The 57,671-nt window shown below is 62.1% G+C and carries 52 protein-coding genes (1 of these 52 cut by a window edge); 34 read left to right on the forward strand and 18 right to left on the reverse strand.

Going from position 1 to position 57,671, the window contains the following annotated elements; genetic code table 11:
• The 5 genes from F3J17_RS11325 to F3J17_RS11345 form a co-directional block, all read right to left on the reverse strand.
• Positions 1–516: the 5' end (the start) of an aldehyde dehydrogenase family protein gene (locus tag F3J17_RS11325; RefSeq protein WP_167057565.1), read on the reverse strand. It extends 954 nt beyond the left edge of the window; the window shows 516 of its 1,470 coding nt (coding positions 1–516); it begins with the start codon at positions 514–516; its stop codon lies beyond the left edge, outside the window.
• A gap of 47 nt (positions 517–563) precedes the next feature.
• On the reverse strand, positions 564–2,054 hold the full coding sequence (locus F3J17_RS11330) for an aldehyde dehydrogenase family protein (protein WP_167057568.1): 1,491 nt from the start codon (positions 2,052–2,054) through the stop codon (positions 564–566).
• Between the two features lie 28 nt (positions 2,055–2,082).
• Positions 2,083–2,973 carry an SMP-30/gluconolactonase/LRE family protein gene (locus F3J17_RS11335; protein WP_167057571.1) on the reverse strand — a complete coding sequence of 297 codons (891 nt, stop codon included), beginning with the start codon at positions 2,971–2,973 and terminating at the stop codon, positions 2,083–2,085.
• 73 nt (positions 2,974–3,046) lie between these two features.
• A complete protein-coding gene (locus tag F3J17_RS11340) occupies positions 3,047–3,856 on the reverse strand; it encodes an enoyl-CoA hydratase/isomerase family protein (RefSeq protein WP_167057574.1) in 810 nt (269 codons plus the stop codon).
• A gap of 146 nt (positions 3,857–4,002) precedes the next feature.
• Entirely contained in the window at positions 4,003–4,938 is a 936-nt protein-coding gene (locus F3J17_RS11345) for a LysR family transcriptional regulator (RefSeq protein ID WP_167057577.1), read from the reverse strand.
• A 133-nt stretch (positions 4,939–5,071) separates the two neighbouring features.
• Here F3J17_RS11345 and F3J17_RS11350 point away from each other — a divergent pair, with 133 nt between their 5' ends.
• On the forward strand, positions 5,072–5,992 hold the full coding sequence (locus tag F3J17_RS11350; protein ID WP_167057580.1) for an alpha/beta hydrolase: 921 nt from the start codon (positions 5,072–5,074) through the stop codon (positions 5,990–5,992).
• 242 nt (positions 5,993–6,234) lie between these two features.
• Here F3J17_RS11350 and F3J17_RS11355 read toward each other — a convergent pair whose 3' ends face one another.
• The 3 genes from F3J17_RS11355 to F3J17_RS11365 form a co-directional block, all read right to left on the reverse strand.
• A complete protein-coding gene (locus tag F3J17_RS11355; protein ID WP_167057583.1) occupies positions 6,235–6,732 on the reverse strand; it encodes a hypothetical protein in 498 nt (165 codons plus the stop codon).
• Positions 6,733–6,978: 246 nt separating this feature from the next.
• Complete coding sequence (locus tag F3J17_RS11360) at positions 6,979–7,242, reverse strand: hypothetical protein (RefSeq protein WP_167057586.1); 264 nt, start codon at positions 7,240–7,242, stop codon at positions 6,979–6,981.
• Between the two features lie 322 nt (positions 7,243–7,564).
• The gene (locus F3J17_RS11365; RefSeq protein ID WP_345891169.1) at positions 7,565–7,978 is read right to left on the reverse strand and encodes an HNH endonuclease family protein; all 414 of its coding nucleotides are present in this window, start codon (positions 7,976–7,978) and stop codon (positions 7,565–7,567) included.
• A 438-nt stretch (positions 7,979–8,416) separates the two neighbouring features.
• On the opposite strand from F3J17_RS11365, the gene F3J17_RS11370 reads away from it, so the two are divergent.
• The 9 genes from F3J17_RS11370 to F3J17_RS11410 all read left to right on the forward strand — a co-directional run bounded on the left by F3J17_RS11370 (position 8,417) and on the right by F3J17_RS11410 (position 17,097).
• Positions 8,417–8,638, forward strand: coding sequence for a hypothetical protein (locus F3J17_RS11370; protein ID WP_167057589.1), 222 nt, complete (start codon positions 8,417–8,419; stop codon positions 8,636–8,638).
• A gap of 387 nt (positions 8,639–9,025) precedes the next feature.
• Entirely contained in the window at positions 9,026–10,024 is a 999-nt protein-coding gene (locus F3J17_RS11375; protein ID WP_240160909.1) for a WYL domain-containing protein, read from the forward strand.
• Between the two features lie 577 nt (positions 10,025–10,601).
• Positions 10,602–11,462: a nuclease-related domain-containing protein gene (locus F3J17_RS11380; RefSeq protein WP_167057595.1), complete on the forward strand. Its 861-nt coding sequence runs from the start codon at positions 10,602–10,604 to the stop codon at positions 11,460–11,462.
• A 32-nt stretch (positions 11,463–11,494) separates the two neighbouring features.
• Positions 11,495–11,851, forward strand: coding sequence for a hypothetical protein (locus F3J17_RS36225; protein ID WP_240160910.1), 357 nt, complete (start codon positions 11,495–11,497; stop codon positions 11,849–11,851).
• Positions 11,821–12,729, forward strand: coding sequence for a GTPase (locus F3J17_RS11390; RefSeq protein WP_167057598.1), 909 nt, complete (start codon positions 11,821–11,823; stop codon positions 12,727–12,729). Before F3J17_RS36225 ends, F3J17_RS11390 begins: the two co-directional genes overlap by 31 nt.
• A 2-nt stretch (positions 12,730–12,731) precedes the next feature.
• On the forward strand, positions 12,732–13,220 hold the full coding sequence (locus F3J17_RS11395) for a hypothetical protein (RefSeq protein ID WP_167057600.1): 489 nt from the start codon (positions 12,732–12,734) through the stop codon (positions 13,218–13,220).
• A 22-nt stretch (positions 13,221–13,242) separates the two neighbouring features.
• The gene (locus F3J17_RS11400; protein ID WP_167057603.1) at positions 13,243–15,045 is read left to right on the forward strand and encodes a GTPase; all 1,803 of its coding nucleotides are present in this window, start codon (positions 13,243–13,245) and stop codon (positions 15,043–15,045) included.
• Positions 15,042–16,583 (forward strand): GTPase, encoded by a 1,542-nt coding sequence (locus F3J17_RS11405; protein ID WP_167057606.1) that lies wholly within the window; start codon positions 15,042–15,044, stop codon positions 16,581–16,583. Before F3J17_RS11400 ends, F3J17_RS11405 begins: the two co-directional genes overlap by 4 nt.
• A 79-nt stretch (positions 16,584–16,662) precedes the next feature.
• On the forward strand, positions 16,663–17,097 hold the full coding sequence (locus F3J17_RS11410; RefSeq protein WP_205194726.1) for a hypothetical protein: 435 nt from the start codon (positions 16,663–16,665) through the stop codon (positions 17,095–17,097).
• 280 nt (positions 17,098–17,377) lie between these two features.
• On the opposite strand, the gene F3J17_RS11415 is transcribed toward F3J17_RS11410, so the two are convergent.
• Together F3J17_RS11415 and F3J17_RS11420 are read right to left on the reverse strand one after the other, a co-directional pair.
• Positions 17,378–19,096 carry a site-specific integrase gene (locus F3J17_RS11415; protein ID WP_167057609.1) on the reverse strand — a complete coding sequence of 573 codons (1,719 nt, stop codon included), beginning with the start codon at positions 19,094–19,096 and terminating at the stop codon, positions 17,378–17,380.
• A gap of 562 nt (positions 19,097–19,658) precedes the next feature.
• Positions 19,659–19,913 carry a hypothetical protein gene (locus F3J17_RS11420; protein WP_167057612.1) on the reverse strand — a complete coding sequence of 85 codons (255 nt, stop codon included), beginning with the start codon at positions 19,911–19,913 and terminating at the stop codon, positions 19,659–19,661.
• A gap of 143 nt (positions 19,914–20,056) precedes the next feature.
• Here F3J17_RS11420 and F3J17_RS11425 point away from each other — a divergent pair, with 143 nt between their 5' ends.
• On the forward strand, positions 20,057–20,221 hold the full coding sequence (locus F3J17_RS11425; protein ID WP_205194727.1) for an H-NS family nucleoid-associated regulatory protein: 165 nt from the start codon (positions 20,057–20,059) through the stop codon (positions 20,219–20,221).
• Between the two features lie 85 nt (positions 20,222–20,306).
• On the opposite strand, the gene F3J17_RS11430 is transcribed toward F3J17_RS11425, so the two are convergent.
• From F3J17_RS11430 to F3J17_RS11450, 5 genes are all read right to left on the reverse strand, one after another.
• Positions 20,307–21,356: a hypothetical protein gene (locus tag F3J17_RS11430; RefSeq protein ID WP_240160911.1), complete on the reverse strand. Its 1,050-nt coding sequence runs from the start codon at positions 21,354–21,356 to the stop codon at positions 20,307–20,309.
• Positions 21,357–21,758: 402 nt separating this feature from the next.
• Complete coding sequence (locus F3J17_RS11435) at positions 21,759–22,802, reverse strand: fimbrial protein (RefSeq protein WP_167057615.1); 1,044 nt, start codon at positions 22,800–22,802, stop codon at positions 21,759–21,761.
• 23 nt (positions 22,803–22,825) lie between these two features.
• Positions 22,826–25,453: a fimbria/pilus outer membrane usher protein gene (locus F3J17_RS11440; RefSeq protein ID WP_167057618.1), complete on the reverse strand. Its 2,628-nt coding sequence runs from the start codon at positions 25,451–25,453 to the stop codon at positions 22,826–22,828.
• 46 nt (positions 25,454–25,499) lie between these two features.
• Positions 25,500–26,264 (reverse strand): fimbria/pilus periplasmic chaperone, encoded by a 765-nt coding sequence (locus F3J17_RS11445; protein WP_345891170.1) that lies wholly within the window; start codon positions 26,262–26,264, stop codon positions 25,500–25,502.
• A 62-nt stretch (positions 26,265–26,326) separates the two neighbouring features.
• A complete protein-coding gene (locus F3J17_RS11450; protein WP_167057621.1) occupies positions 26,327–26,893 on the reverse strand; it encodes a fimbrial protein in 567 nt (188 codons plus the stop codon).
• 469 nt (positions 26,894–27,362) lie between these two features.
• Here F3J17_RS11450 and F3J17_RS11455 point away from each other — a divergent pair, with 469 nt between their 5' ends.
• The 10 genes from F3J17_RS11455 (at position 27,363) to F3J17_RS11500 (ending at position 39,214) form a co-directional block, all read left to right on the forward strand.
• On the forward strand, positions 27,363–28,307 hold the full coding sequence (locus tag F3J17_RS11455) for a dihydrodipicolinate synthase family protein (RefSeq protein ID WP_167057624.1): 945 nt from the start codon (positions 27,363–27,365) through the stop codon (positions 28,305–28,307).
• A gap of 300 nt (positions 28,308–28,607) precedes the next feature.
• Positions 28,608–29,759, forward strand: a complete 1,152-nt coding sequence (locus tag F3J17_RS11460) for a branched-chain amino acid ABC transporter substrate-binding protein (protein ID WP_167057627.1) — start codon at positions 28,608–28,610, stop codon at positions 29,757–29,759.
• Between the two features lie 86 nt (positions 29,760–29,845).
• Positions 29,846–30,826: a 4-hydroxyproline epimerase gene (locus tag F3J17_RS11465; protein ID WP_345891176.1), complete on the forward strand. Its 981-nt coding sequence runs from the start codon at positions 29,846–29,848 to the stop codon at positions 30,824–30,826.
• On the forward strand, positions 30,808–31,989 hold the full coding sequence (locus F3J17_RS11470; protein ID WP_167057633.1) for an FAD-dependent oxidoreductase: 1,182 nt from the start codon (positions 30,808–30,810) through the stop codon (positions 31,987–31,989). Before F3J17_RS11465 ends, F3J17_RS11470 begins: the two co-directional genes overlap by 19 nt.
• Positions 31,982–32,248: a (2Fe-2S)-binding protein gene (locus F3J17_RS11475; protein WP_167057636.1), complete on the forward strand. Its 267-nt coding sequence runs from the start codon at positions 31,982–31,984 to the stop codon at positions 32,246–32,248. The genes F3J17_RS11470 and F3J17_RS11475 overlap by 8 nt, the downstream gene beginning before the upstream one ends.
• Positions 32,245–33,513, forward strand: coding sequence for an FAD/NAD(P)-binding oxidoreductase (locus tag F3J17_RS11480; protein ID WP_167057639.1), 1,269 nt, complete (start codon positions 32,245–32,247; stop codon positions 33,511–33,513). The genes F3J17_RS11475 and F3J17_RS11480 overlap by 4 nt, the downstream gene beginning before the upstream one ends.
• 108 nt (positions 33,514–33,621) lie before the next feature.
• Positions 33,622–34,395, forward strand: coding sequence for an AraC family transcriptional regulator (locus F3J17_RS11485; protein WP_167057642.1), 774 nt, complete (start codon positions 33,622–33,624; stop codon positions 34,393–34,395).
• Positions 34,396–34,862: 467 nt separating this feature from the next.
• On the forward strand, positions 34,863–36,470 hold the full coding sequence (locus F3J17_RS11490) for an APC family permease (RefSeq protein ID WP_167057847.1): 1,608 nt from the start codon (positions 34,863–34,865) through the stop codon (positions 36,468–36,470).
• Between the two features lie 73 nt (positions 36,471–36,543).
• Positions 36,544–38,187 carry an aldehyde dehydrogenase (NADP(+)) gene (locus F3J17_RS11495; RefSeq protein ID WP_167057645.1) on the forward strand — a complete coding sequence of 548 codons (1,644 nt, stop codon included), beginning with the start codon at positions 36,544–36,546 and terminating at the stop codon, positions 38,185–38,187.
• On the forward strand, positions 38,180–39,214 hold the full coding sequence (locus F3J17_RS11500; RefSeq protein WP_167057648.1) for an Ldh family oxidoreductase: 1,035 nt from the start codon (positions 38,180–38,182) through the stop codon (positions 39,212–39,214). Before F3J17_RS11495 ends, F3J17_RS11500 begins: the two co-directional genes overlap by 8 nt.
• A gap of 130 nt (positions 39,215–39,344) precedes the next feature.
• Here F3J17_RS11500 and F3J17_RS11505 read toward each other — a convergent pair whose 3' ends face one another.
• On the reverse strand, positions 39,345–39,593 hold the full coding sequence (locus tag F3J17_RS11505) for a hypothetical protein (RefSeq protein ID WP_205194728.1): 249 nt from the start codon (positions 39,591–39,593) through the stop codon (positions 39,345–39,347).
• 271 nt (positions 39,594–39,864) lie between these two features.
• Between F3J17_RS11505 and F3J17_RS11510 the strand changes: the two genes are divergently transcribed.
• From F3J17_RS11510 to F3J17_RS11530, 5 genes are all read left to right on the forward strand, one after another.
• Complete coding sequence (locus F3J17_RS11510; protein WP_167057654.1) at positions 39,865–40,683, forward strand: IclR family transcriptional regulator; 819 nt, start codon at positions 39,865–39,867, stop codon at positions 40,681–40,683.
• Between the two features lie 75 nt (positions 40,684–40,758).
• Positions 40,759–41,469: an amino acid ABC transporter permease gene (locus tag F3J17_RS11515; RefSeq protein WP_167057657.1), complete on the forward strand. Its 711-nt coding sequence runs from the start codon at positions 40,759–40,761 to the stop codon at positions 41,467–41,469.
• 89 nt (positions 41,470–41,558) lie between these two features.
• Entirely contained in the window at positions 41,559–42,416 is an 858-nt protein-coding gene (locus F3J17_RS11520; protein WP_167057660.1) for an ABC transporter substrate-binding protein, read from the forward strand.
• 342 nt (positions 42,417–42,758) lie between these two features.
• Positions 42,759–44,765 carry an EAL domain-containing protein gene (locus tag F3J17_RS11525; RefSeq protein ID WP_240160912.1) on the forward strand — a complete coding sequence of 669 codons (2,007 nt, stop codon included), beginning with the start codon at positions 42,759–42,761 and terminating at the stop codon, positions 44,763–44,765.
• A gap of 191 nt (positions 44,766–44,956) precedes the next feature.
• A complete protein-coding gene (locus F3J17_RS11530) occupies positions 44,957–45,307 on the forward strand; it encodes a PilZ domain-containing protein (protein ID WP_275692901.1) in 351 nt (116 codons plus the stop codon).
• Positions 45,308–45,315: 8 nt separating this feature from the next.
• Here F3J17_RS11530 and F3J17_RS11535 read toward each other — a convergent pair whose 3' ends face one another.
• Complete coding sequence (locus F3J17_RS11535; protein ID WP_167057666.1) at positions 45,316–46,287, reverse strand: Dyp-type peroxidase; 972 nt, start codon at positions 46,285–46,287, stop codon at positions 45,316–45,318.
• A 261-nt stretch (positions 46,288–46,548) separates the two neighbouring features.
• Here F3J17_RS11535 and F3J17_RS11540 point away from each other — a divergent pair, with 261 nt between their 5' ends.
• The 3 genes from F3J17_RS11540 to F3J17_RS11550 all read left to right on the forward strand — a co-directional run bounded on the left by F3J17_RS11540 (position 46,549) and on the right by F3J17_RS11550 (position 50,521).
• A complete protein-coding gene (locus F3J17_RS11540) occupies positions 46,549–47,433 on the forward strand; it encodes a TauD/TfdA family dioxygenase (protein WP_167057669.1) in 885 nt (294 codons plus the stop codon).
• Between the two features lie 127 nt (positions 47,434–47,560).
• Positions 47,561–49,021: an MFS transporter gene (locus F3J17_RS11545; RefSeq protein WP_167057673.1), complete on the forward strand. Its 1,461-nt coding sequence runs from the start codon at positions 47,561–47,563 to the stop codon at positions 49,019–49,021.
• A gap of 33 nt (positions 49,022–49,054) precedes the next feature.
• A complete protein-coding gene (locus tag F3J17_RS11550; protein WP_345891171.1) occupies positions 49,055–50,521 on the forward strand; it encodes an MFS transporter in 1,467 nt (488 codons plus the stop codon).
• Here F3J17_RS11550 and F3J17_RS11555 read toward each other — a convergent pair.
• Complete coding sequence (locus F3J17_RS11555) at positions 50,505–51,413, reverse strand: LysR family transcriptional regulator (RefSeq protein ID WP_167057676.1); 909 nt, start codon at positions 51,411–51,413, stop codon at positions 50,505–50,507. The two genes, F3J17_RS11550 and F3J17_RS11555, sit on opposite strands and share 17 nt — an antisense overlap.
• A 299-nt stretch (positions 51,414–51,712) precedes the next feature.
• On the opposite strand from F3J17_RS11555, the gene F3J17_RS11560 reads away from it, so the two are divergent.
• From F3J17_RS11560 to F3J17_RS11580, 5 genes are read left to right on the forward strand one after another with little or no spacing between them, the layout of a single operon-like run.
• Entirely contained in the window at positions 51,713–53,962 is a 2,250-nt protein-coding gene (locus F3J17_RS11560) for a TonB-dependent siderophore receptor (protein ID WP_167057854.1), read from the forward strand.
• A 23-nt stretch (positions 53,963–53,985) separates the two neighbouring features.
• Positions 53,986–54,909 carry an ABC transporter substrate-binding protein gene (locus F3J17_RS11565; RefSeq protein WP_167057679.1) on the forward strand — a complete coding sequence of 308 codons (924 nt, stop codon included), beginning with the start codon at positions 53,986–53,988 and terminating at the stop codon, positions 54,907–54,909.
• Positions 54,910–54,938: 29 nt separating this feature from the next.
• Positions 54,939–55,562 (forward strand): nicotinamide riboside transporter PnuC, encoded by a 624-nt coding sequence (gene pnuC, locus F3J17_RS11570; RefSeq protein WP_167057682.1) that lies wholly within the window; start codon positions 54,939–54,941, stop codon positions 55,560–55,562.
• Positions 55,563–55,585: 23 nt separating this feature from the next.
• A complete protein-coding gene (locus tag F3J17_RS11575) occupies positions 55,586–56,749 on the forward strand; it encodes a phosphotransferase (protein ID WP_240160913.1) in 1,164 nt (387 codons plus the stop codon).
• On the forward strand, positions 56,746–57,642 hold the full coding sequence (locus tag F3J17_RS11580) for a rhodanese-like domain-containing protein (RefSeq protein ID WP_167057689.1): 897 nt from the start codon (positions 56,746–56,748) through the stop codon (positions 57,640–57,642). Before F3J17_RS11575 ends, F3J17_RS11580 begins: the two co-directional genes overlap by 4 nt.
• Positions 57,643–57,671 lie beyond the last annotated feature (29 nt).

Genomic DNA, 57,671 nt, shown 5'->3' on the forward strand with positions numbered 1-57,671 from the left:
GCCGTAGATCCACCACAAGCCCATCAGCGGGCCATTCCACGGGATGATGCCGCCCACCACGCCCACGGGCATCAAGTGCTTGAGGGCGGTGAAGTTGGGCGCGATGGACAAGGGGCTGGCCGCCACCGTTGCCGCACCGGTCTGCGAGGCATAGAACTGCAGCAGTTGCGACAGCCATTCCTTGTAGCCGCGAGTGCGCGCGAGCGGCGCGCCCATGTCCAGCGTCTCGATCAGCGCGAGTTCGTCGAAGTTGTCGAGGATCGCGTCGTGCACGCGCAGCAGCAGCTTGCGGCGTTCGTGCGCGGTGAAACGGCTCCATGCACCTTCGAAAGCGCGACGCGCGGCGCTCACGGCGCGGTCCACATCGCCCGCATCGCCACGGGCGATACGGCAAAGCACTTCGCCCGTAGCGGGATTGATGGAGTCGATGTATTCGCCGGAGCGGGGCTCGACCCATTGGCCGCCGATCAGCAGATTTTTGTTGCCTTGTACGAATGCTGGCGTGTTCAGGTCCACGGCATGTCTCCTTGTTGTTGGATTGATTTGTGTTAGAGGGGCCGCGCTCACAGGCGGACCATGATCGATTTCGTCTGCGTGTAGGCCTCGATCGACTCCTGACCGAACTCGCGTCCCCAGCCCGATTGCTTGTAGCCGCCGAAGGCCATGGCCGGGTCGGATTCGCCGAACGTGTTGATCCACAGGCGGCCGGCCTTGAGTGCGCGCACGACCTTGTGGGCGCGGGACACGTCGCGCGTCCAGACCGCAGCCGACAGGCCATAACTTGTATCGTTGCCTTGCAGCACCGCGTCGTGCTCGTCCTTGAACGGGATGATCGAGAGCACCGGCCCGAAAATCTCCTCCTGGGCGATCCGCATGCCGTTGCGCACGTTGTCGAACACCGTCGGCTCGACGAAGTAGCCCGCGCCGCGCCACGCGTTGCCGCCCAGTCGCCGCGCCGCGCCGCCTTCCTGACCGGCGCCGATATACGACCAGACGCGCTCGCGCTGTTGCGCCGAAATCAGCGGGCCGAGCTTCGTATCCGCCGCGAACGGGTCGCCCGCTTTCCAGGTGGCGGCGAGCCGGGCCACGCGTTCGGAGACCTCGTCGTGAATGCTTTCCTGCACGAACAGGCGCGTGCCCGCCGAGCACACCTGGCCGGAGTTGCCGCAGAACGTCTTGACGGCGGCATGGACGGCCTTGTCGATATCGGCATCGGCAAACACCACGTTGGGCGCTTTGCCGCCGAGTTCCAGCGTGACCTTCTTCAGATTCGAGGTGGCGTCGCGCACGATTTGCTTGCCGATGGCGGTCGAACCGGTGAAGGCGATCTTGTCCACGCCCATGTGCTGCGCGAGCGCCGCGCCCGCCGTCGCGCCGAAGCCCGGCAGCACGTTGATGACGCCTGGCGGCAAACCGGTTTCCTCGACCAGTTCGGCAAGACGGATCGACGTCAGGCATGCCAGTTCGGCGGGCTTGAGGATCACCGTGTTGCCGCAGCACAGCGCGTTGGCGAACTTGATCGAGGCCATCAGGATCGGCACGTTCCAGGGAATGATCTGGCCGCAAACGCCGAGCGGTTCGCGCAGCGTGTAGATCAGCGTGCTGCTGTCGGACGGCACTGTGCTGCCCAGCACCTTCGAGCACCAGCCGGCGTAGTAGCGGAAGATGTCGACCGCTGCCGTCACCGCGCCCTGGGCAAACCAGAAGGGCATGCCGTTGTCGAGCGATTCGATAGCGGCCAGTTCGTCGATATGCGACTCGATGATGTCGGCGATCTTGAGCAGCGTGCGGGTGCGGGCGTGCGGTGACAGGGCGGACCAGGACGGCGCCTCGAAGGCACAGCGCGCGGCGATGACTGCTGCATCGACGTCCGCGCTATCGGCCTCGGCGACCTGGCTGAGCGGTTCCTCCGTGGCCGGGTTGATGACCCCGAAGGTCTTGCCCGACGCAGCGTCGATCCACGCCCCGTCGATCAGAAGGCGCTTGCGGCCCTGCCTGATCCAGGCGAGCGCTTTCTCGCGCGCAGAGCAAGCAGTATTGGATGATGTCGTCATGAAGCTCCCACGTGAATGGACAGAACCCTCAGGCGACAGCGACGTCGACCCGGGTGGACAGCACGGCGCTCAGCGGGTTGGTGCGGCGCAGGTCCGGATTGAAGTCGGCGGGGGTGACGCACAGGAACAGCGTGCGGCCGTCCTCGCCGCCCAGCGCACAGGCGTAGCAGTTGCGATCGCCGGTCTGGATCTCGTCGAGAATGCGTCCACCTGGCGCGACGCGCAGCACGCGCGTTTTCGTGAAATCGGCGACCCAGATCGCACCTTCGGCATCGACATTGGAGATGCCATCCGCCGCAACGCGGATTTCGCCGATCGACTTGAGCACGTCGTCGCTTTGCGGCAGCGGGCCGAAGCTTGCCCAGTCGCGTCGCGCCGATAGCGAACCGTCGGGCTGGATATCGAAAGCCGACATACGATTGCCGAACGATTCCGCCACCACCAGCGTGCAGTTGTCGATGATGGTCGGGCCGTTGGGGAAATGGAGCCCTTCGCTGACCATCGCGACCGAGCCGTCAGGGTCCACGCGCGCCAGCCTGGCAGGGCGGCGTGGCGCCAGTTTCATGACGTCGAAGCCGAGATTGCCCACCCATGCGCGGCCCTGCGCATCCACGACCATGTCGTTCGGCTCGAATTCCAGATGAGGAAACATATCGGCATGCACGGCCACGGTGCCGTCATGTTCGCGGCGCAGCAGCTTGCGATCGTGCATGGACACGGCGATCAGACGTCCATCGGGCAGCCAGCCGATGCCGGAAGGGCACTCGGGCACGTGCAGTTCGGTGCACAGGTCGCTGCCGTCCTCGCGTATCGAATAAATCCGTTCGGAGTACAGATCGCTAAACCAGAAGCGTGAGTCGTGCCAGCGTGCGCCTTCGGTATGCGTCATCCCGTCGAGCAGCAGGGTGAGTTGTCTCATATTAACTATTATTAGTTAGGTAAAAGAGCGCGGCGACGCGGGATGGAACTGCGCACCGCGTGGCCTCTGCGCCCTATGACGGCAAACGGGCCGATGGGAAATCCGGTTGCCGCTTGCCGCGCAGTGCGGCCAGACCCTCCTTGACGTCCGGTCCCAGAAAACAGAGCATTTCCATGGCGAGGGAGTTGTCGAAAACCGGTCCGGCGAGGCGCATCCAGTTGTTGAGCGACTTCTTGGTCGCGCGGATGGCGCTCTGGCTGCCCCGCGCGAGGTTGGCGGCAATCGCGAGCGATTTCGTCAGCACCTCGGCGCGAGGCGCGCAAAAGGTGACGAGGCCGATACGCTCCGCTTCCTTGCCATCGATGAAATCGGCTGTCATCAGGTAGTACTTCGACTTGGCCATGCCGCACAGCAGCGGCCAGATGATCGCAGCGTGATCGCCCGCGGAAACGCCCAGGCGCGTGTGGCCGTCGGTCAGGCGGGCTTCTTCGGCCATTACGCTCACATCGGCCAGCAGCGCCACGGCGAGGCCCGCGCCGACGGCCGTGCCGTTGATCGCGGAAATGATGGGCTTATCGCAGGCCAGCATGTTGTAGACGATGTCGGCGGCCTCTTTCATCACGCGCATGGTGGCTTCGTGGCTGTTCGACATCTCTTCGACAACGGACAGATCGCCGCCTGCCGAGAACGCGCGGTCGCCCGCGCCGGTGACGACCGCAGCCTTGACCATGGGGTCGTCGTTCAGCACGCCCCAGAGCTGGGTTAGCTCCCAGTGCATTCTATTGTTCGTAGCATTCAGGACGTCGGGCCGATTCAGCGTGACGAGCATCACGCCGTCGTGTTGCGGCTCGAACCGGATGTACTCAAATTCTTTGTATTGCATGTGAGATTCCAAAGCGGATATGAACGGATCTCACGCATTGAACCTGCGGGTATCAGCGGGCGCAATGCATGTGATTCGTGCGTTCCGTACTTTGGTAATCAACGATGCGCGCGATGCGAATAGCGCTTGAAGTCTCTTCGTTTTACCTATATTGGAAAGGCTCGTTCCTGTTCGAACTGTTCGCGCTGAGCGATGAGGAAGTCCATCAACGCGCGCATTTTCGCGGGCATCTGTAAGCGCGATGGGAGGTAGAGATAGAAGCCCGGAAACGGGCGACACCACGGTTTCAGCACGCGCACCAACGATCCGTCGGCGAGGTGATGACGCACGCACAGATCGATGTGCTGTACGAGCCCCACGCCCTGTACCGCTGCGCGAAGCATGCTGTCGTCGTCGTTGAAAACCGCGTTGCCTTGCGGCTCGTAGACGATCGTTTGTGCTTCTGTGCCGGGCGTGGTGAACGACCAGCGATCGATCGTGCCGCTCGACGTGAATCGATAGGAGAGGCAGTTGTGACGCATGAGATCCGAGGGCGTCTCCGGTATGCCGTGGCGCGCGAAGTATTCCGGAGAGCCGACGATGGCCATCTCCAGCATGGGCGTCACGGGCACGGCGACCATGTGTTCGTCGAGACTCTCGCCAAGGCGGATGCCCGCATCGAGACCTTCCGCCACGATATTCGAAAATCCGTCGCTCATCACCAGTTCGAGGCGCAACCCGGGATGGCTCGCCAGGAACGCCGCCATGTGCGGTTCCAGCAGCAGCCGCGACGCCACGCGCGAGGTGCTCACGCGGATTTGCCCGACGGGCTCGCCATGCGCTTCGTCCAGTTCGGACACCGCGCGCTCGATGGTGGCGAGTGCGGGCGCGAGCGTATCGAAGAGGCGTTGGCCTTCTTCGGTGAGCGACATGTCGCGCGTCGTGCGATGGAGCAGGCGAACGTGGAGTTGCTGTTCTAGCGTCTTGAGTTGTTGCGAGAGAGCTGCGCGCGACACCTCCATTTCCGTGGCCGCCCTGGTGAAACTGCGGTGTCGGGCAATGTTCACAAACGAGGCGAGCGCGGGGAGGAGCGAGGTGTCCATCGCGAATGTCCAGTTGGCTTATTGTCAAGATCAGCTTAACACTGATGTGTTTGCGAGGCCGTTTTTCTTTACCAAAGAGCCGCCTAAGATGAACTCCATCGCAACGGACTTTCCACCCAGGAGCAAACCGATCATGCAACGCGTGAACTTCAAGAATCTCAATGGCCAGGGCGTGACGATGGCGGCCGACATCCACGTCCCGGCGGATTTCGACGCCAGCCGCAAGTACGCGGCCGTGGTGGTCGCGCATCCGGGTGGCGGCGTGAAGGAACAGACCGCGGGTCTGTACGCCCGCAAGCTGGCAGAAAACGGCCTCGTGGCCATCGCTTTCGATGCTTCGTATCAGGGCGCGAGTACCGGCGAGCCGCGTCAGCTCGAGAATCCCTACATCCGTACCGAAGACATCAGCGCGGTTATCGACTATCTGATGACGCTGCCGTATGTGGACGTAGAGCTGATCGGCGCGATGGGCATCTGCGCGGGCGGCGGCTATACCGCGAACGCCGCCATCAACGATCGCCGCATCAAGGCGGTGGGGACGGTCAGCGCGGTCAACATCGGCCAGATGTTTCGCAATGGCTGGGAAAACACGGTGTCAGATGCAGATGCGATTCCTTTTATCGCAGCCGGTTCCCAGGCACGCACCAGTGATGCGACGAACGCGCAACTGGCGACGCTGCCGCTCGCACCGATGCGCCGCGAAGACGCGCCGAACAAGGAACTGGAAGAAGCCTGGGAGTATTACCATACGCCGCGCTGCGAGCATCCGAATGCGCCCGGCTTTATGACCGCACGCAGCCTCAACCAGATCATCACCTACGACGCCTATAACAAGGCCGAAGCGTTTCTGACCCAGCCCCTGCAGATCGTGGCCGGCAGCATGGCAGGCAGTAAGTGGATGAGCGACGACCTGTTCTCACGCGCGGCGAGCAAGGACAAACAGTTTCACATCGTCGAAGGTGCGAACCACATGTCACTGTACGACGTCCCTCAGTATGTCGACGAGGCGGTTTCGGTGCTTGCGCCGTTCTTCCAGCGCACCCTTGCGCGTTGAACATTCGAGTTTGATCTCAGCTTCCTGCGCTGCATATGAAAGGGAGTTGTCGACGAATTTTACGGCGAAGTCGAACAGCATCTCACAGTCGAAATCGCAGATTCGGCAGCGACAGTTTTGCTCCCCGTGAACACTCGCTTTAAGTTTTGGGGAGAGTGTCTGGAGCAGGGAGCGAGGTGGAGAAAATATCTGTAATACATGGACTATTTCCATATAGTCCAGGATTTTGTCTGCACCCAGAATTATGATTTCGGCAAAGAGACACCCAAATCGATCTGGAATTGTTCTTCAAGAATTGACATGCGAGACAACGTCACCAAGTATGAGCGATCGTACTTAAGGTCTTTGGGATGCAGGCCCAGCGCATGGAGCCCAGTTGACTCCCTCAGAAACCCCGCTGCGAGCAATTTTGGTAGTTCATCGCGGTCAAGATGCAGCGGGGAGCTATTTCGTGCTTCACGTCGTATCTCAAGATAAAAACACTGGATCGCGCAGAAAACGCCCAAGGCGTCGCTACATGCCTCTATCAAGGCTCTTTCAAGTTTCTCTTGAATGAAGGAGATTCCATGCTGCCGCGCAAGTGGATAGATGGCATGGCCAAGCAATTCAGCATGATCGGTTGGCAGCATATCATCGTTTATTTCCGCTGGCGTAGCGTACGGAAGTCGTTCACCGCGCAGTACGGCGCCGAACGAACCAGAATTTATGGCGATGAGTACATCGCCGTCAGATGGATTCATCGAAAAACCTTGGCGTCGGGGTTACGTATATCCGCTGGCCTTTTGTCAGCGGTCTGCGGTGACTCGCTCATATGCAGGCGAGGTGCAGCGCATCCTCTGCGTTCGACGTGGACAGACAACCAGAAAATCCATAACCAGGCCGAAGTGGAGGTCACGCGTGAAGGTCTACGCAGGTGCGCTCGCGCTGCTGGGCTGGACCAGGCAGCGCGGAGGGCAACACCGGCGTCGCTGGCGACCCAGCCTTTGTTAGCTCGCTACGCCCCGATCGGTACCAGGTTGTACAAGCAGTCGATCGTCCATGAGTCGGTTCCTGCATTGGTCGGCGAACTCAACAGCCAATTCTGGATTGCGAACAAAGGCATCAGCTTGAGCTTCCGTGATTTCGTAGTATTCTTCGTAGTCGACTAGTCGGTTACTAACTGGAATCGAGAGATAATATTTTCCCGAATCCATTTCCCGACCTAACGAGTAGCGCTGATCACGAGAGAAATAGCTGTCTTCGAATCTCATATGGGAATCCATAAAACTAGCGTCAAAAATCAACAGGAGTTGCAGTATATCGCGTGTCTGGACCCCCCCCGGCATCGATCACTGCCTCAAGATTGCCCGTCGGAAGCTTACCCCCTGGAATCCAGAACTCGTTTGCTCCTGCTTCATTGCCCGATGGGATGCGAAGACCCAGCTCACGCGGATTGGCTATATCGATACGATATAACTAGTTGCTAGAAAGAAAATCCTTAGGAAGAACCAGTGCCTCTTCCATCGCTGCTGGATTGGCGGAGACGCAGCTATAAGAAAGTAAGCGGAACGCGTACGGACTCGCTGCCAACAATTAGACTTTCCAGATCTTCACTGCCTGCTGCGCAAACGCTTGCGACCAGTATTCAATTGTCTTGAATTTAAAATTCGAATAGTCTGCCAAGTGTTTGGTCAAACGAATGTTGGACTTAGCATAATCCTTGCGTTTGGCGAAAAACGGGTTATTGGATGCAACCACATTCAATTCGTCCGCAAGTAAGGTCATATTCCCATCACGATGAAGCATCTTTGAGTGTTTAGTTTTCCCACCCTCGCCCAGATAGGTCGGCCAATCGCCGAATACAATCTTGGTGCCCGGCTTGTCAGCCGCTTTGGGAACGATGTGCTCCAGTTCGAGGTCGTCAGGATTTGCAAGGTAATACTCGTTTTTATGGCAGATGGCGTGATACTCGAACATCCCCAATGCATACCGTGCCCGGTCGATCACCGCCGGTAACGCCTCTAGTACGCCGGTATTAGAAACTGTTCATGTCCACCGGAGAAAAACTATTGGAGAGTTAGAGTTGTTGGCGTGATCTTCATAGTTAGCAACATTGATTGGTAGTGGTAAATCGGCGCTGCTTTCGTGCAATATTATCACTGCGGCATTGATACTTATCGTCGATCGTGAATTTATCGATGGCCGTTCGATTCCGCTATCCGACGTCTGGAGTTTGTAGGTCTGTAGCTGCCCACGGCAAATTCGGACCTCCACCATCCCGATACAAGAAAAACGGTGTCCACCCGGAACCTTTGAGGCTTGAGTCGAAAGTACGCATCCGCTCACATTGAGGCCTAGCATTCGCTACAGCAGGAAGTGCGGATGGTAGGAGGGCAACCTGTAACAGGCTCACAAACGCTGATTTCCTAATGTCGGATCAGGCTGATGAAACAACATTCGCCGCCGAGAATCGAATGGCCGCATGCGCTGGCGGATATGCCGCCTGAGCGTCCAGAGATCGGTCCCAATGAACGCTATCTTGGCCGACCCCTGCCCGATGCGGTCGGCTCTAGCCGACCGACTGCCGCCTTGCGCGATCTGCAAGGGGTGAAGCTGGTCTCTTTGGCGCACGGCAGGCAACGGAATATGGCGGCTTATTTTCTTTAGCCGATATGTGCGAGATGCAGCATCAAGTGCGACGAGCGGTACGATCAGACGGATCTATGCGTTTCACATAGTATTTGTAGTGTCAAGATTTGGTCGACGAGCATCTGGGGCGGCCATTTGGTTCCGCCGCCGAGGCTAGACCAGTAGGGTACTTTGATTTACGTGGTGTAACCTCGATATTCAACTTCCATCGACGTTTTCGCACTCAACCCCTTAAAATTTTTGGTGCAGTTAGCGGCCTTAAAGCGGTCCTTGGGCGTGACGTCACGCCCGGTGCCAGAACTAGGGGATAAGCGCTTAAGAAATCGAGAATCCAGTCGTTAACTAAAAATATTGCATCTAAACGGCTTTTCATATCCTATTTTCGAGATGCTGGATCGAGAAATCATGCTGATCCTGCCCGATGCGGGCAGAGATGACCTACCCCTTTCCACCCGGGAGGTCCATCGCAAGCTCAGTGTCAACGTGCTCGACCCGCGATCCTTGCGGACGGTGCATCGCGAGCTGGACGAGATGCTCAAGAATGGGCTGGTCGAAGTGGAGTGGCGCGGGCGTGCCAAGTATTGGCGCAAGGTGGCAGGCGCGAGTGGTCTTGCCGCAAAAGCGGCTGGCATGATGACGCACGACGAGGCGCTGGCGCTGCAGACGTTGCGACGCTTTTCAACGTGGCGGATTCCGGCACTGGTCGCCGAAACGCTCGCGCCGTTGTTCGACGTGGCGGGCAAGCGGCTGGCGGCGGCCAACAGCGAGCATGAGCGCCGCTATCGCAAGTGGATCGACAAGATCGAGGTTGAAACGGGCGCCTTCTCGCTGCGATACCCCGAAGTCAACCTCGACATCTTCACGACGGTTTCGCAGGCGCTCTTTAACGAGCAGCAACTCGAAGTCGTCTACCAGCCTCGCACGAAAACCGACAATGCAGATGCGAAGATCGTGCACCCCCTCGGGATGGTAGAGGTGGGCGGGCTGGTGTATCTCGTGGCGGCGATGCCGCGTCATCTGAAGCCCGCGATGTACCGGATGGATCGCATTGCGCGTGCAACCATGTTGCCCGAGGCGTTTCCCTATCCGCGTGGGTTCCGGCTTTCGGTCTACGTGCGCGAGCAACGCCAGTTCGACTTCATTGTGGAGGGCGAAATCGACCTGAGGCTACGTTTCAGGAGCGGCGCGGGGAACCATCTGCTCGAAGCACCAATGTCCGATGATCAGGAAGCCATCCATAGCGGGGACACGCTCGATGTTCGCGGCACCGTGCTGTCAACCCAGCGGCTGCGGTGGTGGCTGCGCGCGTTCGGGCCGAACGTCGAGATATTGCACCCGGCGAGCCTGCGGGCGGAGTTGGCGGCGGAGGCCAGGGCGCTGGCCGCACTCTACGAGGGAGCGTGAGTGGACGTGCGATTGCCGGTGTCGCTGGGGACTCGGACACGATTTGTCTCATGCAGTGGTTATCGTGGGAGGGCAGCACACAGATGCTGTTCAATCGAAACCCTGCTCAGGAGCGAACATGTTGACGAGTTGCCAATCCTCCCCGCTGCAACATCTGGCGGCATTTACGATTGTTTTTGTCGCCGCGGTTGTGGGTACGGCCGCAGTCGGTGCCTATGTCGATTCGGTGAAGGCCGCCGCGCAACGGGGATAAATCGATCCGCGGGAGTGAATGAAGGATTTGACGTAACCCTCTGGATACCCGGTAGCGTTTGCGAGAGACTCTATGCCAATACGTCCAGCACCCTTTACGTTGAAATGCGGTCAATGCGGATGGAAACACACGTTTACGCCCCAAAGCGACGTTCTGCTACCGAAAATCGATATTCATTCGCGTTGTCCGCGCTGCGGCACCGTTGCATTGACGCGGTCACGGGCGAATTTGATCGAGCAGGTGTCGAGCCGGTTAAGACAGGTTTGGCCGCGTACATAACCGCACCGGGAATTGTTTTGCATCCCGTCTCCAGGGGGGGGCTTAATGGCGCGTATTCTTCCTGACGGCTGGAAGGCGCTGCGCACGGCCGGAGGGGCCGCGCGCGAGCTCGAAACGCTGGAGCAACTCGAAACCGGCTTGCCCGACGACTACACGGTCTATCACTCAGTGCACTGGACACGACTCGCGAAGGGGTTATCGGTGTTCGGAGACCTGGACTTTGTTGTCGTCAGCCCATCCGGCCGGATTATGGCGATCGGGCAAAAGGCGGGCTGCCTGGAGGAGATCACCGAAAGGCTCGCGAAGACTTATTCCGGCAAACCGAAGAGCGTGACACAACAGATATCGCGATCGGTGTCGGCGTTGCGCGACGGTTTGTCCGACGCGTTCACGCCACGCAACTACGGCGTAGAGGAGTTGTTGTATTGCCCGGACTACACGGTCATCAATCGCGACATCGCGGGTGTGCACCCTGCCCATATCGTGGATGCGACTCGCGGCAAATGGCTGGCCGACATCGTCCAACAGATATTGCCCGCAGACGAACCGCCGCTGCCCTGCCATGACGGGATTCATCAGTTCCTGACGGGCGAGTTGTCGTTGATGCCCGATGTGGGGGCGATGATCGGTGCGGCATCGAAACTGATGACCCAGGTGTCGAGTGGCTTGGCCACGTGGGCGCGCAACATCCACTTCGAAGCCTTCCGGCTGCGGGTGAACGGTACGGCCGGCTTGGGCAAGCCGCAGCTGGCAATCGGCGTCCTGCATGGCGCGGTCGCGGCCGGCAAGCGTGCGCTGTACGTGTGCCTCAACCGGCAATTGGTCGATTACGTCGGGTCCATCGCGCCGGAATTCGCGAGCGTGATGTCGGTGCGAGCGGCAGGAGTATTGCTGGGTCGGGTGTGACTGAGCGTCAGGCAACGTGGAGAATGGAAAACATGGCGGTACGAAAAAAGAGCGAATCGACGGAAGACGTCCCAAAGGTTTCCCTCAAGTCGCGATTGCAGGACGTGCAACAGGCGCTCGACCTGGTGCGCTCGCAGATCCGGCAATTCGACTTCACGCCGGAGCAGGTGTTCGGCTATCTCGGCAAGGCCGACGCCTCGAACCTCAAGCGTGAAGCGTCGGGCCAGGCATCACCGCCCCCTGCTGCGAAGAAGGCGGCGGCCAAGCGGGCCGCAAAGGCGGTCAACGTTGCAGAGGACACGCGGGCGGCACCCTTGGCTTCGAATACGGTCAAGACGGCGCTCAACCCGGCGGCGGCGTGGCCGTTTCCGGCTGGCAGCCGCCGCTAACTTGCGTACAACCCGGGCGGGACGATTCGACCCGCTCGCCTTTCGTCATCTATTGCGATGAATTCATGGACTTGACAGTGATTTCAGAGCTGATTCCGGAGCGCGCCGCCGATGCGGCTCGCTTCGCACAGCTCGCAGACACCGGCAAGCTGCCGGTCGTGACAGTTTTGGGGAAGTTCAATCACGGCAAGAGCACGCTGTTGAACGAGTTGATTGGTCAGGGCGTGTTCGCGGTTTCCGATGCGCGTCAGACCACGGATCTGGACGCCTTCGACCAGGACGGCGTGCGCTGGCTCGATGCGCCGGGACTCGACGCCGACGTCCAGACCGAGGACGACAGGCGCGCATTGCGCGGGAGCTGGGAGGAGGCGGATATCCGTCTCTTTGTCCACTCGGCGCGCGAAGGCGAACTCGACGCCAGCGAAAAGGCGCTGCTCGCGGAGCTTGCGGCCGAAGCCAGGCATTCCCGGCGCGAGGCGCTGGTGGTTATCACGCAGATTGAGGAGGTCGGTGAAGACACGTTTGCCGACATCCTTTGCATCATCAAGGAACAGGTCGCTTCACTGGAGATTCTGCCCGTTTCGGCGATGCGCTACCGGCGCGGACGCGAAGGCGGCAAGCCACTGCTGATCGAAAAGAGCGGCATGCCGGTGCTGAAAGCCCGTATCGCCCATGCGGTCCGTCAGGTGTTCTCCGCACGGGCCGAAGAGCGGCGGATAGCGGGTATCGTCCTGCGTGCGCAACTGGCCTCCGCGGGTGCAGACCGTTATGCGCGCCTGAAAGCGCTCACGAACGAGCGCAGCAGGCGGCTGACGCGCTTCAAGAGCGAGTTTGAGTCGCTTCAAGCAGATATTCACAGAAAAATCGGGGCGATCTAGGCATGGGTTTCTTTTCCAGTTTGGGCAGCATGTTGGAGTCGGTGGCGGAAACGACACTCGAGTCCATTGCCGATGGCATTCAGAAGGTAACGGACGCGATTCCTTCGCCCACGTCGTCTTCGTCCAGTAGCACCTCGTCGTCCGCATTCCAGCAGGAAGTCGCGAAACGGGCGGGGGCGCGGCGTATTGCGGAAAGTGAATCGGCGGTCATGTTGAAAAGCTTCTTTCAGAAGCACCACATCCCCGTCACGGATGCGGAAATCAAGGAACTGGTCATGGCGTGCTCAGCCACGTCGACGCCCGCAGTGTCGATGAAGTTCGAAAAACGGCACCAGGACACGGTGGAGACGCAGCTGCATGTTGCCGAGATGGATAGCCTGAAGGCCGAAATCGAACGTCTTGAGGAGGCGGCGCAGGCGATTCGCTCGGTGATGGCGCAACAGGATGCAACTGCGAACGGTGAGGGAAACGCGGTGGCGGCGAAACCGTGAGCATCGAGCGCACGAATAAAACATGGATTCGAATCACTCGCGGGGCCAGGAAGTGAACGGAACGACTAAAGTGCAGACACCAGAAGCGCATTTCATCAGGAAGTTGAAACAGTTCGAGTACGTCACAAAGGACATGCAGGTCCGGGTCGACGAACTGAATGGCTGGAAGCTCAAACTGGAGGCGAAACTCGTCCTCGAGCACAATGAGGTCAAGGGGGTCAAGGCAGGCGGTGCACTCGCGCGCCAGATCCACGACCTTCGGCGTCAAATCGGCGAATGCGTGGCCGGTTGGGCGCGCGGGCTGGACAGCAGCGGACCCATGCGACGCCTTAGCGAACAGTTTTGTGACCAGGGCATCCTGCTTGTCTTCGGCAAGGTCAATGCCGGCAAGAGTTCGTTCTGCAATTTCCTTGCGGAGCGATTCAAACGACATGGCGAGCCAGTCCAGTATTTCTATTTCGAAAACGGCGAAAGCATTGATACCCAGGGGCCGTTCGTAGAAGCAGCAACGGAAGCAACAGCACGTATCCAGGGAATCCGGCTTGGCAGCAAGCTCATCTTGCTCGACACGCCGGGCCTGCACTCGGTCACGGAGGCAAATGGCGCTCTGACCAAAAGCTTCACCGACAGCGCCGATGGTGTTCTGTGGCTCACGAGCTCGACGTCGCCGGGCCAGGTACAGGAACTCGACGAATTGCGCGAGGAGCTCAAACGGAACAAGCCGTTGCTACCCGTTATTACGAAGAGCGACATGTCAGAGGAGGACGAGCTCGATGGTGCCATCGTCACGATTCTGAAGAACAAGACGGCGAAGAACCGCGAACTCCAGGAAGGCGATGTACTCAAGCGGGCGCAGGCCAAACTGCGCCAGGCTGAGATGGACGAGGGCCTTGTGCACTCCCCCGTATCGGTTTCAGCACTGGTGGTTCGCAAAAGTCCGGAGCCTGACGAGGCGCTGGAGGGTGCGGGGTTTCAGCGTCTGTTCGGTGGCCTCACCGAGATCGCCGAGGCCGCGACGGAAATCAAGCAGCGCAAGGCGGCCGTGCTCATGCTCAGTCATCTTGAAAAAGACGTTGTGCGGCCACTGAACGAGCAGATACGGCCGCAGCTCGAAATCATGCGCAAGAGCGCTGCGGAAGCGGCGAAATCGCTGGATTCTGCCGCTTCCAAAATCGGTAGCAGCGTGCTGGATGAGGTGCTCGGCGAACTGGCCGATTTGCTCGAACGGCACAAATCGACGCGTGACAGTGCCGCGGTGCATGGCGAATTGCGCGCGCGGGTTCACCAGAGCGTGCAAGAGCACATTGCGCGCGAATTGGCGGAATACGCGCAAGAGATGGACGCCGCCCTGTTCGCCCTGAACGATGGCCAGTATGGCGCTTTCGACGATGTCACCGAAGAGTGCGAGGTCACGCGAGGCCGCTGGAAGAAGAGCGCGGTCGCCGGGGCGGCGGGAATAGGCGGCGCAATCCTCGGCGGACTGATCGGTTCCCTGTTTCCGGGAGCCGGGACGATCGCGGGCGTGGGTGTGGGCGAGGCCGTTGGCGGCCTGCTGGGCGGTGTGGTGAGCTCATTGCTGGGCGAGAAGGGCGGTGACTATCTCGTCGAAACAGAGCGTCAGCGCGTTTCTGTAGGCGTGAGCTACACGCGCCTATATGAGGCGATCTCGCAGGATTTGCGCAAGCGCCTTCCGGGTGCGGTTGCCAAGGTGGTCGAGCGGTGCCGGGACAGCGTCGAGCAGGTGATGGCTGAGGTCGCGCGGATCGAGCGCGTTGTCGACGAAAGCGAAAAGCAACTGGAGAGGTTGAAGGAGGAGTGCAAGTGAATCCGTTTGAACAATACAAGTCGCTGCTTGAACAGGCTGAGCCAGTGGCAATGCGATACCTTCCTGGCGCCGAGGCGATCATCGCCGAATGGCAGGAGCGTATCCAGAAGCAGAAGGTTCACGTCATGATGTTCGGCGCCTACAACGCCGGCAAGAGCACACTGATCAATGCTCTTGTTGGGCGCGAGGTGGCGAAGGCCGGCGACGTGCCCACGACGGACGCCGTGGACTTCCATGAATGGGACGGTCACCTGCTGCTCGACACGCCTGGCGTCAACGCGCCGATCGAGCACGAGGCAATCAGCCTCGAGCAGTTGCGGCGTGCCGACCTGATCGTGTTCGTGCTGCGCCAGGAGGACCAGGATGCGAGCGACATTATGAATCGTATCTTCGATCTGCTCGAACAGAAGCGGCCTCTCTTCATAGTCCTGAACTACGAAGATGGCGATCCCGCGCAGATCGAAGCGATTCAGGCGCGCTTTACCCACATGCTTCACACGTATGCCGAGCGGCGTGGATTCGACAAGGCGGCCCTCGACACGGTGCCTACGATTCTCATGAACATCAAGTCGGCTTGTCGCGCACGACTCGAAAACAAGGCCGTGCTGCTTGAGCATTCCCGCTTCGACGTCTTCATGCTGCGTTTCCGCGATTGGCTTGTGCAATACGACAGCGAGAAGCAGCTTCTGCAGCAGATCTGCACGGGGCTCGAGCGCTCACTGCTGCAACCGGTGTCGGAGTCGATCAACCGTGAGGCGGCGCCGCAAGGGGATATGCAGGAAGTCGACGCACAGATCGGTCACATTACCCGAGAGTACCGGTTGCTCACGAATGCCGCGTCCAGCAGGATTCGCACCGAGCTGACGCTGCGGCGCCCGACGATTAGCGAAGCTATTGCACAAGGCGGTTCGCGCGACATGGTGATGGCCGCGTTGACGCAGGTTGGCGAGTCGGTGAGCGAGATCGTGCAGGCCTGGCTGGAGAAGGAACTCAAACAGAACGTCAAGGGGCGCATCGGCGCGGCGCTCGCCGCAGACGGGCTTGAGCTTCCCAAGGGAAACGGCGCAAGCGGCAGCGAGTTCGGCAACAAGATTCTCGACGCCGCGCTTGACGGGATGAAAGGCGTCCACAAGGAGCATGTGCAAACGCTGCTGGAGTTTGGCCGCAAGCTGAAGATTCCGGGCCTCAAGGGCCGATGGACCAAGACGCTTGGCCGTTGGGCCGACAGGGCTGCCCCCGTGATTCAGGTGGTTGCCCTGCTGGCGGAAGTTGGAGTCGAATATTACGGCGAGGAGAGTGACGTGAAAGCGAGCCAGGACCGGACGTTGCAGCGCGGCCAGTGGCTCGATGAAGCGTGCACGCAGCTTTACTCGGGGCTGATGCAAAGCGTGACCGATGTGATTGCGCACGTGCAACTGGAGGATTTGCAGCCTGTAGAGGCGCGTCGCAGCGAATTGCGCGCGAAGGCTGGCGCGAGTGATAAGGACCGAAGCGACTGGGCGGCGCTGACGCTAGCGTTTCAACACGTCGCATTTTAGTAAATAAGCGTGTGTTCGTTCCTTGATCGTCGGATCGGTGCGATATCGCTAAACAATTGACAACAAAACGAGGTTGAGCATGGCGGCATGGGACATGGCGAAGTCCGCCCTGAAATACGCAAATCCAACTGCCTGGCTAGTCGTGGAGGGCGTTGAACTGGCAGCCAACGCCGTTGCCAAAGCATCCGCGGAGGGTGTCGATGAACTGCGCGCCGAAGTTGCAAAGCAGGATTTGCAGATGAAATTTGCGCAGCACCAGGCGCGCGTTGCGCAGGAGCTGGCAATCGCAAGACGAATCGATAACGCGGAAGAAGTCGAAATCGAAGAGTTTTATAACGTGTCAGGAAAGGGCAATGTGGGGCTCACAGTGGACGCAGAGGAAGGAACCGGAACGTTGGGTGTGGGTGGAGAAGGCAGCAAAGTGACGAAGCGGATTTACCGGTTCAAAGGGCTTAACAAAGATATACAACAGCTATTTGTTCAGAATCAGGGCGACGACAGTTCCATCCCTTGATGTTTTACGGTACTACTGGTGGAGGGGCGTGGGATCAATGATCCCCGCTCCCGGCCTTTTCAAGGATTCGATAAGCGCCCGTGCCCGCCTTTTTTGCGCTATATGGCGCGCGGCAAAAGCGCGATTCCGACGTTGGTGCCGATTTGAATGGCGGCGCCGTTCGCGAGCTCGAACGGCGTGCTCGATGATCCATCGAACAAGCCTCTGCTGAGCCGGGGCGACATATCTGAACGCCGGATCTGGGCGCTCCTTCGCGTCGCAACTGCTTGTAGCAGCTTGTTCAATTTCGCCTGGAGAACGCATCCCCGATCTGCCGCGCGCGTTTGACTTCGTCGCTGTGCAGGTAGATTGACGTCGTTGAGACCGAGGCGTGACGCAGGTTGTCGCGCACGGTCGTTAGTTCCGCGCCGCGTCCGAGCGCGTGCGTAGCGTGCGTGTGGCGCATCCAGTGCGGACTCGCGCGGCGCAGCTTTTCCGCAAGCGGCGCATGATCCGATTCGATTACCTTCGCGGCCAGCAGGAAGAAGCGGCGCATGACCATCCACAGGCGCACGCTGCTGATGCTTGTTCCCGTCACGCTGCCGCTATCCGCCTCCAGATTGCCGATGACTGGCGTTTCCGGCCGCCAGTGTATCTGTGTGACCGGCAGCCCGCGTTCGACCAGATAGCGCGTGAGCGCGTCCCATGCGAGCGGCGGCAGCGCCACGCGCGCGAGTTTCTTCCCCTTGCCTGTTACGCGCACCCAGTGATCGCCGCGCGGATCGGATTCGACGTGGCCAAGCGTAGCGCCAACCAACTCGCTCGCGCGCAAACCGGTCGCGTAGCCGAAATCCAGCAGAAAGCGCACACGCTGCGCCGCGGGCGCCGACCAGCCGTGCGACCACTCCAGCCCATCGGCAATCGTCCGTAAGAGCGCCCATTCGCCTTCGCTGAAGGCATGCGATGCGTCGAGCACGCCTGTGCCTGCTGCGTCCCGCACCTTCACGCCTGCAAACGGATTGGCCAGCACATAGCGTTGCTCGATGAGCCAGCGGAACAGCGCTCCGAGAATTGACAGCGCATGTGCTACCGAGCGCGCCGAAAGACTGCCATTGAACGGCCGCCAGTCGGGCGAGGTACGCGGCCGGACCGGCCCGACCCAGCGCCCATGTGGCGAAGGGTGACGCAGGAACGCGCGATAGGCGATGGCATCTTCGGTGGTGAGCGAGGACAGCGCGCGCCCGCGCTCGACGATGGCCCAGAGGATAAGCCGCTCGGCTTCCTTGCGATACGTGCGCTGCGTGGCGGGCGATTCGTGCAGCGAAAGCCAGGTCTGGACGGCCTGATAGTCGTTGGTCGCGTCGAGCGTGCAGGTGGCGGCCGGGGCGCGGAACGTGCCTTCCGTGCCGTCTACCTCATGCGGCACCCGGATCGATTCCCACGGCACGATGTCGCCGCGCTGGCTTGCGACGACCAGCGCGCGGGCTTTTTCCGTGAGCGCGGGCCATGCCGCGAAGAACGCTTCAATGACGCGGGCGCTGGCCGCACCAAGTCCTGGCACGACCTTCCACCACTGGCGACGGCGTGGAATGCGCACGGTGAGATCGGCGAGCGTCGTGATCCCATAGGCCTGCAGCACGCGCACGGCGCGCGGGGCGAACCACTGCGCGATGTCGTCGGCGATCTGTGGTTCGCGTGGGCGGGAAGTGCGCAAGATGTCGATGGCCTGCGCGACGGCTTTCGCATGCTGCGGGCGCTCGTCCGCGGGGTGATCGAGGAGCGTGGCCAGATCGTCGCGATTGACGGCGCGGGCGATAGCAACAAGCCTGCGCCGGATGCGCCCGAGCACGCCGCGCGCGGACTTTCCTTCGCCCAAGGCCGAAGGCAGATAGCGCTCGACAGCGGGCCGCACGGCCACGCCTGCATACCACGCACGCAGTACGGCGAGTTCGGCGGCATCGGGAAAGCCTTCTGGTTGTGCAGAATCCAGGGCGGGCAGGGAGGTGTGACGCGTTTTCATACAATCGAGTTTACTAGATAAATGCATACCTTATGATAAGAATACTTATCCTAATAGCTCCGTAGTCTTCCTGTATCCTGCAAAAACTTGACCTGCCTGTATCGAGACGGCGAGCACAAGCAACAATAAGATGATGAAACGAAAGGCGCGTACGGCTGAGGCAGCGGCATCCGCGGTTGTATCGGATGTCAGTCCTGCGCAGAAATTCTGGAAGCTGATGAGCGCGTCGTAGAAGTGCTGTCTACGGTCGGGCCAATCGACCAGACGTGCCCAGTAATGGGCATCCGCGTGTGAGCGCTTTGAAGGCGTTCTCTTGCGGATATCGCGTCGACGATGGCGATAACGGCTATGCAGGCGGCACGCACCTGTCGTTCAAGCCGCGCGCGATACCGACCTTCGCCGTAAGAAGAGCATTCTTTTTAGAGCGAAGCCATTAACCGGCGCGGGGCAAAGCGCAACCCAGCGCCGATTGCGCGTGACGCCTGACGCGTATTGAACGGCCATTAGTCAATTTGTGCGGGGGGATGAGACCGCCACGCCGCGTCATCGCAACAAGGACGCGTTAGTCGGAGCTGGGCGGCTCGATTCTGGTTTGTCGGAATCCGTTTGTTTCGATGAAGTCTGCCCATTCGTCAGGGTCCATTTCGTCGCCCATCGCGTTCACGTTGTCCCGATCGCGATACGCGACCACGCTAACCGTGAAAAACGGTTCCTCGCCTTCGTCCTCGTCCTCTACGTAGTTGGCTTCCTCAACGAAGATCTCTACGCCTTTGTCGTTCTCCCAGACAGAGTAGCGCTGCGGACATTTCATATTCATGCATCAACCTCTTCGATTCAGTTAGGTTAGCCCTCACATGCAAAACGGCGCATGGAAGGAAGCGCTGCAGTGTCTGTTGCAGGCGCGCTAGAAGCGGATGATACCCCTGTGCGATAGCGGCGCCCACGCTCAGTCGACAAGGTTTGCAGTATTTTGCGGCCGGTCTGCCCGCAAAATACTACGATCCGGTCACCGGCAACGAATGGTCGGGCAAGGGCAAGCGTCCTCGCTGGCTCGTGGGCACGCGCCTTGAGGACTCCGCGATCGATGCGCCCCAGCCGAAGGCGTGGTGGCAAGGCGACGAATGAGCCATATCCGCCTGCGCTCGCGTTGTTGCGCACATTTCACGCCACGCGACGGCTGACCGCTTCGAAATCATCGCGCCGTGGCTGCCTACGGCGAAGCTCTAGCCGCTGCTGTCTGCCGTTGGCTGGCAAGTTCCGCCGATGAATAGTAAATCAGCGGATTCGGCATGCGTGACGGTGTGGCGCAGGCTTCGATTGCGTGTGCGCGCGGCGGCGGGCACGCGGCCAGATCTTGCAGCATGGCCTGGGTACGTTCCTGATAGCGCGCAGCGGTTTCACCCGACGACGGCAGGCCGCCTGGCGTAATCAGGCGCATTTCGATCTTGCGGATCGGCACAGCCGCCGCAAAGGTACTCTGGTATTGCAGCACGACGCGTCGGCTGCTCAAGTCGACGGTGGCCAGTACCACGCGCATGGGCACCGGGATGATTGCCCCCGAGCGATAACGCAGCAGCACGTAGGGAACAAAACGTTGCGGCAGTTGCAGGTCGACGCGCGTGCCGGCGTCCGCGCGCACCCGCAGCACCGAACCGTCCGGAATGTAGTGCTGGGTTCGCCAGCCGTGTGTCACGCGTTGAGCGCCGACGCACGGCGCGTAGAAGAACTCGACTTCGTCCGCATCGTGGCCGGTGTAGATCATCGCGCCATCATTGCGCGCCGATAGCGACTTGATGCCAATATTGCCGCCACGGGAAGAAACCGCGACAAGCGTGCCGCCGCGCACGAAAACGCCCGTGTAAGGAAACCATGTCGTGCGCTGGTTTGCCACCGCGCCAAAGGGCTTGCATGCCGTCGACATCGTCTCGCCTTGCATATCGGCGGCGCCAGGAATGGGCTCGCCGGAGCGCACGTCCAGCAGGCGCAGTTTGCCAGGTGCATCGATGGCAAACGTCGCCTTCGCGTCCAGCGAGTAGTACGCGCCGGCCTGATCGTGGCCCGTGAACAGCTGGCTGGCCAGTGGCGAAAGGTTGGCGACTTCTGGCTCAAGTGACTGGGACTGCGAGGGCGTCGCCGGGGCGCAAGCGGCAAGCGCGAGCGCCACGCCAGCCGCCAGGGCGACCGTGCAACCGGCGGCTGGTGGTCGCCGGAGCCACAGCTGCAGCGCGTGGCGCGTGCTTGCGAAAAGTCGGCCGGTCAACGAATGGAATCGTCTGACCGAATGGAGAAGGAGGGGATTTCGGCGCTCGCTCATTTCCGCCTCGCAGTGGGTAGCGGGAATGCCATTGTCCCGGAACGCGCGAATCGACGGCGGCTATTTGCCAAACGATGAAGTTAGCAAAGGGCGAAGCCTTGCGGATGCTGCGCCGCGTGTCTGGATGGCCCGGCCACAGGTAGTGCACACTGCCATACAAAATTCACACAAAACGGAAAAGTAGTTGGGATTCCAGATGAAAAATGAGCAAGTAAACGATCGTTCTGGGCGCGGGCATCGTCGGCGTGAGGGAGGCGCTGCATCTGCAGGCCCACGCTGTGCGCGTCTGGCGAGGAGCACCGTACCGGTCCCAGTTTCACAAGACACGCCACGCTCGACCAAACCACCTCACTGATACGACATCGTAAAAGTCGCCACGCCGTTGATCGTCCCGGGGGTCAACGCCGCCGAAGTGCGCACGTACTGCGCGGACAGCGGGACGTCGTAGGCTCCGCCCGCAGTTCGGCCTGCCGACCATTGATTGACGTTGCCCGCTACTGCCGAATCCGGACCGTAGGCAACGGCCGTTGCGCCATTCACAATCTGCAGCGCTACGCCGCCGGCCGTCGAGCCAGGCGCGGCGCCAAGCGTCGTGGACCGGTTCGCGGGGTTGGACGCATCGGTCAAGGTGACCGCCACGTTCACGCCCGGATCGCAGTCGAGCGCCAGCGCGAATGGCGTTGCTCCCGTGGTGGCGCCGACGCTTCCGAGATCCTTCGTCCTGGCTTGTGGCAACGTGACCTGAATGGCCGATTGCTTGACCGAGCAGGCGATGCTGCTGAAACTGCCCGAAGCGGAACCACTGTACAGGTTGCCCCATGGATACGTGCCCGACTGATTGTTGATGTAGTTGGTTACCGATAGAGCCGGGATCGTTGTCAGCGCACCGGGCGATATTGCGCCGGTCTTGATGAACTGTACGGCGACGGTCAGCATGTAGTTGTATCCCGGTGACGCAGCCGCAACCAGTTGATGACAGGTCACCTGGGTTGAAGTTTTCGATACGGCCAATGGCAGGCCGTTGCACGACGTGCCCGCGCCATTGGTAATCGTGTACTGCACGCCGATACCAGGCACATTGGTTTGATATACGTTCTTGTAGCCGGATATGAGCGTGCTCGGCTGCGGGGCAAAGGCGACGAAAATATCGCGGTCGCAACAGGGGTCACCTGGGCAATTGAAGCTGAATGACGTGGGATAGGAAGCGGTCGTGCTGCCGATGGGCGCATCGCGGCCAAAGCTGTTGGCGCCAATCACGGGCGTGTAACTCGATAAACTTGTCACATCGCACGAAATGGTTCCAGCGTGGGCTTTGGGCGCGCCGAATAGCGCGGACAGTGCGACTACGAAGGAGAGCAGCAGCAAAATAGAGCGGTGCCAGGCGGATTTCATAGTGAGTTTTTCTCCAGGTAGTTTCAGTCGGTTGCGCCGTGATTTCCGTTTGAGGCGGTGACGCCTGAGGGTGCGGGCAGGCAATGCGATTCGACGCTGTCGTATGCCTCTACGGCGTCGCTCTTTTTTGCTTTGGTCGGCAGCGCATACCGGATGCTGCATTGCTGGCCGTTTTCGCCCCATTTGACGACGAGCGTGCCGCTGTCTTCGATGCCGCGCACGAAAATGCGGCTGTCCTGTGCGACCGTGCCGACACTGCGCCCGTTCTGGTCGGCCACATCGGCTCCGAACGGCAACGGTTCGCCACTCGATTGCGGCGCGCGGATCAACGCGGCCCGGCCGTTCATCGTCTTGTACTTGAGCATGACGATCGAGCCAAAATGAGGCGCGGTCTTCTCTGAAGTTGATTCGAACTCGACATCGGCGGACGTGCCCTTGGGATCGAGATCGACGGTATTCATGCCGTACGGTGTGAGGTAGGGCACCACCGCGTAGCCGTGGCTATTCACTTTCACGCCTGTGGCGTTTGATACGCTGGCGCCTTCCGCGCCTTTTGCTTCCACCACGGCGAAGGTGTCGCCAACGGTTTGCGAGAGCGTGATACCGCCTGGGTGCGCGACGATCGAGCCGCTCGCGCCCACCGATACCTGGGACGAGCGAACGCCGCCGCTCGCCGAGGCATTCAACTGCGCGTAAGGCGTGCGCCAGGCGCCGCTCGCCCCGGCAGTTGCGTTGGTTGAAGCGGACGAGTCCTGGGTTGCGCTGCCGTATGCGTTGTACGAATACTGATTGTGCTCGCCTGCTGTTCCGCTGATGTTGGCCTGCAGGTTCGACGATCCGCTGCCGAGATTCAGGTTCGTAGTCAGTTGCGGGGCGTGCTGCGAATGACCAAGCGGGATCGACGTGCTCAGCATGATCTCGTTCGACATCGTGCCGCTGGCGTCACGCATGCGGTTTGCCGACACGCTATACGTGCCGTACTTGAAGACGTTCGAATAGCCGACCTGATAAAACAGGTCGCGCCCCGGGCGGTTCCAGTAGCTCTGCGACGATACATCTGCGTACACGGAGCCATGATCTTTGAGCGACTGGTTCAGCGTGAGCTGCAATCTGCCGCGCTGACGGTCGGTTGTGTCGCCGGTGGTGCCGTGCATGGCCACGTCGCGCACGCGAGCAGCGTCGGCAAAACTCAGATAGTTCGCGCTCGAAAACCGATACGCGCCAACCGAAATGTTCGTGTTGGTCGAGTCCACCAGCTTGCTGTAACCGATGTGCAGGCTGTATCCCTGTGCCGTCGAGGTTCCCGGGATTTCGGTGCGTGCCGCTGTCACGTCGGAGGCGAACGCGCCATATTTCGTGTTGAGCGCCGCGCCCATATTCACCGCCGCATAGCCGGTCGACGCGATCGCGCCGCCGTACAGTGTGACGGAGTTGGTGATGCCACGCTGCACGGTCACTTGCGCGAATTCAGGTTTGGTTTCCAGCGAGTCGTCGCGCAATTGACCCGCCGTGAAAGCAAAGCGAGTCGTGCCGGGTCGCAGCAGTTGCGGCACCGACGCATACGGCACGCTGAACTGCTTCGTGCGGCCGTCGGCCTCTGTGACGGTGACGTCGAGATTGCCGCCATAGCCGGTCGCATAGAGATCGTTGATCTCGAATGGCCCCGGCGGCACGGTCGTTTCGTAAATCACCTGGCCGTTCTGACGCACCGTTACGCGAGCATTCGAATCGGCGACGCCGCGAACGAGCGGCGCATAGCCGCGCAGCGACTCGGGTGACATGCGGTCGTCAGTGGCGAGCTGGGCGCCGCGAAACGACACGCTGTCGAACACATCGCCCGTGGTCTGCGAGTCGCCGAAGGTCGCTTGTGCGCGCAGCTTCGGTACGTCGTGCTGCACGTAGGTCGCGATGTTGTCGAGCTGTGTCGGCTGGCCCGTTCCGGACGTGATCGACGACTGGTGACGGAAATGCCATCCGCCCACATTCACACCGGCGTTCAGGCCAAGATATTCCTGTTGCGAGCGCACACCATTGCCGTTCGCGCGATATGCGCTGGCGTTGTAGTTCAGAAAAGCGGCGCTCACGCCGTTGTCCCACAACTCGGGCGGCACATAGCCGCGCGCCGTGTTGCGCATGTACTTTTGCGGAACCGTAATGGCGAGCTTCTGCTCTTCGAAGTCGAAGTCCGCTTGCGCGCCCGGAATCGCCGTGCTTAAGTCGACGCACGCGTCGGCTCCGATTTTTGCGAAGTCCTTGTTATCAATCCCAACCTTCGCGAAATCGACGCCATACTTTTCAAGCGTGATGCGAGTGAGGCAGGGGCGTGCGCTGCCGCCGTCGGGCGCTGCGTCAAAGCGCAATTCGTCATGTGCCACGCGGGCGTCGTTCATCCAGACGTCCACCACATAAGCACCGGGCGTGACCAGATTGCCTTGCGAGATGCGCGGGATGTCGACGCTTTGTTTCGGGTCGACCTGCAGAAAGATCGTGTCGAATTCGGTCTGTTTTCCGGTTGGCGCTGCCACCGCGTCGCTTGCACCTGTGAAGCCTAGCAGCCCAAGCACGGACAGGACGATAGCCGCGGACGGCTTCAGCCTGAAGGCGGGCGAACAGGTGGCCGCTGGCGACGGTGACGGGTGGCGTAATCTCATGGACTGCGAATCAATAAGAAAAAGAAAGTTGGTGGAAACGTCTGCGTCATGGGGCGAGCGTCGCGTCACCTTCGATTGCGCCGCCAAAATCGTTGATGGCGATGTAGTGGACCTTGCCGCCGTGTACGCCACTCATCTTCGGGATGTCGATGAGGCTTTGGCCTTTGGGCGTTGCCATGCCACCCTTGTCGTTCCTGTAGATGTGGCCGTCCGCGAGCACGCTGATCTCACTGAACGAAACGTGATACGCCGTAGGGTTCGTGACGGCCAGTGATTGACCGCTTCCCTGGTTCGCGGGAACGACCTTCCAGTCGAGCTGACGCGGTGCTTCGTCTGGATTGCCCGGCAGCTTTTTGGGGCGCACGAAGACCTTGAGACGTGTCCGGTACGCGAACCGCAGCGTGTTGGCGCCTGGCTGCTCCTCCGCTTTGGGCGGGATGTCCAGCACGTTGAGCCAGTAGACGGACTCGCGATCCTGGGGCAACGCGGCGCCGCCATAGATCACGCGTAGCGTCTGCGATTTGCCCGCGTCCATGCGGAAGATGGGCGGGGTGATGACGAAGGGCGCCTTGCTGTCAGCGGGCTTTTCGTTCGCGTCGCCGTCGTCGATCCACACCTGGACCAGTGACGCGTTGGCGCTATCGTTGGTCAGCTTGACGGAAACTTCGCGTTGATCCATGGGGTACACGACGCGTGTTCCGCCAACAACCACGCTTGCCTGAGCGACTCCTGTCACCAGTGCAGCACTCGTAATAAGCAATGCGAAATACTTTCTCGCTTTTTTCATCTCACTCACCATGGACTTCGACATTGGAATCAAGTCGCCCGATGGCGCCGGCCGCAGGCCTGCCGGCGCGGCGCCAGTCGATGCGCTTACTGATACTGCATCGTGTATTGCACCGACGAGTTGACGTTACCGGCTTGTGCCTTCCCGGTTGCGTAGTACTGCGCGAAGTACTGGAGCGCCGCATTGCCGCTCGTGATCGTCGCGCCGTTTGCGGCCAGCGTGTTGTTGGCGCCGGTGACGACATTGATCGGCTGCATGGAGGCGTTCAGCAGGCGGACCTCGACATTTTGTGCAGGCGAAGCGCTCGCCTGGTTCAGCAGATAGCCGCTTGCCTGGTCGACGGTAGGACTGTTTTCGAAATGCGCCACGGCCTTCGTCGCCGTACCCGAGCAACCGCTGATGTTGAACTGGATGTCGCCGGGGTTCGACGTGCCGGCAATGGCGCCAGCGGTTGCCAGGGAGCCGGTCGGAACTGCAGGCAAGGTCACAGCCAGATCGGCGGGCGTGCCCGACGCTGCACCGTTGATCGAGCAGGTCGTGTCGGTGACGGTGCCGTTGATCGTGATGGTGCCGTCAGCGGCATAAGCCGACATCGCGGACAGGGCGGCAATGGCTGCGCCAGCAAGCATGGCAGCGAGTTTGGTTTGCTTCATTCAAGACTCCATGTGACAAATCGGCGGAATGACTAAGGTGTGTTCGTTTGGGGGCACCGCCGGCGCCCGATCGTTTGATCGCGCTTGACCCGAAGACCATCTTAGAAATCCTGGGTGGCCAGGTCTTTAGGAGGAGTTCGATTCAGAGATAGGCGTGAGCGTGCCGGGACGCTTCAGCTTTGCGGGATGGGGAGGGGAGATGGGGGCAGATCGTGCGCAATGTCGCCCCTATGCAGAAATCGTCATCAGAACCGGGCCACGGAAGCAAGACGGCTATTTCTGCGTTGCCTACGATTAGCGCCATGAACACGGTCGCGGCAATCGGCTCACGGACGAGGCAGCGACCCCACGCCCCCCGTCGCCGATGGCGGCCCCGATGCGGGCCGCGTCCCGCTTGCCGGGACGGCGTGTTCTACGAGCGAGCATTCCGCAATGCGGCTTCCAGATTATTGAGGATCCATAGAACATCATGAGCAACAACATCTTCACGGGTACGATTCCGGCCCTCATGACGCCGTGCAAGGCAGATCGCACGCCCGATTTCGACGCACTCGTCGCCAAGGGGCGCGAACTGATCGATATCGGCATGTCGGCGGTCGTGTACTGCGGCTCGATGGGCGACTGGCCGCTGCTGAGTGAAGCGCAGCGTCAGGAAGGCGTGGCGCGCCTCGTGGCAGCCGGCGTCCCGACCATCGTCGGCACGGGCGCCGTCAACTCGAAGGAAGCCGTGTCGCATGCCGCGCACGCGGCGAAGGTGGGCGCCAGCGGCTTGATGGTGATTCCGCGCGTGCTGTCGCGCGGCGCATCCCCGGCTGCGCAGAAAGCGCACTTTTCGGCGATTCTCGAAGCCGCGCCCGCGCTGCCCGCGGTGATCTACAACAGCCCGTACTACGGCTTCGCCACGCGCGCCGATCTGTTCTTCGAACTGCGCGCGAAGTATCCGAACCTGATCGGCTTCAAGGAATTCGGCGGTGCTGCGGACATGCGCTACGCCGCCGAGCACATCACCAGCCAGGACGACAGCGTCACGCTGATGGCTGGCGTCGACACGCAGGTTTTCCACGGCTTCGTCAACTGCGGCGCAACGGGCGCGATCACCGGCATCGGCAATGCGCTGCCGCGTGAAGTCCTGCAACTGGTCGACCTGTGCCGCAAGGCCGCCAAGGGCGATGTCACCGCACGTCGTCAGGCGCGCGAACTGGAATCGGCACTCGCCGTGCTGTCCTCGTTCGACGAAGGCACCGATCTGGTCCTCTACTACAAGTATCTGATGGTCCTGAACGGCGATAAGGAATATACGCTGCATTTCAACGAGACCGATGTCCTGAGCGACGCGCAGCGCAACTACGCGCAAACCCAGTATGCGTTGTTCCGCAACTGGTACGCGGGCTGGTCGAAAGAGGTGAATGCCTGAGGCTTCAGGATCGCTGGCAGTCGTAGTACCTGCTGCGAAGCAGCAAACGAAAGCGCCCTGTTGGGCGCTTTTTCTTTGTCGGCTCTATTAAGGAAATGCTGACTGGCGCTATGCCGATTTCTGCATTTCCGGTGTCGAATTTCGTCAAGACTCCTCGATTTTTGGAATCTTATATTGCTCCCAGCCCACTACCGGTCGAGCCGGAACAGCGCGAGGCAAGTACCCGCAACGGCCACGGAGCCACTGCGCCACGGAGGCTGCGGGTCACGGGGTTTTCCATTATCGAGGAGCACGACAACAATGCAATTTCAGCGAACGGCTATTTCCAGCGCGTTAGTCATGGGCCTGGCCCTGGCTGGCGCACCTTGCTCCTACGCGGCGTCGCCGGTCGATATCAAGATCGGCTTTGCCGCGCCGCTCACCGGCGGTCAGGCGCACTACGGCGCGGATTTCCGCAGCGGCGTGCAGCTCGCCATCGAGGACATGAACGCGACTAATCCCGTCATCGGCGGCAAGCCTGTGCGCTTTGTGCTGGACGCCCAGGACGACCAGGCCGACCCGCGCACAGGTACGACCGTTGCACAGAAGCTGGTGGACGATGGCGTGGTGGCGGTGATCGGCCACTACAACTCGGGCACCAGCATTCCGGCCGCGCCGATCTACGCGAAAGCGGGCACGCCGCAGATCGCCATGGCGACTTCGCCGACCTACACGCGCCTGGGCCTGCCCACGACTTTCCGTCTGCTGACCTCGGATACGCAGCTTGGCAGCGTGCTGGGCGATTACGCCGTCAAGGGCCTTAAATTCAAGCGCCTGGCGATCATCGATGACCGCACCGCATATGGCCAAGGCGTGGCGGAAGAGTTCACCAAGGCGGCCAGGGCAGCGGGCGCAACCGTCGTGGACGAGGAATATACAAGCGACAAGGCCGTGGATTTCCGCGCGATTCTCACCAAGATCAAGGCTGCGAATCCCGATGCCGTCTTCTACGGCGGCGCCGATACCCAGGCCGCGCCGATGCTCAAGCAGATGCGCTCGCTGGCGATCAAATCCGTGCTGATCGGCCCGGATATGCTGCAGTCCGACAATCTCATCAAGGTGGCGGGCGAGGCTTCGGAAGGCACGCTGGCGGCATCGGAAGGCAGTCCGCTGGCGCAGATGCCGGGCGGCAAGGCATTCGGCGAGCGCTACGCGAAGCGCTTCAACCAGCCCGTGGAGTTGTACGCGCCGTACGCCTATGACGGCACGATGGCCGTGTTCAACGCGATGAAGAAGTCCGACTCCACCGATCCGCATGTCTTCCTCACCGCGCTGAAGGCAACCAACATGAAGGGCGTCACCACCAGCGAGCTGGCCTACGATCAGTACGGCGATCTCAAGTATGGCGGTGTGACTGTGTACAAGGTCGTCAATGGCGCGTGGAAGCCGTTGCAGACCGTGGGTACGAAATAAGGGGGCAACGCGGTTTCCGCCCTGTGCAGAAATCGTCATCGCTGCGGGGCCGTTCGAACAAGACGGCCTTGCGGTCGATGCCTACGATTGTCGACATGAACACCGTTACCGTTATCGACTCCCATACCGGCGGCGAGCCCACGCGGCTCGTCGTCGAAGGCGGCCCGGATCTGGGCCGCGGCCCGCTCGCTGAGCGGCTTGAAATCTTTCGGCGCGATTTCGATCACGTGCGCGCAGGCGTGGTCAACGAGCCGCGCGGCTCCGATGTGATGGTCGGTGCGCTGCTCTGCGAACCGCACGATCCCAGCTGTTCGGCTGGCGTCATCTTCTTTAATAACGTGGGTTTTCTCGGCATGTGCGGGCACGGCACGATCGGATTGATCGTTTCGCTCGCGCATATGGGGCGTATCGCGCCCGGCGTGCATCGCGTCGAAACGCCCGTGGGCGTGGTTGAAGCCGAATTGCACGACGACGGCAGCGTGAGCGTCCATAACGTGCCCGCCTACCGTTATCGCACGGAAGTGCCGCTGGACGTGCCGGGCCTTGGCCGCGTGCATGGCGATATCGCCTGGGGTGGCAACTGGTTTTTCCTCGTTTCCGATCACGGCCAGACGCTCGACTTCGCGCAGGTGGAGTCGCTTACGGATGTCGCATGGAAAATCCGCGCGGCACTCGAAGCCAACGGCATTACTGGCGAAGGCGGTGCGTTGATCGACCATATCGAACTCTTCGCGGATTCCAGCGTGCCGGGCATCGATAGCCGCAACTTCGTGCTATGCCCCGGTAAGGCGTATGACCGCTCGCCATGCGGCACGGGCACCAGCGCGAAAATCGCCTGTCTGGCAGCGGATGCTGTTCTTGCGCCTGGCGCGATCTGGCGTCAGGAAAGCATCATCGGCAGCGTGTTCGAGGCGAGCTACGAGCCGTACGAAGCTTCACGCGCAGACGCGCAAGACGCGGGCCGGAGCTACGTGCGCCCGAGCATTCGCGGTAGCGCTCACGTTAGCGCCGAAGCGAAGTTGATCTTCGCCGCCGACGATCCCTTCGCATGGGGCATCCGCGCGTGAGCAAGCCGTTGCATTCGAGTCCCGATGTGATCGTGGTGGGCGCGGGCATCGTCGGCGCGGCTTGCGCGCACGAACTGGCGCAGCAGGGCGCGGATGTGCTCGTGCTTGACCGCGCAGGCGTTGGCGGCGGCGTGACGGCGGCAGGCATGGGCCATCTGGTGCTGATGGACGACAGTCCCGCCGAGTTTGCGTTGTCGGGGTGGTCGCGCGATCTGTGGCTCGATCTTGCGCCGCGCCTGAGCCAGCGCGAGGCGTTCGTGCGTTGCGGCACGCTCTGGGTGGCCGTTGACGACGAGGAATACGAACTCGCGCAAACGCGTCAGCAGGCGCTTGCGGCTGCGGGCGTAGCGTGTACGCTGCTCGACGCCCAGCAGGTGCGCGAAGCCGAACCCGCCTTGTGCGAAGGCCTGCGCGGCGGCATGCTGCTCCCCGACGACGCCGTGGTCTATGCGCCCGCTGCCGCCGCGTGGCTGCTCGCGCAGCCGGTGAAAGGGCGCGTGACGTGCCGGCTCGATGCGCAGGTTGCGCGCGTGGATCGCCAGGGTGTGGTGCTGGCCAACGGCGAAACACTCGCGGCGGGCGCGGTGCTGCTGGCCAACGGTCTGCAGGCCGCCGATCTGCTACCCGGTTTGCCGATGCAGGCAAAAAAAGGACATCTGATTATTACGGATCGCTATCCCGGCACGATCCGCCATCAGATTCTGGAACTCGGCTATATCAAGAGCGCACACAACGCGAGCGGCACTTCGGTGGCCTTCAATGTGCAGCCGCGCCCTACGGGGCAGATCCTGATCGGATCGTCGCGCCAGTTCGACAGTGTCGATCCGGCCATCGAACCCGAAATCCTCGCGCGCATGCTGCGCCGCGCCGCGCAGTATCTTCCCGAATTGCCGACGCTCAACGCCATCCGCGCGTGGACCGGTTTTCGCCCTGCAACGAGCGATGGCTTGCCGCTGATCGGCCCAGCGGGGCCATTTACGAGCGACACCTGCCACCGATCCACGTGGCTCGCGACGGGGCATGAAGGCCTGGGTGTAACGACCGCGCTCGCCACGGGCAAGCTGATTGCCGCGCAAATGCTCGATCTGGGCGATGTATTGCCCATCGACCCCGCGCCGTATCGTCCCGCGCGTTTCGCAGAAGCCGGAGTCAGCCATGCCTGAGATGTTGACGCTCGATGTAGATGGCCGCAGCGTGCAGGTCGCGCGCGGCAGTTCCGTGGTGGCCGCCATCGCGCTCGCGACCGGCAATGCTGGCGTAGTCACGCGCGAATCGGTGAGTGGCGCGCAACGCGGGCCGTTGTGCGGGATGGGCGTGTGCCAGGAGTGCCGCGTGACGATAGACGGCGTGCGCCATCGGCTCGCATGTCAGACGCTCTGTGCGCAAGGCATGGACATCAGGACCGCGAGGTCTTCGATATGAATTTCGATATCCTTATTATTGGTGCGGGGCCAGCGGGTTTGAATGCCGCGCGCGTCGCTGCGCAGGCGGGCGTGACAGTCGGCATCGTCGATGACAACGCGCTGCCGGGAGGTCAGATCTGGCGTCAAGGTCCGCAGCATCAAGCCAAAGGCCGGGCGCGCGATGCCATCGACGCGATACGTGGTGCGGCGAACGTCACGTATCTGAGCGGTACGCGTGTCGTGCAGGCTCAAGGTGCCGGCCGCTTGCTGGTGGAGGACGCCGAACGAGGCTTCACCGTTGGCTATAGCAAGCTGATAATCGCCACCGGGGCGCGCGAGCGCTTTCTGCCGTATCCTGGCTGGACGCTGCCGGGCGTGACGGGAGCAGGGGGCTTGCAGGCGCTCATCAAGGGGGGCCTGCCGGTGCGCGGCGAGCGCATCGTGATTGCCGGTACCGGGCCACTTTTGTGGGCCGCTGCAGTGACGGCGCGCGAACAGGGCGCGCAGATTGCGGCGATTGTCGAACAGGCGTCTGCGCTGGCTGTGCGCGGGTTTGCGGCGTCGCTCATCCACACGCCGGCAAAACTTGTACAGGCGGCGCGCATGCGTTTCGATCTACGTGCGACGCCGTATCTGTGCGGCGCGCACGTGAGCGCCGCTCAGGGCGACGGAAAGCTGGCGCAGGTGACGGTGCAGCAGGGGCACAAGCAAACTCAGATCGCCTGCGACCGGCTTGCGTGCGCCTTTGGTCTCGTGCCCAATACCGAGCTGGGTACGGCGCTGGGCTGCCGGATCGAGGAAACGCAAGGCGTTGCCGCGATCGTCGTGGATGAATTGCAGGCCAGCACGCAGGCGAATATCTATGCAGCCGGAGAGTCCACGGGCGTGGGCGGCATGGAATTGGCTTCGCTGGAAGGACAGATCGCAGCGCATGCCGCGCTCGGCAACGTCACGCAGGCGCGTACTTTGTTTGGCGAGCGTGAGCGCTACCGTCGTTTCGCTGCGCGGATGCACGCGGCCTTCGCGCTTGATCCGCAATTGCGCGGCCTCGCCACGCCCGACACCGTGCTATGCCGCTGCGAAGACGTGCGGTTTGCGGATGCCGCGCAGCATCGCAGTTGGCGCGACGCCAAACTGCACACGCGCTGCGGCATGGGACCGTGCCAGGGCAAGATCTGCGGCGAAGCCGCCGCGTTCTGTCTGGGCTGGTCGCGCAACGGACCGCGCCCTCCGTTCTCGCCCGCGCGCATCGGCACCTTGATGGAGGCGCAAACGCAGGCGTGAAGCGCTCATACGGGCGGTGCAAAAGCGCCGCCCGTTTTTTCTTTGCAGGTGGGCAAGCGCGGGCGGCGAAGGCATAATCGAGCCGATCCCGACTTGCCACGCCTTGCAATGCCCGACCTGCTCCTGCCCGCCCTTAGCGCAAACACGACGCTCCCGGAGATGGTGGCGCATTTCTCCCTGCTCGAACCGCTGTTCGACGCCATGCCCGATGTGGTCTTCTTCGTGAAGGACCATGAGGCGCGCTACGTGATCGTTAACGCCACGCTGGCGACGCGCTGCGGTTGCAAGGATCGCCGCGCATTGCTGGGCAAGACGGCGGCCGAGGTGTTCCCCTCGCGCTTCGGGCACATCTACATGGAGCAGGACGAAGCGGTAGTGCGTGATAACAGCCGCCTGATCGACCAGCTCGAATTACATCTTTATCCCGGACGCCAGCCCGGCTGGTGCCTGACCTCCAAGGTGCCGCTGCACGACGCGCAAGGGCGCGTGCTGGGCGTCGCCGGTATCTCGCGCGATCTGCAGGCGGCGGAGGGCACGCATCCGGCGTATCAGCGCGTGGCCCTTGCGGCGAAATATATCCAGGACAACTACGCGCAGCCCCTGAAACTTTCGAATCTGGCGACGCTGATCGATATGTCGGTGGCGCAGGTCGAACGCTATTTCCACAAGGTCTTTCACCTCACGCCGCGTCAAATGCTGCTGAAGACGCGGCTGGATGCAGCATCCGAACTACTCGCAAGCGATTCGACGATTACCGAAATCGCCACACGCTGCGGCTATAACGATCACAGCGCATTCACGCGCCAATTCAAGGCTACTGTGGGACTGACGCCGAGCCAATATCGTGCGCTGCTGCATCCGCAAGCGACGCCAGCCGAATAAAAACCATCGAGCGGCCCCACCAGTATCACGCTCAAAAATCTAAGTGTTGTCCCCGATAGCGTTAACGCAAGTGATTCGTTCATGCGTGCGCATATCCGTCATTGTGCCGAATTCGTCACGCTGAGACGCGAAAGTCCTCAAGCCGAACCGAATATGGATAGCGATACTTCTTCGCATCGCCGCTGATCTGGCGCGATGCATACAACGAAGGAGTTTGGCACTGTGAGCAGCAACGCTATTCCATGGAGCGGAGTGATTTCCGCCGTCAGCAGTCCTTTCGCGCATTGATGCCAGGCATCGATTTTCCCGCGCTTCTCGCGTAGTCACTCGCGTCCTACCGCACCTATAGCGCACCGCACCTTCCACGTTTCAGGCTTTCGCACGTCGATGCGGCAGCAGAACGCTCAAGCGCTTATTCCTATACAGGAGACTCGACTGTGTCCAGTCAAAGCAATTTACATCGTCCTTTGCCGGTTCGCGATGGCGCAGCCACCGCAGCATCGGAACAGGCAGGCGAAGGTCGTTTCAAGAAGCAGTTGTCCCTGACCGATCTCACGTTTATCGGCCTGGGCGCCATTTTCGGCTCGGGCTGGCTGTTTGCGGCAAGCCACGTGTCGGCCATTGCCGGTCCCGCCGGTATCGTCTCCTGGTTGATCGGCGGCTTCGCGGTGCTGCTACTCGGTATCGTCTATTGCGAACTGGGCGCGGCATTGCCGCGCGCGGGCGGCGTGGTGCGTTATCCGGTGTTTTCGCACGGCCCGTTGCTGGGCTACCTGATGGGCTTTGTCACGCTGATCGCATTTTCAAGCCTGATTGCGATTGAAGTCGTCGCCGCGCGCCAATATGCGGCCGCGTGGTTCCCCATGCTGAGCCAGCCCGGTTCAGGCAATCCCACTACCGTGGGCTGGTTGGTCCAGCTCGCGCTGCTGGGGCTGTTTTTCCGCCTCAATTATTCGAGCGTAAAAACATTCGCGCGCGCGAATAATCTCATCAGCATTTTCAAGTTCATCGTGCCGCTTTCGGTGATCGGCGTGCTGTTCACGTTTTTCAAACCCGCGAATCTGAGCGTGCACGGCTTCGCGCCGTTCGGTCTTTCGGGCGTCGAAATGGCGGTCTCGGCGGGCGGCATTATCTTCGCCTATCTGGGCCTCACGCCGATCATCTCGGTGGCGAGCGAGGTGCGCAATCCGCAACGCACGATTCCTGTTGCGCTGATTCTCTCCGTGCTGCTTTCCACGCTGATTTACGTGCTGCTGCAACTGGCGTTTATCGGCAGCATTCCGACCGATATGCTCAAGAGCGGCTGGGATGGCGTGAGCAAGGCGTTTTCGCTGCCGTATCGCGACATCGCACTTGCGCTGGGCGTAGGCTGGCTCGCTTATATGGTCGTGGCCGATGCAGCGATCTCGCCGAGCGGTTGCGGCAACATCTACATGAACGCGACGCCGCGCGTGGTCTACGCGTGGGCGAAAACCGGCACGTTTTTCCGTGTGTTTACGCGTGTGGATGCGGCCTCGGGCATTCCGCGTCCCGGGCTGTGGCTCACGTTCGCGCTGGCGGTGTTCTGGACGCTGCCGTTTCCCTCATGGGAAGCGCTGATCAACGTGGTGTCGGCGGCGCTGGTGCTGAGCTACGCGGTCGCGCCGATTTCGGTCGCCGCCTTGCGCCGCAATGCGCCTGATCTGGAGCGCCCGTTTCGCGTGGGACGTTTTGGTATCGTCGGGCCGGTGTCGTTCGTGATTGCCGCGTTGATCGTTTACTGGTCGGGCTGGGGCACGGTGTCGTGGTTGTTGGGACTGCAGATCGTCATGTTCGTGATCTATCTCGCTGCCGGCCGCTTCGTGCCGACGCGCGATCTGAGCCTGGCCGAGCAGGTGCGTTCGTCGCTCTGGCTGATCGCGTTTTACGGGGTGATGATCCTGCTGTCGTGGCAGGGCAGCTTCGGCGGTACGGGTACGCTTGCGCATCCGTACGACACCGTTGTGGTGGCGCTCGCCAGCCTCGGCATCTACTACTGGGGTGCGAATACCGGCGTACCGGCCAGCAAACTGCGTCTCGACGAAGACGATCAGTAACGTCACGCCATCACACCTTATCCGTTGATTGAACCGGGCCACGCCGGCCCGGTTGTTCTTTGCAGGAAGCACCATGAGCGAAAGCACTTTTAGCATTTCCGGACAGTCGTTGATCGGCGCGGCCAGCGTGAGCGGCGATAACGGCGCTTTTAATGGCGTCAACGCGCGCACGGGCGAAGCGCTCGAACCCGCATTCGGCGGCGCCAGCGTCATCGATCGGGAGCGCGCCTGCGCGCTTGCCGAAGCGTCATTCGATCTCTATCGGGAAACCTCGCTCGAAGCACGCGCCGCATTTCTGGAAACGATAGGACAACAGATCGAATCGATCGGCGACGTGCTGATTGAACGATGCATGGCCGAAACCGGTTTGCCGCGCGCGCGCCTCGAAGGCGAACGCGCGCGCACGGTCGGTCAGCTCGAACTGTTCGCGGCCGTGCTGCGCCAGGGCGACTATGTCGATGCGCGCATCGATCCTGCGCAGCCTGAGCGCAAGCCCATGCCGCGTGTGGATCTGCGTCTGCGCAATATCGCATTGGGCCCGGTGGCGGTGTTCGGTGCATCGAATTTTCCGTTGGCGTTTTCGGTGGCCGGTGGCGACACCGCTTCGGCGCTTGCGGCGGGTTGCCCGGTGGTCGTGAAAGCGCACAGCGCACATCCCGGCACGTCCGAACTCGTCGGGCGTGCGATCCAGCGTGCCGTGGCGCAATGCGGCTTGCCAGAGGGCGTGTTTTCGCTGCTGTTCGATAGCGGCATCGACATTGGCCGTGCGCTCGTTGCCGATCCGCGCATCAAGGCCGTGGGATTCACGGGTTCGCGTGCTGCAGGCGTCGCGCTCATGAGGATCGCGAACGCGCGTGAGGAGCCGGTTCCGGTCTACGCGGAAATGAGCGCGATCAATCCGGTCGTGCTGTTGCCGGAAGCGCTAGCCGCGCGCGGCGAGCTGATCGCGCGTCAGTTCGCGGCGGCGCTGACGCTGGGCGCCGGGCAGTTCTGCACGAACCCCGGCCTGGTGCTGGCCGTGGAGGGCGAGGCGCTGCGCGCATTCGAGCAGGCGGCGACCGCAGCGCTGGCCGATGCCGCAGCGCAGACCATGCTCACGCCTGGCATTCACGCGAACTATTGCGCTGGCGTGGCGCGTTTCGCCCGCGCCGTTCAGGTAGAACGTCTCGCAGCCAGTGAGCAAGGCAACGAGCAGACTAACGAGCAGACCAACAAGCAGGGCGGCCCCTTCGACGCCCAGCCCGCGCTCTTCGCCACATCGGCACAGGCCTTTCTCACCGATGAAGCCTTGCGCGCCGAAGTGTTCGGCCCGGCTTCCCTGATCGTGCGTTGTACGGACCTGAACGAGCTGCATGCGGTGCTGAAGTCAATCGAAGGTCAGTTGACGGTGTCCGTGCACCTCGAAAGTGCTGATCACGAGGCTTGCCGTACCATACTCCCAACCCTCGAACGCAAGGCAGGCCGCGTGCTGGCCAACGGCTTCGGCACGGGCGTGGAGGTCGGTCACGCGATGGTGCATGGCGGCCCGTTCCCGGCGACCTCGGACGCACGCACCACGTCGGTCGGCAGCCGCGCCATCGAGCGCTTCCTGCGCCCCGTTTCGTACCAGGACTGGCCCGACGATCTGCTGCCCGCAGCTTTGCGCGAGGCCAATCCCCAACGTCTCGCGCGCCGCGTGAACGGCGTGCTCCACCGTGAGGAAACCCCGCATGACTGAGCAGGATGATGACGTTGCGCTGTCGCTGACTGAACTCTTCGAACTGGCTCGCAAGACGCTCGTGCATCACGGCGTATCGCAGGCCCACGCCGACGCGATTGCGCGCGTCATCACCCAGGGCCAGCGCGACGAATGTCATTCGCACGGGCTCTATCGTCTGCTGGGCTGCGTGCGCTCGGTGCAAAGCGGCAAGGTCGATCCGCGCGCGGAACCGACGTTGCGCGACATGGCGCCGGGCGTGCTCGCCGTGGATGCGCACTATGGCTTTTCGCTGCTAGCATTCGAAACCGGGCTGCCCGTGCTGGCGGAAAAAGCCCGTAAGCAAGGCCTCGCGGCCATGGCGATCAAGCGCTGTTTCCATTTTTCAGCGCTCTGGCCTGAAGTCGAGGCGATCGCCGCGCAAGGTCTGGTGGGTCTCGCAATGAATCCCAGCCACAGCTGGGTCGCGCCCGCAGGCGGCACGCGCGGCGTATTCGGCACGAACCCCATCGCCTTCGCCTGGCCGCGCGCCAATGGTTACCCCTTTGTCTTCGATTTTGCAACCAGCGCCATTGCACGCGGCGATATCGAACTACACGCCCGCGAAGGTAAACCGATTCCCTCGCACTGGGCGATAGACCGCGATGGCCATCCAACCACGGACGCCCGCGCGGCGCTCGACGGGGCGATGCAGACGTTCGGCGGCCATAAAGGCTCGGCACTGGCCGCGATGGTGGAGTTGCTCGCGGGCGCCTTGATCGGCGATCTCACCAGCATGGAATCGCAAGCCTTCGACGATGGCGCGGGCGCCAGCCCATGCCATGGCGAACTGGTGATCGCCATCGACCCGCAGCGTTTTTCAGGCGATGAATCGACCAGCGACTACGCCGCCGGCCAGGCGCGTGCCGAGCGTCTATTCGAAGCCATTGTCGATCAAGGGGCAAGACTGCCTTCGCAGCGTCGTTTCGAGGCTCGGGAGCGCAGCGAACGCCATGGCGTTCGCGTGCCCCGTGCGCTCTACAACGACGTGCTCAAGCTGATGGATTGAAGCTCTCTCAGGTTCTTTTTGATTGACCCGGCCGACGGCCTGTATATCAGGCTCTCTATTTGAATCGGCCGAAGTCGGTTCTCTCAGGTTCTTTTATTGAATTAGCCGACGCCCTCTTTAGTTCAACGCGCTAAGCCTTCAACGAATCGATCAGACGGTCGATTTCACCCAGCTGTCCCTTCGACAGTTGATGGCTTTGCGCAATATCCCGCAAGCGTTTGCGCCAGTACGACGGCGGCAAACCGAGTTCCTTCATGTCCTGCGCAGACAATCTATCGAGCATCGACCTGATGTGCCGGATATCGTCGTGAGCGAGTTTGAGCGAATGAGCACCCGACAATTTCGGGCTCGCGCCGACTTCAAGACCCCCTTCAGACATGATTCCCATTATTTTTCGCCTCGGAAAGCGGTGACGCGCATGCCATGCGCATATCGCCGGCCTTGTGACGTCCTGTTGCTATCTATTCGGGTCGAGCACGCGATGAGTTCGCGTTTCGAACGGAGCCAGATTTATTTTTCGTTCGGCTGTACCGAACGCCGTTCGGTAGTGTTATTTATGGTAGGTTCCACATTGACGGCTGTCAATAAAGACCATGCACAGCGAGCCGAGGTTTTCATCGGTCCAGCGACGGGAAGAACGCGAAATAAAAATGACACAAGCAGCTCAAACCACTGAAGATCGCTACGCACTTCGCAGCGTCAGCCGGGCGCTGGACGTGCTGGAAGCATTGGGGACTTGCGGCAGCGAAGGGCTCACGGTCGCGGAAATCGCCACCATCATCGGCGTTTCAAAAAGCACGGCGTTCGCGCTGCTGCAGACACTGCTTGCGCGCAGCTATGTCATCGACGTGCGGCTGGGCGGTTCGCGCCGCTATCGATTGGGCTTTGCGCTGGTGCATCTGGGCGATCGCGCGGCGGCCGACACGGGCGTCTCGCAGGTGGCCATGCCGGTGTTGCGGGAACTGACCGACGAAACCGGCCTCACGTCGCGGCTCGCGGTGCTCGACGACGACGGTTACGCCGTCGCGATCAATCGCGTCGATGCACCGGGCATCGTGCGCATCGCCTCCGCACTCGGGCAACGCGAACTGCCGCATTGTTCGGCGCTCGGCAAATCGCTGATGGCGCTGCTGCCGCCGGCGCGCGTCGTCAAACTGCTCGCGCATACCGGTATGCCGGGCCGCACGCAATTCACGCGCGTGACGCCCGCCGAGCTGATGAAGGATCTGATTCTCGTGGCCGAACGCGGCTACGCATTCGACGACGAAGAGGACAATATCGGCGTGGTCTGCGTGGGTGCGGCGATTACGAACCGTGACGGCGAGGGCGTCGCGGCGATCAGCGTGACCACGCTCAAGTCCGGCCTGAGCGACGAAGATCTGCATGCGCTCGGCCGCACGCTGCGCGCGTATGCGGAGCGCATCAGCAGCAAGCTCGGCGCGCAGCCGCAGCTCGTTGTGCGCGACTGACATGCGCGACTGACGCTATTTCGATCACCGCACGCTGATCTTCGACCCCGCACCTGCGAGACGGGCGGAAACATCATGCCGACTACCATCCTGGAACTGTTCGATCTTCACGGCGCGAGCGGCTATCTGCCCGATTTGCTGCGCGGCGCGTTCACGAGCGTCGAACTGACGTTCTGCATCCTGGCGCTGAGCTTGCCTTTCGGCCTCGTGCTCGCCATCGCCAGAATCAGCCACGGGCGCGTGCTGCGCACACTGGCCGCCGCCTATATCGAGCTGATTCGCGGCACGCCGGCGCTGTTGCAGCTGTTCTATATTTATTTCGTGCTGCCGTCGTTCGGGCTGCGTTTTGATCCCTTCATCGCTGGCGTGATAGGGTTGTCGATCAATTACTCGGCTTATCTTGCCGAGGTGTATCGCGCCGGCATCAACGCGGTGCCCAAAAGCCAGGTGGAGGCCGCGAAAGCGCTGGGCATGTCGGGCGCTCAGACGCTCAAGCTGGTCGTGCTGCCGCAGGCGCTGCGCATCGTGGTGCCGCCGCTCGGCAATTACGCCATTTCGCTTTTCAAGGACACGTCGCTGGTATCGATCGTGACCGTCAAGGAGCTGATGTTCACGGGCCAGATTATTTCGTCGACGAATTTTCAGTACGCCACCGTGTTTACGATTATCGGCGCGATATATTTGGCGTTCTCGTGGCCCAGTGCGCTCGTCGTGCGCTGGCTTGAGCGCAAGATGGGCACTCCGCGCACGGCAAATTCATCGTCCGGCTACGGAAAGAAGCTGTAATAGAAAACGCGTGGAAGAAGCGTGTAATAAGAACGAAATTACGATTATTTCATTACGTCGTTAATACTTAATCACACTGGGGGTGTTTCATGCGCAGATTCGTGGTGGCGCTTGTCGCCATTCTGGGCGGGCTGGGGGCCTTGTCCAACGCATACGCGGACGACAATGGGGGCATTGTCGGCGTGAGTTTTCAGGGCGGAGACGGGTCGTATACTCGCGCGGTCCGCAATGGCGTGACGCTGGCGATTGCCGCCGATCCGCCATCGACTTTCCTCGACGACAAGACGCATCAGTTCGATGGCGCGGACGTGCGCATCTTCAAGGAAATCACGAAGCGCCTGGGCATCACGAAAGTCACCTGGAACATCATGCCGTTCGACGCGATGATCCCGTCGCTGCTTTCGAGCCGCACTGACATCATCGTCGACAATCTGCACACCAATCCGCAGCGCCTGCGCGTGGTCTCTTTTACGAGTCCCGCTTACTGGTACGGCTCGGCCATCGCCACGCAGCGCGGCAACCCCTTGAAGATTCATAGCTGGGAAGATTTCGCGGGGCACACCGTCGGCACCTTGCGCGGCAGTATCAATCACCAGTTGCTTGGCGAGCGCAAGGACCTCAAGGAACTCAAGCTCTACACCAGCAGCGAGGCCGAATTCGCCGATCTGATCGCAGGCCGCATCGACGTGGCCATGGAAGACGGCATCAAGATCAGCATGTTCCTCAAGCAGCATCCCTCGTCGGCGATTGAAATGGTGAGCGATTACAAGCCCTTGCCGCAGGAATATGGCTATGCGCGTTACGCGCTGCGCAAAGGCGATGTCGATCTGAACCACGCCGTCTCGCGTGCGCTCGACGAAATGCGCGCCGACGGCACACTCGCCTCGATCATCCAGCAGTTCGGTTATAGCGACCGCAATCTGTGGTTTTTCCCGGTGAAAAACTGATCCGCGCGGCCGACGAAATCCGCCGTAACGCGATGAAAGATCGATCGTGCATTTATGCCCTTCAGATTTTTCCGCGTCGACCGTTATGCAGTAGTCGTAACGCATCGATGCGTTCTTTCGACACTTGAAGACCACGCCGCGCTGAGAGACGCGGCGTGTGCATGCCGGACCGGCGGGAAGCCGGGCGGCGCCTGCACGACATAGAGACATGAACAGAATGACGCGCCATAGAAACAGGCGCGCAAAGGGCCACGAATGAACGGTGTCTACAACCCGCTATTGACGTGCCTGTCCGTGGTGGTCGCCTTTCTTGCGTCGTTTACGGCGTTGGAGGGCGCTGCCATGCTCAGTACCGTGACCAGCAACCGCTGGCGCCACGTCTGGCTCGCAGGCAGTGCCTGTGCGATGGGCATCGGCATCTGGTCGATGCACTTCATCGGCATGATTGCGCTCACGCTGCCGATTGCGGTGGGATACGACCTCGACGTGACCGCCGCGTCGCTGGCGCTGGCCGTTCTCGCGGCCCTGGTGGCGCTTGCCACCGTGAGCCGCGGCTGTCTCTCGGCGCGCAGGCTGCTTGCGGCGGGCAGCGTAATGGGAATCGGCGTGGCGGCCATGCACTACACCGGCATGATCGCCATGCGCATGTCGCCGTCTATCGAATACGATCCCGCGCGCGTGGCGTTATCGGTGGCGATTGCAATTGGCGCGTCCATCAGCGCACTCTGGCTCGCGTTTCATCTGCGCGACTCGCGCCGCGAAAACATCGTCTGGAAACGTCTGGGCGCGGCGGCCGTGATGGCATTCGCCATTTCAGGCATGCACTACACCGGCATGAGCGCCGCCACTTTCGCGGAGGGCAGCCGGTGCCTGAGCACACATAAAGTCGATGCCAACGCACTCGCGCTGATTGTGGGCGTGGCCTCGACGGTTGTGCTGATCGGCACCTTGTGGATTTTCGGCACCCAGGCGAACCGTCTGTCCGCGTCGCTTGATCGCGCCGCTCACACCATTCGTCACCTCGGCACTCACGACGCGCTGACCGATCTGCCCAACCGCGCGTATTTGATGGCGCGCGCCAAAGAACTCGCGCAGCGCGGCGCGCTTGCCGTGCTGTTTGTCGACCTCGACGGCTTCAAGGTGGTCAACGATACGCTCGGCCACAAGATCGGCGACGATCTGCTGCGCCAGGCCGCCGCGCGCATCGCGGACTGCGCGCGCGAGGGCGATCTGGTGGCCCGGCTGGGCGGCGACGAATTCGTGGTCGTGACGGCTGGATCGACGCGTGCGCACAGCCACGCGGACAATCCTGTTGGCGATGCAGCGGAAACCATCGCGCGGCGCATTCTCGCCAGCCTCGCCGAAGAGTTCGTGCTGGCCGAAGCGCTGCCGGTGCGTATTGGCGCGAGCATCGGCATTGCGCTCTCGCAGGATGAAAGCACGTCGCTCGACACCTTGCTGAGCCACGCGGATTGCGCGATGTACGCGGCCAAACGCAGCGGTCGCAACACCTTTCTCTGCTTCGAAGACAGCATGAGCCGCTCGACGCTGCGCTCGCTGCACATCCAGCGTGATCTTCATGTGGCGCTCGCACGCGAACAGTTCGATCTGGTGTTCCAGCCGAAATACACCGTCGACGGCAAGGCCATGACCGGCGCGGAAGCGCTGTTGCGTTGGCATCATCCGGTGCTAGGCAACGTACCGCCGCTCGAATTCATCCCCATCGCCGAGCGTGCGGGCCTGATGATTGCCATCGGCGACTGGGTGTTGCGCCGCATTTGCGCGCATCTGCTCGAATGGGAGCGCGAAGCGCTGGGCCCGATGTCGATTGCGATGAATCTCTCGTCGATGCAATTCAATCTGCCGCGCATCGTCGAGCGCATCGACGCCATCGTGACAGCGGCGGGCGTGCCGCCCGAGCGGCTCATGTTCGAGATCAGTGAAGCCACCGCGATGCAGGACGTGGATCGCACGCGCGCCGTGGTGCAGGCGCTGCGCGATCGCGGCTATGCGGTTGCGCTCGACGATTTCGGCACGGCCTTGTCGAGTCTTGGTCATTTGCAGGATTTTCGCGTCGACCAGATCAAGATCGATCGCGCCTTCGTGAGCGGCCTCGACGACACGTCGTCGCGCAGTTCGGCGCTGTTATCGGCGGTCATGGCGCTTGCGCGCGTGCTCGGCATCGAAGTGGTGGCGGAGGGCGTCGAAACCGTTGCGCAGTCGCTCAAGCTGCTCGCGCTCGATTGCGACCAGATGCAGGGTTTTCTATGCGGATCGCCGCTGGCGGGCGACGAATTCAGACGCGCGATGTCCGGTTCGTCCGCGGCCTCGCTTGCATTAAAAAACTAGTTGCGCGCGCATTTTTCTCATCGACGATGCGCAATTGCATGTAATCAAGTTGACAAGTTACAATCCGGGCGCTGCTTCGCAATTAAATAAATGTTTCCTTTTAGGAAATTTCGAGGGCAGGACTTTATCGAAGTCCATTGAAGCAACCAGCGCACGATAAAAATAAATCTTGAGAAACTGGTGTTAATCATATGGCGAGTGAACATGATTTGCGGCGGGACGTCCGCACACCGATGTTGTTCGGCCCACTGCTGCTCAATAAGGACGGCAGGGCGCTTGCGCAGGTCGCCGACCTGAGTTCGCACGGGGCGCTGCTGCACGCGCGCAGCGGCCTGTTCGCGCGCGGCGAAACGGTATCGGGCTGGCTGCAGTCGTCGGCCATCGACGACGATGACGAAATCGTCGTCGTGGTGGCGCTGGAAGTGCGCTGGATCGCGGAGGATCACGAACGCGGCTGGAGCCGTGTGGGCTGCGAAATGCTGCCGCTGGATTCCCGATCGAGGGCGCGCCTTCGCTCGCTCATCGCGAAAGCCGCGCCGTAAGGCATCGACTACGGCGCGAGATTGCCAAGGAATGCACGCGCCGGGGCAAAAAACGTCACGCCGCTCACCGCTTTGGAGAAGTCCAGAATCCGGTCGTGCAGCGGCGGCGGATCGCCTATGAACATGCGCTCCAGCATTTTCTCGATCACCCAGAGATGCCGGGAATAGCCGATGAAGTAGGTGCCATATTCGTTGCGTCCGGGGCTGGCGAACGGCATGTTGTCGCGCAGGATATCGTGCTCGCCATCGGCGTCCTCGATCGTGCAGAGCGTCTTGTGCGATTTCTGGCCTTCGGTGGCGTCCGGCAATTCCGTATTGTCGAATTTGGTGCGGCCAATGATGGCTTCCTGCGTCTGCACGCTTTGCGATTTCCACGCTGCCATGTCGTGCAGATACTTCTGGATCACGACATAACTGCCGCCCGCGTAATCGGCATCTTCGTCGGCGACGAGGGTTGCGAAGGGCAGATCGAGGCCGTCTGGATTCGCCGTGCCATCGACGAATTGCAGCAAATCGCGCCCGTCGAAATAACGAAATCCCGCCACGTCGTCGACCACCTCGACCGCGCTGCCGAAAGCCTCCAGCAGGATCTGTTCGAAGGCGACGATCACGTCCATCGACTCCGCGCGAATGTGATAGAGCAGGTCGCCCGCGGTGGAGACCGCTGTGTGTTTCGCGCCGTGCACTTCCTTGAAAGGCGCGAGCTCCTTCGGCGGCGGCTTCGCGGTGAGCGGTCCCCACGCACGATGCGAAATACCGACATTGCAGGTGAACAGGCCGCCGTGCGCGCGAATGCGGATGTCCTTGATGAGATCGTCGGTGCTGGCGAGCACCGATTGCGCGGTGGCAATCGACGCGCTGTCGTCTTTCACGGTCAGCACCAGAAACGCAGCCGCAGCGGTGATGGGGGCGTCGATGGATTGCGGCTCGGTATCCAGGGCGCGCTGTGGATCGGTGACCGGCGATGACGGCTGGTTCATGAAGCCTCCTTCCGCAAGGTGGACAGCCTGAGCACCATAGCACCGATGCGATCAGGTGACGTTTTGCGTGCAGCGGCTTTTTGTACGAGGATTCGGCGCGATGGCTTGCACGCGCCTGTGGCCGTGTGTGCCGGTGTATGCCCGTGTATGCGTTAGCAGCGGCTTTATGACTTGATTGGATAAACGTATCGGATTTGCTTCGTTGTCAGCCTGCGGTGGCGGACGTAGATTGAAGGTTTCGGCAATTTCAAGGCAATTCGCGTGACTACGACCGCTACCTCATCCGACCCACAACAGCAAATCGAAATCCGCGCGCTGGACGCGCCGCTGGGCGCGGAGGTCATCGGCCTCGATCTGTCGCAACCGCTCAGTACGCAGGATTTTGCGCGTCTGCATCGCGCTCATCTCGATCATCACGTGCTGGTGTTTCGCGATCAGCGTATTACACCGGAACAGCAGATCGCGTTTTCGCGGCGCTTCGGGCCGTTGCAGATTCACGTGCTGCACCAGTTCGCGCTGCCCGATCATCCCGAAGTGCTGATTGTCTCGAACATCGTTGAGAACGGCAAACCGGTAGGGCTGGGCGACGCGGGTCACTTCTGGCATTCGGACCTCTCGTACAAGGAAAAGCCCAGCCTCGGGTCGATGCTGCACGCGCAGGAATTGCCCGCGGAAGGCGGCGATACGCTGTTCGCCAACATGCATCTGGCGTGGGATACGCTGCCCGAACATTTGCGCCGCGCGGTGCAAGGGCGCAGCGCCGAACATACCTATCTCGCGCGCTATGCCGAGTTGCAGTCACGCAGCCCGTGGCGGCCCAATCTCTCCGCGGAGCAGATCGCGCAGGTCAAGCCCGTGGTACATCCGATTGTGCGCACGCATCCGGAAACGGGTCGCAAGGCGCTGTTCGTCAGCGAGCACTTCACCACGCGCATCGTCGATTTGCCCGAAGACGAGAGCCGCGCGCTGCTCGCCGAACTGTTCGTTCACAGCGTGCGCGACGCATTCCTGTATCGCCACGTCTGGCGCGAGCACGACATGGTGTTCTGGGACAACCGCTCGCTGATGCATCTCGCCGCGGGCACGCCCGATCATTTGCGCCGGCGGCTCTATCGCACGACCATCGAAGGCGACGCGCCGTTCTGAAGCGCGTCGCACCGTTCCACCCAATATTCCCGCGATATCGATAAGGTTCCGAGAACTCGTTCGTTGTGCTGGATGAATCGGCCTCGTATAACTGCACGCTGTTCTTGCCGTCATACAGGGGATTATCTTGAGCACGCTCGATATCGATGCGGTTGCGTCCGCACCCATTCGCTCCGCCAGCGACGTTTCGCGCCTGATCAACGCCAGCACGGCCCGCGCAAGCCACGCGCGGGTCATCGTGCTGCTGGCGCTGGGTGGCGTATTTCTCGACGCCTACGATCTGACTACGCTGTCGTATGGCATTCAGGACGTGGTGCGCGAGTTCAATCTCACGCCCGCACTGACGGGTTTCGTCACCTCGTCGATCATGATCGGCACGATTTTAGGGAGCCTGGTCGGCGGCTGGTTCACCGACCGCATCGGCCGCTATCAGGTCTTCATGGCCGACATGCTGTTCTTCGTGGTTGCGGCCATCGCCGCGGGGCTCGCGCCCAACGTGTGGGTGCTGATTGCCGCGCGCTTCGTCATGGGGCTGGGCGTGGGCATCGATCTGCCGGTGGCGATGGCGTTTCTGTCCGAATTTTCGAAGTTTCAGGGCAGCGGCAACAAGGCTTCGCGTCTCGCCGCGTGGTGCCCGATGTGGTACGCCGCGTCTTCGGTGTGCTTTCTGATCGTGTTCGCGCTGTATTTTCTGCTGCCGCAGGAACACGCGGGCTGGTTGTGGCGCGCTTCGCTGATTTTCGGCGCGGTGCCCGCGCTCATCATCATCGCCGTGCGCAGCCGCTTTATGAACGAATCGCCGCTGTGGGCCGCGAATCAGGGCAAGCTCGACGACGCGGTGCGCATCCTGCGCGAGTCGTATGGCATTCACGCCCATAAGGCCGATACCGCGCCTGCACCACATAACGCCGCCAGCCAGCCGCCCGTGAGTTTTCGCGTGCTGTTCCAGCGTCCTTATCTTTCCCGCACGATAGTGGCGAGCGTGATGAACCTGTGCATTCCGTTCGAATACACGGCGATCGCGTTCTTCCTGCCGTCGATTCTTTCGCAGTTCCTCGGCGCGGGCGTGTTCGAGACGATTTCGGCGTCGCTCGCGCTCAATGTGCTGTTTGCGCTCACGGGCGGTTTGCTCGGCATGCGGCTCGCCCATACGCGGCCTTCGCGTCATGTCGCGCTGGCGGGTTTTGCACTGCAATTCGTGGCGCTGGTGGCACTCGCGCTGCTTGGTCACCCGCAGACAGCGCTGGGTATCGGTATCGCGCTGGCGGGGCTGGGCGCGTGGCTGTTCGCCGAAGGTTTCGGTCCTGGCGCGCAGATGATGATCTACCCGGCGCTCTCGTACCCCACTTCGATTCGCGGTACGGGGCTGGGTTTTGGCCGCGCGCTCACGGGCATAGGCAGTGCGGTGGCGCTGTTCGTGCTGCCGATTCTCAACGCGCGGCTGGGCACCGATATGTTTTGGGTCGTCGCGCTGGCGGCGGTCATTCCCATCGGCTTTCTCTCGCTCGTAAAGTACGAACCGACCGAGCACGATATCGACGACGAAGACACCCACGCACGTGAACAACTGCTCGATGAACGCGTTTAAGGTGGTTAAAGCGTCGCTTGCGGGGCGCGTGACGTGACGCAGGCGGAATTCGATAGCCATCATGCGCGGCCGGTACTGGGCATCTGCGTGGCGATGGGTTTTACTACGTTGCTCGACCAGACGATCTTCGGCCTCGCGTTGCCGCATCTGCGCGACAGCCTCCATGCGTCGCCCGATGAATTGCAGTTGATCGTGTCGGTCTATTCGATTGCCTTCGGCATTGCGCTCGTGCCCGCAGGGCGGCTGGGCGATCTGATCGGGCGGCGGCTGTTGTTTCTCGTCGGCCTGACGATGTTCAGCGGCTTTAGCCTCGTGGGCGGCCTCGCCGCAAGCGCGCAGGTGGTGATCGTTGCGCGCGTGCTGCAAGGTGTGGGCGCGGGCATGATCAACACGCAGGTGCTGGGACTGATCCAGGATCTGTTTCGCGGCGACAGTCAGGCGAGGGCGCTTGGCCGTTATGCTTCGGCGGGCGGAATGGCGGGGCTGGCCGGCCCCGTGCTGGGCGGCCTGATTCTCGCGCTCACGCCCGCAGACGTCGGCTGGCGGCTGATGTTTCTCGTCAACGTGCCGTTTGGCATCGTCATTTTCTATCTGGCGCTAAGGCATTTACCGCGCAGCCGTTCTTCGAATGCGCGATTTTCCATCGATGCGATAGGGCTGCTGTTACTGAGCGCCGTGACGCTGTTCTCGATGCTCGCGACGCTTCAGGGCGCGGATGTGCAGCTGTCCGCGCGGACCTGGCTGGTGGGCGCAATCGCCGGGGCTGTGCTGTTCCTGCTCTGGGAGCGGCGTTATCAGCGTCAGGGCGGCGTGCCGATTCTGGGCGCGGGCCTGACCGGTTCGCCGGGCTACGTGCTGGGGACGCTCGTCGCGATGTTCCAGTTCGCGGGCGGCACCACCTTCGGCATGGTGACGACGCTGTTCTTTCTCGACGGGCTGAAAACCGGGCCGCTGCTGTTCGCGTTGCTGTCGATTGCACCTGCCGTGGGGATGATGGTGTCGTCCGCGCGGAGCTGGCGTTTCGCCGCGCGCTTTGGCCGCCCTGGCGTGGTCGCGGCCATCGCGGCGTATATGGCGGCGCTGATGGTGCTCGGCGCGGGCGTGATGTGGTTGCCGGTGATCGGCATATTGCTGCTGTATCCGCTGATTGGCTTGCTGCTCGGTGCGTTCGGCGGCCTCATTCATGCGCCGAATCAGGCGATGGCGCTGGCGGAAATCGGTGCCGGCGAGGGGCGGGGGACCGCTGCCGGGTTCTTCCAGCTGTCGCAGCGGCTCGCTTCGTCCGTGGGCATGTCGTGGGGGATCGGGCTGTTTCTGGGCGGTGCGAAGGCGCAGGGTGGACTGCTCGCGTGGCGTCAGGCCTTTGGCGAAGCGCTGATTCTGATCCTGGGTCTGCTGGGCGGCGCGCTGGCTGCCGCGCTAGGCGACTGGCTGCGCAGGAGGCGTCAGAACCGGGCGCTGCGCGTGGGCGCTTTAGGCAACGCTACAGGGCTGGAATGAGCGCTTCTTCCGTGGCATCGGCATGTGGCAGGAGATCCGCAAAACTCGCCACGAAATTCGCCACAATCGAATCCACGCCCGTATCGCGCCACGTGAGGCCCACATCCCAGCGCGCATCGGCGTCGTGGATCGGCAGGCACACGACTTTGTCTCCGGGCGATTGCAGCGCAGATTCGTGCATAATCGACACCCCCAGCCCCGCGCCAACCAGCGAGAGGATGGTGAGCGATTCGTTCGCGTGCTGTACGAAACGCGGCTCGAAGCGTCGCGACGCGCAAAAACGCACGATGTGATCGTGCAGCCCCGGGGCACGCGAGCGTTGCAGCATCAGAAACGGCAACGCCTGCAACGCGTCTAGCGCAGGGGCCTCGAAGCCCTTTATGGTGTGCGCGAGCGAGCGCGGCACCACCAGCGCGAGCCGGTCGGAAAGGAGACGCCGGTGGGCGAGCCCCGCCTGCACCGGGAGACGCACGAAACCCGCCTGAAGGCTGCCTTCGAGCAGCCTTTCCATCTGTTCCGCCGACGACAGGTCATGCAGCGCGACCTCGACTTCGGGAAAGCGCTCGCGAAAGCGCGGCAGCACGCGCGAGACCGTTTCCACCGTCGAAAAGCTATAGCCGATCGCGAGCCGACCGACTTCGCCGCGAGCGGCCCGTTTGCCTTGCGAGAAAACACGCTCGGCCTGCTCGACGAGCGGACGCGCTTCGCCAAGGAAATGGCGGCCCAGTTCGGTCAGTTCCGTGCCGTGGCGGTCGCGTCGAAACAGTGGCGCGCCCAGATCGTCTTCAAGACGCTTGATCTGTTTGGTCAGCGCGGGCTGGGAAAGATTGAGCATTTGCGAAGCGAAGCCGAAATGCAGCGAATCCGCGAGCGTGACGAAAGATTTGAGCAAATGGAAGTTCATATCCGCGAGTTATCACCGCCTGGAAAACATGTCATTGGACCGCGCGGCGCGGCTATGGTCGAATTCGATCTCGTGAAGATTGCACGCAGATTCCGCGCAGTATAGCGGGCGCTTTTACGTCGGAGTGCCATGTAATTCATATATGGAATGACGTGATTTGAATATTCGAAAAGCCGTATGTGGAGGCATTGAAATACGTGTCAACGCAACGGCGCCGTCGCTCGTTCAAGGGCGGATTGACTAGCAGGTAATACATGAAAAGATTGTCGGGGGGAACGCGCGGGGCGATGGCGCCGCGTGGCAGGGCGCGCACTTTTGTGCGTCCGGTGGGTATGAGTCTGGGCCTGGGATTGAGCTTGATGGCGCTGCATCCGCTGGCCATCGCGGCTGAACAGGCCGCAATCGCAGCAGCGGCGGATGCGGCATCGGCAACAGCCACGACAGCGAACGACGCACAGGTCTTGCCGACCGTCACCGTCAACGGCGCAAACAACAACGGCTGGCGCGCCCGCACGGCATCGGTGGGCGGTTATGAAAACGCGCCGCTGCGCGATACGCCCGCGTCGATCACCGTCGTCACGCGCGCGCAACTCGACGACCAGCAGGCCAAACGCCTGAGCGATGTGGTTCGCAACGACGCATCGGTCAATAACGACTACGCGCCAGTCGGCTACTACGAGGGCTTTTCGATTCGCGGTTTCGCGCTCGATCCGGCCAGCGCGTATCGTCTCGACGGGCTCACGCTCTCCGGTGAGCAGAACGTCGCGCTGGAAAACAAGGAGCGCGTGGAGATTCTCAAGGGTCTCGCGGGCATCGACAGCGGCGTGATCGCGCCAGGCGGCGTGGTGAACTACGTGAGCAAGCGTCCAGAAAATGTGGCGAGCGTCACGGCAGGCGTGGACAGCCGTGGCTCGACTTCGGCGGCGGTGGATCTGGGGCGGCGCTTCGGCCCCGACGATCAGTTCGGGCTGCGCGTGAATGCCGCCAAAGAGAACATGCACTCGTATATCGACGGCACCAATGGACGCCGCAGCTTCGGCTCGATTGCGGCGGACTGGAACATCAACCCGCAGGCCAGCCTGCAACTGAACGCGGAATTCCAGCAATGGATCCAGCGCTCGGCGTCGGGCTACCAGTTGCTGGGCGGCACGGTGGTGCCGTCGTCGGTATCGTCGTCGAAACTGCTGGGCGCGCAGTCGTGGGCCAAGCCCGTGACGACGGACGCGCTCAACATCAATGGCCGCTTCGACTACGCCTTCAACGACAGCTGGCGTGCCTACGTCACGGCGGGACGCAGCCGCACGATGATCGACGATAACGTCGCCTTCGTGTACGGCTGCTATTACGCGGCCAGCTGTAGCGCGGGCACGACCTCGCCGTATTTCTTCGGCGCGAACGGCGATTACGACGTCTACGACTACCGCAGCCCCGGCGAATATCGCCGCAACGACGAAATGCGCGCCGCCGTCGACGGCAAGTTCACCACGGGCGCGCTGCGTCACGACGTGCTGTTCGGCACCAGCGCACTGCACCGCGTTGTGCATCTGTCTGATGCGGTCTATGACTACGTGGGCAGCGAAAACATCTACGGTCCGGACGAAGACTTCTCGCCGTCGCCCAATTCGCCGAGCGTGTCGTATCCGCAACTCGACGCGTGGCAATACTCGCTGTTCGCCAGCGATCGCGTGAGCCTGGGCGAGCACTGGCAGGTGCTCGCGGGCGGTCGCGCCGTGTTCCTGCGCCAGAAGGCGTGGACCAGCCAGGACGGCCCGGAGACCGGCACCGATAAATCCGCGCTGCTGCCGCAGATTGCGCTGGTGTACAAGCCGGTCGCGCCGCTATCGATTTACGCGTCGTACAGCAAGGATCTGTCGCTGGGCGATCAGGCGCCGGTTCGGGCGAGCAACGCCTATTCGTTCCTGCCGCCGGTGGAGTCGCATCAGTACGAGATCGGCGCGAAATACGACTGGGCGAATCGGCTGAGCCTCACGGCCGCGGTGTTTTCGATCACGAAGCCGTTCGAATATGCGCAGCCAGACGCGTCCGAATCGGGCTATACCTTCGTGCAGCGCGGCACGGAGCGGCATGACGGGATCGAACTTTCGGCGGCCGGGCGCGTGAGCGAGCGGGTGACGCTAACGGCCAGCGTCGCGGCGATCCGCGCGCGCGCCTACGATTCAGGCACGCCCGCTTACGAGGGCCATCAGGTCATCAACGTACCGGCGCTGCACGCGGCGCTCAACGCCGACTGGGCGGTGCCGGGCCTCGCCGGCTTCGATCTGCTGGGCGGCCTCGAATACAGTTCGAGCCGCAACGCCAACGAAGAAGGCACGGCGCGCGTGCCGGGCTGGATCGTGGTCAACGCGGGCGCGCGCTACACGACGAAGATCGCCGGTCATCGCACGGTGGTGCGCCTGTGGGTCGACAACCTCTTCAACCGTTATTACTGGCGCGATGCGGGCGAGCAGCAGGGCGACGCCTATCTGTTCCTGGGCGCGCCGCGCACGGCGCGCCTGTCCGTGACTTACGACTTCTGAACGCATCTGCGGAGAACCTTGGCATGACCCGTATCACCCTGATGCTCGAATACTTTCACCCGTGGACCAACGCCGCGGGCTTCTATGTCGCGCGCGACGAAGGCTGGTTCGCCGAAGCGGGACTCGACGTGGAGATCGTCGTGCCCGATCCGGCGCGCGGCGACGCGCTCGCGCATCTCGCACGCCACGAGGTGGACTTTGGCGTGTTTCCCAGCAACCGCCTGTTCGTGCAGCGCGAGGCGGGGCGTCCGCTGGTCGGCATTGCGGCGGTCAATCATCGCGCGCTGGAAACGATCCAGACCGTGGCGGCGACCGGCATCGCGCGTCCGCGCGATCTGGCGGGCCGCCGCCTGGCGCTGAACCCCACGCCGCGCGGGCTGGCGATGGTGCGTCACCTCGTGGCGCACGACGGCGGCGATCCCGACGCCGTCACCATCGTCGATAGCGGCGCGCGCGAGCTTGCGCCGGAAAGCTTTGTCGATGGCGAGGCCGATGCCTCGTTCGGCAGCTACTGGGCGTGGGACACGCTGCTGCAAACCGGCGTGCCTGACGATCAGCGCCTTATCTGGCCGGTCGATGAAATCGGCGCACCCGCTTACCATAGCTATCTGCTCGGCGCGCACGAGGACACGCTGGAGACGCGCGGCGAGATCGTGCGCGGCTTCCTGGCGGCCGCACGACGCGGCTATCTGGCAGTGGCGCAAGCGCCCGAGCGCGCGCTGCCGTCGCTGGAGCGCGTGATTCCGTACTTCCCGCGTTCGCTGCTGGCGCGCTCGCTGCCGCTGATCGCCTCGACCTGGACGCACGAAGGCGAGTGGGGCGTGCAGCGCGACGCATTGCTGCGTCCCTACGCGCAGTGGCTCAGCCAGCACGGCGTGCTGCGCGATGCCTCGCAGAGCGCGCACGCGTTCACGAATGCGTTTCTGCCTGACGACGCCGCCCGATAAACTCACGCCACGGATCTCTTCTACCTGACATGTCTCCACTCGAAATCGTCGGCGTGATCGTCAGCGCCCTTGCGATCTGGCTCACGGCGCGCCGCAAGATGCTGTGCTGGCCGGTTGGGCTGGCCTCGGTTGCGCTCTACGGCTGGATCTTCTTCGACGCGAAACTCTATTCCGATGCGCTGTTGCAGGGCGCGTTCGCCGTGCTCCAGATCTACGGATGGCAGCGCTGGTACGCGCAACGGCGCGGGCCGCAGCCGGGTAGCGAAGATGCACAGCCCGTCGTGCCCGTCGGCAACGTGCCGTTCGCGCGCATCGTGCCGGATCTGCTCGCGGCGGTGGTGCTGAGCGTGCTGCTCGGCGCGGCCATGGCGCATTTCACCGATGCCGCGCTGCCCTGGGTCGACGCCTCGCTCACCGCCTTCAGCCTCGTCGCGCAATACTGGACCGGGCGGCGCTATGTCGCCTCCTGGACGCTGTGGATCGTGGTCGATGTGATCTACGTCGGCATGTTCGTGTTCAAGGGGCTGTACCTCACCTCGGGCCTGTATGCCGTGTTCCTGGTGCTCGCGGCGCTCGGCTGGCGCGACTGGTCGCGCGCGCTGCGCGCGTCCGCTGCGGATGCGTCTTACGCTGCTTCGGAGAACCGCGTCTGATGACCCATGAAGCGATTCAGCCTATGAATCACGACACCTCGCACGCCGCGCCGCAATTCACCGTCGATGGCGAGAAAGCCGAGCGCGACTGGCCGCTCATCACACGCGACGAGGTCGAGCGCCTGCTGGCGGACTATGCGGGTCTCGCGCCGCTCGCGAAGATCGCCTGGCACAGCCCACGGCCGTTTTCGTCGGCGGTGCTCGCGCATACGCTCGATGGCCGCGCGTGGTTCGTCAAGCGCCATCACGCCCGCCTTCGCAGCGCGGCGGGACTGGTCGAAGAACACGCGTTCATCGCCCATTTGCGCAGCCGCGGCCTGCCGGTCGCCGATGTGCTTGCGGATCGCACGGGACGCACGGCCATCACGCGCGACGACTGGACCTGGGAGGTCCACGCCGCCGCGCCCGGGATGGACGCCTATCGCGGCGTGATGTCGTGGAAGCCGTTCTTCCATGCGAGCCATGCCTGGTCGGCGGGACGTACGCTCGCGCGTCTGCATCTGGCTGCGGCGGACTATGACGCGCCTGCGCGCACCTTGCAGCCGTTGTTGTCGAGCTTTCGTGTGATTGGCTCGCCCTCGCTCGAACCGGCGCTGGAGCAGTGGGTGCAGGCCCAGCCGGGGCTTGCGCGCTCGCTGGCAAAGCACGACTGGCGCGCCGATATCGCCGACGTCATCGCCCCCGCGCACGCGCGGCTCGCGCCCTTGTTGCCCGCGTTGCGCCCGCTCTGGACCCACGGCGACTGGCACGCCTCGAACCTGCTGTGGACCGACGCTACGCCCGGCGCACAGGTGCGTGCCGTGCTCGACTTCGGTTTGGCGGATCGCACCTGCGCGGTTTACGACCTGGCGCTCGCCATCGAACGCAACGCCATCGACTGGCTGGCGGCCCCAGCGGCCTGCACGGTGGAGTACGAGCACATTGCCGCGCTGCTTGACGGCTACGAATCGCTCGCGCCCTTGAGCGACGCCGAATACGAAGCGTTGATCGCGCTGCTGCCGATCGTGCATACGGAATTCGCGCTGCTCGAAGTCGAATATTTCGACGATATTCTGGGCGACGAAACCGGCGTTATAGCGGCCTACGACGGCTATCTGCTGGGCCACGCGCGCTGGTTCGCGCAGGATGACGGGCAACGACTGCTGGCGTGGCTGCGCGCGCGCCGCCGCATGGAGGGCAAGGCATGAGCGATCAACATCCTGATGACGCGGCCCGCCGCGCCCGTATCCTGATCGAAGCGACGGAGCTGGCGGAGCGTCTGGGCGAGCCTGGCCTCGTCGTGCTCGATGCGCAGGTGGAATTGCCTTCCCCGCGTTTCGACGGCGATTATCGGGTCGCAAGCGGTTACGACGGCTGGCTCGCGCAGCGCGTGCCGGGTGCGCGTCATGCCGATCTCACCGCGGCCCTTGCCGCGCCGCACGAGACGCTCTCGTTCATGCGCCCGACGCCTCAAGCGCTCGCGCAAGGGCTTGCGGCGCTGGGCGTCGGACCGGCCTCGCGGGTCGCGATCTACGACCGCAGCGATGGATTCTGGGCCGCACGGCTCTGGTGGATGCTGCGCTGGATCGGCATCGACGCCCGTGTGCTCGACGGCGGCTGGCGTGCGTGGCGCGAGGCCGATCTGCCCGTCGAGAGCGGGCTGCCGCACGCAACGCACGCCGCTGTGCGCTTTGAGGCGCACGCTCGCCCAGGCATGTGGACCGATCGCGCCGATGTTGAAGCCATCGTCGCGGGACGCACACGCGCCACGCTCGTTTGCGCGCTTTCAGCTGATATGTTCACGGGCAAAGCGGCGAGCCGCTATGCCCGGCGCGGGCATATTCCCGGCAGTGTGAATCTGCCTGCGCGCAAGCTGTTCGACGCCAGCGGGCGTTATGCGTCGATACCGGCGCTGCGCGAAGCGCTTGGCGCGCTCGCATCGGAAGAATCGGTGTGCGTCTACTGCGGCGGCGGTATTTCCGCGGCGGTGGATGCGCTTGCACTCACGCTGGCGGGCCACGACGCCGTTTCGATCTACGACGGCTCCTTGCAGGAATGGGCCGCCGATCCCGCTTTACCGATGGCCACGGCGGCAACGTAAAGAATCGATCGGCAGACCTGCTAAGCATC

Origin of the sequence: Burkholderia sp. Ax-1719, from assembly GCF_011753055.1 — a bacterium.
Lineage (GTDB): Bacteria > Pseudomonadota > Gammaproteobacteria > Burkholderiales > Burkholderiaceae > Paraburkholderia.

Excerpts from the sequence above, each read along its gene's own strand:
- F3J17_RS11440 (WP_167057618.1), bottom strand. The coding sequence starts at position 25,453 with ATGAGATTACGCCACCCGTCACCGTCGCCAGCGGCCACCTGTTCGCCC.
- F3J17_RS11480 (WP_167057639.1), top strand. The coding sequence starts at position 32,245 with ATGAATTTCGATATCCTTATTATTGGTGCGGGGCCAGCGGGTTTGAAT.
- F3J17_RS11520 (WP_167057660.1), top strand. The coding sequence starts at position 41,559 with ATGCGCAGATTCGTGGTGGCGCTTGTCGCCATTCTGGGCGGGCTGGGG.
- F3J17_RS11335 (WP_167057571.1), bottom strand. The coding sequence starts at position 2,973 with ATGAGACAACTCACCCTGCTGCTCGACGGGATGACGCATACCGAAGGC.
- F3J17_RS11495 (WP_167057645.1), top strand. The coding sequence starts at position 36,544 with ATGAGCGAAAGCACTTTTAGCATTTCCGGACAGTCGTTGATCGGCGCG.
- F3J17_RS11435 (WP_167057615.1), bottom strand. The coding sequence starts at position 22,802 with ATGAAATCCGCCTGGCACCGCTCTATTTTGCTGCTGCTCTCCTTCGTA.
- F3J17_RS11340 (WP_167057574.1), bottom strand. The coding sequence starts at position 3,856 with ATGCAATACAAAGAATTTGAGTACATCCGGTTCGAGCCGCAACACGAC.
- F3J17_RS11420 (WP_167057612.1), bottom strand. The coding sequence starts at position 19,913 with ATGAATATGAAATGTCCGCAGCGCTACTCTGTCTGGGAGAACGACAAA.
- F3J17_RS11370 (WP_167057589.1), top strand. The coding sequence starts at position 8,417 with ATGAAACAACATTCGCCGCCGAGAATCGAATGGCCGCATGCGCTGGCG.
- F3J17_RS36225 (WP_240160910.1), top strand. The coding sequence starts at position 11,495 with ATGGCGGTACGAAAAAAGAGCGAATCGACGGAAGACGTCCCAAAGGTT.
- F3J17_RS11525 (WP_240160912.1), top strand. The coding sequence starts at position 42,759 with ATGCTCAGTACCGTGACCAGCAACCGCTGGCGCCACGTCTGGCTCGCA.
- F3J17_RS11330 (WP_167057568.1), bottom strand. The coding sequence starts at position 2,054 with ATGACGACATCATCCAATACTGCTTGCTCTGCGCGCGAGAAAGCGCTC.
- F3J17_RS11535 (WP_167057666.1), bottom strand. The coding sequence starts at position 46,287 with ATGAACCAGCCGTCATCGCCGGTCACCGATCCACAGCGCGCCCTGGAT.
- F3J17_RS11575 (WP_240160913.1), top strand. The coding sequence starts at position 55,586 with ATGAATCACGACACCTCGCACGCCGCGCCGCAATTCACCGTCGATGGC.
- F3J17_RS11355 (WP_167057583.1), bottom strand. The coding sequence starts at position 6,732 with ATGAATCCATCTGACGGCGATGTACTCATCGCCATAAATTCTGGTTCG.
- F3J17_RS11380 (WP_167057595.1), top strand. The coding sequence starts at position 10,602 with ATGGCGCGTATTCTTCCTGACGGCTGGAAGGCGCTGCGCACGGCCGGA.
- F3J17_RS11400 (WP_167057603.1), top strand. The coding sequence starts at position 13,243 with ATGGATTCGAATCACTCGCGGGGCCAGGAAGTGAACGGAACGACTAAA.
- F3J17_RS11460 (WP_167057627.1), top strand. The coding sequence starts at position 28,608 with ATGCAATTTCAGCGAACGGCTATTTCCAGCGCGTTAGTCATGGGCCTG.
- F3J17_RS11450 (WP_167057621.1), bottom strand. The coding sequence starts at position 26,893 with ATGAAGCAAACCAAACTCGCTGCCATGCTTGCTGGCGCAGCCATTGCC.
- F3J17_RS11500 (WP_167057648.1), top strand. The coding sequence starts at position 38,180 with ATGACTGAGCAGGATGATGACGTTGCGCTGTCGCTGACTGAACTCTTC.
- F3J17_RS11510 (WP_167057654.1), top strand. The coding sequence starts at position 39,865 with ATGACACAAGCAGCTCAAACCACTGAAGATCGCTACGCACTTCGCAGC.
- F3J17_RS11375 (WP_240160909.1), top strand. The coding sequence starts at position 9,026 with ATGCTGATCCTGCCCGATGCGGGCAGAGATGACCTACCCCTTTCCACC.
- F3J17_RS11485 (WP_167057642.1), top strand. The coding sequence starts at position 33,622 with ATGCCCGACCTGCTCCTGCCCGCCCTTAGCGCAAACACGACGCTCCCG.
- F3J17_RS11530 (WP_275692901.1), top strand. The coding sequence starts at position 44,957 with ATGGCGAGTGAACATGATTTGCGGCGGGACGTCCGCACACCGATGTTG.
- F3J17_RS11455 (WP_167057624.1), top strand. The coding sequence starts at position 27,363 with ATGAGCAACAACATCTTCACGGGTACGATTCCGGCCCTCATGACGCCG.
- F3J17_RS11445 (WP_345891170.1), bottom strand. The coding sequence starts at position 26,264 with ATGTCGAAGTCCATGGTGAGTGAGATGAAAAAAGCGAGAAAGTATTTC.
- F3J17_RS11350 (WP_167057580.1), top strand. The coding sequence starts at position 5,072 with ATGCAACGCGTGAACTTCAAGAATCTCAATGGCCAGGGCGTGACGATG.
- F3J17_RS11470 (WP_167057633.1), top strand. The coding sequence starts at position 30,808 with ATGGGGCATCCGCGCGTGAGCAAGCCGTTGCATTCGAGTCCCGATGTG.
- F3J17_RS11345 (WP_167057577.1), bottom strand. The coding sequence starts at position 4,938 with ATGGACACCTCGCTCCTCCCCGCGCTCGCCTCGTTTGTGAACATTGCC.
- F3J17_RS11360 (WP_167057586.1), bottom strand. The coding sequence starts at position 7,242 with ATGAGATTCGAAGACAGCTATTTCTCTCGTGATCAGCGCTACTCGTTA.
- F3J17_RS11395 (WP_167057600.1), top strand. The coding sequence starts at position 12,732 with ATGGGTTTCTTTTCCAGTTTGGGCAGCATGTTGGAGTCGGTGGCGGAA.
- pnuC (WP_167057682.1), top strand. The coding sequence starts at position 54,939 with ATGTCTCCACTCGAAATCGTCGGCGTGATCGTCAGCGCCCTTGCGATC.
- F3J17_RS11560 (WP_167057854.1), top strand. The coding sequence starts at position 51,713 with ATGGCGCCGCGTGGCAGGGCGCGCACTTTTGTGCGTCCGGTGGGTATG.
- F3J17_RS11505 (WP_205194728.1), bottom strand. The coding sequence starts at position 39,593 with ATGTCTGAAGGGGGTCTTGAAGTCGGCGCGAGCCCGAAATTGTCGGGT.
- F3J17_RS11580 (WP_167057689.1), top strand. The coding sequence starts at position 56,746 with ATGAGCGATCAACATCCTGATGACGCGGCCCGCCGCGCCCGTATCCTG.
- F3J17_RS11415 (WP_167057609.1), bottom strand. The coding sequence starts at position 19,096 with ATGAAAACGCGTCACACCTCCCTGCCCGCCCTGGATTCTGCACAACCA.
- F3J17_RS11475 (WP_167057636.1), top strand. The coding sequence starts at position 31,982 with ATGCCTGAGATGTTGACGCTCGATGTAGATGGCCGCAGCGTGCAGGTC.
- F3J17_RS11410 (WP_205194726.1), top strand. The coding sequence starts at position 16,663 with ATGGCGGCATGGGACATGGCGAAGTCCGCCCTGAAATACGCAAATCCA.
- F3J17_RS11515 (WP_167057657.1), top strand. The coding sequence starts at position 40,759 with ATGCCGACTACCATCCTGGAACTGTTCGATCTTCACGGCGCGAGCGGC.
- F3J17_RS11565 (WP_167057679.1), top strand. The coding sequence starts at position 53,986 with ATGACCCGTATCACCCTGATGCTCGAATACTTTCACCCGTGGACCAAC.